Raw genomic sequence first — 43,209 nt, 5'->3', positions numbered from 1 at the left:
GAAATGGCTCTTGGGAGAGAGCCGTGCGCTAAAAGTTGGCATTAATGCAGGCTAAGTCGCCTTGCACTTTAAGAATAGATGACGACGTCAGGTTTTCCAGTCCGCGACAAAAGTGGTCAGAAAAATTAGGTTATCGTCACGCTCAGAAATGTTAAAACCGCAAGACTTGTTGAGAAAGTCTTGCGGTTTTTGTTTTTGATTCAAGCCATTAAGACAGTTTATTAACAAAGTGTCTCAGCTTTGGCAATAAACGGCGCCAGACTCATCTTTTCACCGGGTCGGTTGGGGTCATCGATCTGGATGACACTGATGGGTTGGCCGCTACTTTTACCGCTATCGACCTGTTGTTGAGCCACATCATTCAACGGGTATTGCACCAGCGTACTTGGATTAATCACATACAGCGCCTTGCCCGGGCGGCAGGTTAGCATCACTTCTTCCCGGTTGAAGGCCCATTTTTCTTTGCCGATTTCGAAACGACTCACAGTGATCACCTGCGGTGCCGCCAGCGCAGTACCAGAACAGGTCAACATTAACAGTGCCAATAATTTCTTCTTCATTCTTTCCGCCAGGTTCAGTCAAAAAGGTTCCCAGGTCGCAAACAAGCTCACAGCTGCCAGCACCAGCGCTCCCAGCCCCACTTCAGCCCATGTCAGGCTAATAAAACGCTGCCGTGCAGTATCGTTTTTAAGGCTCAGGCGGGGCACCAGAACATACCGATTCACGAGCGCAATTGCCACCATCACCACCACAAGCGCACATTTCAGCAATAACAAACGTCCCCAGGCGCTATGCCAGGGAAGGTTCAACCCCTGAATGAACAAGGTATTGATAATGCCAGTCATCAACACCCCGGCAACAGCAAGATGCCCATAGCGCGAGAAACGCATCATCGCCGCGATTGCGGCCTCCCGCCAGCGCCCGTGCGCCAGTTGCATGCAAAATAGCACCGGAAGCAGTCCTCCCAGCCACGTTGCCGCGCAAATGAGGTGGATAAAGTGATTACCGCGTTGCAGTACGCCAGTCAGCCCGTCGTGCATCGCGGCATGCCCCGTTCCAGCCGACAACATAAACTGGATAGTCACCAGCAGTAAAAGCCGCTGCTGATTCCCGGGCTGTAACAGCGCAACGATCAGCGTCAGGCAGGCCAGTAACATTTGCAACGACCAGACCGAGCCGAACTGTGTGCCCGTTAACATGAGCCAAATCTCTGGTCGCCAGACATCCTGCCAGCCTTCGCCCATCATCCCGCCTTGTACCATAAACATCAGCACAGCAGACGCGATATTCAGCCACAGGCACATCTGCTGGAGTGGCATAAAACGGTGTGCGAGCAGGCGTCGCAGGGCATGCGGCGCAAGCCAGCTGCTAAACAGGGCTGAACCAAAGATCACTATCAGGACAGCGAAATGGACAAACCGCAGCCAGACATAGCTTTCTGCCAGCATGGATCACTTCACAGAAAAGACGTAACGACCACTGGTTTTATGGCCATCCACAGAAACCACATGCCAGCTAACAGTATACTTGCCCGGCGTCAGCGGTTGTTCCAGGGGGACAATCATCTGCGTTTTATCATTCTCATTGCGTTTCACCGCGCCGGTCCTGATAATTTGCTGCCGTTCACCCGTCACATTAATACCGCTGAACCTTGGTTCGATCCCTTCCGAGAAATTGAGCGTCAAGGCTTGCGGTGCTGCAGTGACTTCAGCATTGGCGGCTGGATACTGGCCTTTCAGATGTGCATGCGCGAGTGCGGCAGGCGTGACAAACAGGCTGGCGATGAGCACGATCCAACGACCACGAGGGAGCGGAGAGATGCGCATTGTCTTCATTCCTTTTTGTTATACATTTAGGGCAGAGAATAACTCTGTATAATTATCGCGTCGAGTATCATTATCGGTATGCTTGTCTTTATGCCACAGGCTTAGTACCTTTTGCCGCGTCTAACCAGGAGAAAATCATGACAACTAATCTTGCAAAACTCCCGCAGGACGAAATGGACAAGGTCAACGTCGATCTTGCTGCAGCAGGTGTTGCATTTAAAGAGCGTTATAATATGCCGGTCATCGCCGAGGCGGTTGAACGCGAACAGCCCGCGCACCTGCGTGACTGGTTTCGTCAGCGTCTCATTGCGCACCGACTGGCTTCCGTCTCGCTTTCTCGCTTGCCTTACGAGCCTAAAGCGAAGTAATGGAGACAGGAATGTTACGTGTTATTGATACCGAAACCTGCGATCTTCAGGGTGGGGTTGTCGAAATAGCCTCCGTGGATGTGGTTGATGGCCAGATCGTTAACCCGATGAGCCATCTGGTACGCCCGGACCGACCAATCAGCCCGCAGGCAATGGCGATACACCGTATTACCGAATCGATGGTAGCCCATCAGCCATGGATTGAAGAGATTGTGCCGCACTATTACGGTAGCGCCTGGTATGTTGCGCACAATGCCAGCTTTGACCGACGCGTGTTACCCGAAATGCCAGGTGAATGGATCTGCACCATGAAACTGGCGCGCCGCCTGTGGCCAGGCATTAAGTACAGCAACATGGCGCTGTATAAATCCCGTAAGTTGAGTGTGCAAACGCCCCCCGGACTGCATCATCACCGGGCACTGTACGACTGCTATATTACTGCCGCGTTGCTTATCGATATCATGCAGGTTTCTGGCTGGTCAGCGGATGAGATGGCGACCATCACTGGCCGCCCTGCGCTACTCACGACCTTTACGTTTGGCAAATACCGCGGTAAACCGGTTTCCGAGATCGCCGATCGCGATCCGGGCTATCTGCGTTGGTTATTCAACAACCTTGAGCGCATGAGCCCGGAACTACGTCTGACGCTAAGGCACTATTTAGGCGATGATTAGTGTGCCCCCTGTCCGGGCAGCGATCCCTGGGCAAGGGCAATTAAAAAAGCATATTCCAGAGCAACGCCTTCATACGATTTAAAACGTCCTGATTTGCCGCCATGCCCGGAATCCATATCTGTACACAGCAACAGCAGATTATTGTCGGTTTTATACTCTCGCAGTTTAGCCACCCACTTCGCCGGCTCCCAGTACTGAACCTGTGAATCATGTAGCCCGGTGGTCACCAGCATATGCGGGTAATCGTGCGCGCCAATGTTGTCGTAAGGGCTGTAACCTTTCATATAGTGGTAGTACGTTTCATTCTGCGGATTGCCCCACTCTTCAAACTCACCGGTAGTCAGCGGGATCGACTCATCGAGCATTGTGGTGACGACATCAACAAATGGTACCTGCGCTATCACGCCATGGAACAAGGAGGGGCGCTCATTGACGATCGCGCCCATCAATAACCCACCTGCGCTCCCTCCCATGGCATAGCAGAACAGCGGTGAGCCGTAGCCCTGCGCCAACAGCATATCGGTCACGTCGATAAAATCATTAAAGGTGTTTTTCTTGTTAAGAAACTTACCGTCTTCATACCATGCCTGCCCGAGTTCTCCGCCGCCACGCACATGCGCAATGGCGCAGACAAAGCCCCGATCCAACAGACTCAGGCGGCTGCTACTGAAATCGGCATCCATGCTCGCCCCGTACGAACCGTAACCATACACCAGTAACGGGTTCTGCCCCGGGCGGAAATGGTGTTTGTTGTAGACCAACGAGACGGGGACTTCTACCCCATCTCTGGCACGGATCCACAAGTGTTCGCTCTGATACTGGCTGGCGTCAAATCCCTCGACATCAATTTGCTTGAGCACCCGCCGTTCGCCGGTGTCCATATCCAGTTCAAAGAGCGTATCCGGCGTGGTCATTGATGAGTAGCCATAACGTAAGCGGGATGTTTCCGGCTCCGGGTTATAGGCAAGCCAGGTGACATATGCGGGATCGTCAAAGGCTATGCCAACCACTTCTCGCGTTTTACGGTTGATTTGCCGCAGGCTGGTCAACCCGCGTTGGCGCTCCTCTACTACCAGCCAGTCGGTGAACAGGGTAAAGCCCTCCAGCATGACCTGTTCACGCGCCGGAATCAGCACCTCCCAGCGACGTTCATCACGCACTTTTGTACGATAGAGACCAAAATTTTTACCGTCTCGATTTGAGCGTAAATAAAACGTGTGCTGGAAATGATCGAGGCTGTATTCATGATCTTTACGGCGTGGCAGGAAACGCAGAGGTTGCGCATCTGGCAATTCGGCATCCAGCAGTAAGACCTCGCTGGTGGTGGCACTGGCCAGATGGATAGTGATGTAATGTTGAGACGTTGTTTTGCTCAGCCCGACGTAGAAAGTGTCATCCTGCTCTTCATACACCAGTTCATCCTGCTGCGGGGGCGTGCCTATGGTGTGCCGCCATACCTGATACGGCAGCAGCGTCGTATCATGTTTACGCACATAGTAGAGCGTTTCAGAATCATTCACCCAGACAAACTCCGGCGAGACATTTTCGAGTACTTCCGGATACCAGTTTCCCGTCTCCAGGTCACGAAAACGCAGGCCGTACTGTCGGCGGGAGAGATAATCCTCCGCGACGGCCATAAGGGCGTTATCTGGCGACACGGACAGACCACCGAGGGTGTAAAATTCACTGTGTGAGGCACGCTGATTGGCATCCAGCAGCACCTGCCACTCCTCCCATTCCGCGGCCAGAACAGACTGGCGCTGGTAAATGGCGTACTCATTGCCGGGTTCATACACATGCCGATAGCGGTAGCCATTTTTAATGTAGGGGGCAGATATTTCACGCTGCGGGATCCGCGAAATGATCTCCTCCAGTACCCGGTCCTGCAGGGCTTTCTGCGACGCCATTATCTCGCGTCCGTAGTCGTTTTCGTCGGCAAGATAGTTAAGAACGTCTGGCTGAGAGCGCGTGTCGTCCCGCAGCCAGTAATAGTCATCGATTCGCGTGTCGCCATGCACGGTCATGGCATGAGGGATTTTTTTGGCTTTTGGCGGCATAGCATTGTTCTTTATTTGTTTTACACTCCTATAAGGGTGGCAAAACCCACGCGCGATGCAAGCGAAACGTGATGCTCACGACTGTATGATGGTGTCTTTTTGCTGCTTGAGATCCTGTTCGATGCCATCGCGTACGTCCTGAGGAATTTTCAGCGCATCGCCCAGCGCGTTGAGATAGCTGCGTTCCATAAAGTGGTCGACATCAATGACAGCACAACTAAGAAAATAGACTTCCAGTGCCTCTTCTTCATTTTGTACACCCTGCGCCAGGCGATGCGGATCGAGAGGCTGCTCAATGGCCTGCGTCACCAGTGCTCGCCCCTGCATTTCGATACCCGCCTCCCGCAATTGGTGTTCGATAGCGGCGCGCTCTTTGTCATCGATATGACCATCACTTTTAGCCGCAAACACCAGCGCCAGAATCAGACGTTCTGCGCGCACGTCCAGCGGCGAACTCTGATGGCCAAATTGCGGCTCGTTCTGATGAGCATCGCGTATCCGCGATTTATATTTATTCCACAATACGCTTCCCGCCACCGCGCCGCCGCCAATTAACAATGCGCTGGTGCCGTATTTGGCAAGCAGCTTACGCGATGATTTACTGGACACCAGCAATCCTGCCAGACCACCTAACGCGCCGGGAACCAGCAGCTTACTGAGCCCTTGCTCGCCAGCTGAAGAAGATGTTGCGTTCGCAGAGCCACTGCTCTGGCCGAGCAGTGACTGTAATTGATTTAGCCAATTCATAGTGATACCCCTCACGAAGCGATGAATGAACGCTCAGAGTACGCGAGGGGGATGTCAGGAAGTGTCTAAGTCTGCAAAAGATAAGAAAAGTGTTAATGGGACTGAGGCTGATAGTCCGCCTTACCGGCTTTGCAGTCTATTGCAACCTTGTAGTGAATATCCGCGCTTTTACCGCGCACGGTTAACGGCACGGTCCATTTATCATCCTTGCCGACAATATCCTTTGCACTGATCCAGGCTATCGGATCGGCCTGGCCCAGTTTCTTTTGATCGTCCACCCAGCGCACAATACGATTCTGTAAATAATCACGCTTAACGCTGGCCGCGATCCCATCCGCGTTAAGTCCCTCGCAGGAGGGAAACTTGACCGTTTTGTCGTTTGCAGCCTGTGCCGTCATTCTGCCTGCCAGCAATAGTAAGCTGGATAAAACCCCTGCTATTTTCATGCTTATCTCCTGGTTCTTACCCATTCATAGCATGGTACAAATTGCTGGCAGTGCAAGATCAGGCGACTTTTGCGCGTTTACCCGCGCTTTTAATATCTACCGCGTCGTTCTGTTCACTCTCTTCAGCGGCCGGAGATACCGTCGATTCCTCGTCTGCACCCGGTAATTTGCCGGATTTCAGAATACCGCTGAGCGCGTCTTTATGTTCAGCAAGCCAAAGAGCCATCAGGTCGCGGGTTTCGTCTTCCAGCGTGACAGGCCCGGTGGTCAGCCATTCCCCGAGGACTTCAGCCAGGTCGAGCATCTTGTCGTAAGCATCCGCTTCCTTTTTGCTGGCAAAAGACATTTTTTCCTCACCTTCTCTAATGACTACGTATTTAACTTCTACCGCCATGATGCAGCCTCATTTAACTGTGTATTTATACAGTATAGTAGCGCGATGGAAAAACCATCGCAAGTGACAAAAGACAGACGCAAACGTTTTCGTTTATACTGTGCGCAGTTTTTTTCCAACGGTAAGCTGCTATGACTCTTTTAGGAACTGCGCTGCGCCCTGCAGCAACGCGTGTGATGTTACTCGGTTCTGGTGAACTGGGCAAAGAGGTGGCTATAGAATGCCAGCGTCTCGGCATTGAGGTGATTGCGGTAGACCGCTACGCTAACGCGCCAGCCATGCATGTGGCACACCGTTCACATGTGATCAACATGCTCGATGGTGAAGCATTGAAGGTACTGGTGGCGAGTGAAAAACCGCATTTTATTGTGCCCGAAATTGAAGCCATTGCCACCGAAACACTGCTCGAACTGGAAGCTCAGGGCCAGCACGTTGTGCCCTGTGCCCGCGCCACCCAACTGACCATGAACCGCGAAGGCATTCGCCGCCTGGCCGCTGAAGAACTGCAACTGCCTACGTCAAATTACCGTTTTGCCGACAGTGAAGCCGCATTCCAACAGGCTGTTGAAGAGATTGGTCTGCCCTGTATCGTAAAACCCGTAATGAGCTCTTCAGGCAAAGGTCAGAGTTTTATTAAAAGCGCGGATCAGTTAGCCAAAGCGTGGGAATATGCGCAACAAGGCGGTCGTGCCGGCGCTGGCCGCGTGATTGTCGAAGGGGTCGTTAACTTTGATTTTGAAATTACGCTGCTAACCATCAGCGCGGCAGATGGTGTGCACTTCTGCGCCCCGATTGGCCACCGCCAGGAAGAAGGCGATTACCGTGAATCCTGGCAGCCGCAGCAGATGTCCGTCACGGCACTGGAACGCGCACATGCGATCGCCCATAAAGTCGTACTGGCACTGGGTGGTTACGGTCTGTTTGGCGTTGAATTGTTTGTTTGCGGGGATGAGGTCGTTTTTAGCGAAGTCTCTCCTCGCCCGCACGATACCGGCATGGTCACGCTGATTTCACAAGACATGTCCGAGTTTGCTCTGCATGTGCGTGCCTTCCTGGGATTGCCGGTTGGCGCGATCCGGCAGTATGGTCCCGCGGCCTCAGCGGTGATCCTCCCGCGGCTTAACAGTCAGAACGTCACGTTTTGCAATGTTCAGAACGCGGTCGGCGCGGGGGTACAACTGCGTCTGTTCGGCAAGCCCGAGATCGAAGGCTCCCGCCGCATGGGCGTCGCGCTGGCCGTTGCCGACACCACCGAAAGTGCCGTTGAACGCGCCATTACCGCGGCGGCGGCAGTACAGGTTCAGGGATAAAAAAAAGCCCGGTCGCATTATGCTGGCCGGGCTACTTTCCAGGCGGGGTCTTCACCCGCCTCGCTATTACTGTTTCGCGCCTTCGACAGCTTCGCGCGCCAGTGTTGTGATGCGATCGTAATCACCCGCTTCCAGCGCATCTGCCGGTACCAGCCAGGAGCCGCCGATGCACAGCACGCTTTTCAGCGCCAGGTAATCACGGTAATTGGCCGGTGAGATCCCGCCTGTCGGGCAGAAACGAACATGAGCGAACGGGCCTGCAATCGCCTGCAACGCCTTAGTGCCGCCGTTAGCTTCCGCCGGGAAGAATTTGAATTCTTTCAGACCGTAGTCCATGCCCAACATCAATTCTGAAACGGTGCTGATACCCGGGATCAGAGGGATGGTGCCTTCGGTTGCCGCTTTCAGCAACGGCTCAGTCAGACCGGGGCTGATGGCGAATTGCGCGCCGGCAGCGGTAACCTCGGCCAGTTGTTGCGGGTTCAGGACAGTACCGGCGCCGATGATCGCCTCCGGAACTTCTTTTGCGATAGCGCGAATAGCATCAATGGCACAGGCCGTACGCAGAGTGACTTCCAGAACGCGAACCCCTCCCGCAACCAGTGCTTTTGCCATCGGCACCGCGTGTTCCAGTTTGTTCACTACGATCACCGGCACGACCGGGCCCGTTTTCAGGATTGTTTCTGCACTCGTTTTCCAGTTTTTCATCAGGTTTTTCTCTCGCCAGAACTAAAATCTTGTCGTCTTAAAAAGTGATACAGGTTGCGCCCTGTTCCGCCCCGGAAAGTTTCTCGCGGAGTGCGCCGAACATTTCGCGCCCCGTGCCCACGCGCATCGCGCTCAGGTCAGGAATATGTGGCTGGCGCGCAGCAAGCTCGTTGTCATCCACCAGCAGCGTTAATTCACCTGTCTGCCCGTTGACCCGGATGACGTCGCCGTCACGCACTTTCGCCAGCAATCCACCGTCATAGGCTTCGGGTGTTACGTGGATCGCCGACGGCACTTTACCCGATGCACCTGAGAGCCGTCCATCGGTAACTAAAGCAATTTTGAAACGGCGGTCCAATAATACACCAAGTGGCGGCATGAGTTTATGTAATTCTGGCATTCCATTCGCTTTTGGCCCCTGATGACGGACAACAACCACACAGTCGCGATCCAGAAGCCCCGCTTCGAAGGCAGGTAATACGTCATGCTGACTTTCAAACACCACGGCCGGTGCTTCAATAACCTGATTCTCAACCGGCACCGCCGACGTTTTCATCACCGCACGCCCAAGATTACCGCTCAGTACTTTAGTGCCACCATGTTTCGAAAACGGTTTATCCACCGTGGCGATGATGTCAGCATCCAGTGAGGCGTCAGCGCCCGGGCGCCAGTCCAGCTCGCCATTGTTTAACCAGGGTTCATTGGTATAACGCGCCAGACCGAAGCCCGCGACAGTGTTCACCTCTTCATGCAGCAGCCCACCTTTAAGCAACTCGCGCATGAGCACGGGCACGCCACCCGCTGCCTGGAAGTGGTTAATGTCTGCCGGGCCGTTCGGGTAGAGACGCGCCAGCAGAGGTACCACGTCGGAGAGTTCGGAGAAGTCATCCCAGTTAATGATGATGCCGGCGGCACGCGCCATTGCCACCAGATGCATAGTGTGGTTGGTCGAGCCCCCGGTTGCCAGCAATGAAACAATACCGTTCACCACTACTTTCTCGTCGATCATCTTACCAAGCGGCATCCATTCGTTGCCGTTGCCGGTCAGACGCGTCACCTGGCGAGCCGCCGCTTCCGTTAGTGCCTGGCGCAATGGCGCATCCGGGTGTACGAAAGAGGATCCAGGCAGTTGCAAGCCCATAAACTCAATCACCATCTGATTGGTATTGGCAGTACCGTAGAAGGTACACGTGCCCGGCGCGTGGTAAGACGCAGCTTCAGATTCCAGCAACGCCATCCTGTCGACTTTCCCTTCCGCGTAAAGCTGGCGAATACGTACTTTTTCTTTGTTCGCCAGGCCGCTGGCCATCGGGCCTGACGGAATAAACAACGCCGGTAAATGACCAAATGACAGCGCGGCCATCACCAGCCCCGGGACGATTTTGTCACATACGCCCAGGTAAAGTGCCCCATCGAACATATTATGCGACAGCCCTACCGCCGCCGACATGGCGATAACTTCACGGCTGAGCAGAGATAACTCCATACCGTCCTGGCCCTGAGTGACACCATCGCACATGGCTGGCACCCCACCCGCAACCTGACCGACCGCGTTGACCGAGTGCAAGGCTTTACGAATGATGTTCGGGTAGGTTTCGTAAGGCTGATGCGCAGAGAGCATGTCGTTGTAGGAGGTGATAATGGCGATATTGTTACGCAGCATACTTTTTAACGATGCTTTATCGTCAGGCTGGCATGCGGCGAAACCGTGAGCCAGGTTTCCACAGGCCAGCGTCGAGCGGCGTACCGTGTCGCTTTTCGCCTGCTCAATACGCGCATGATAGGCTGAGCGGGTTTCACGCGAACGTTCAATAATACGATTTGTTACGCGTAACACTGTCGGGTTCATAGAGGCTCCTGAAATTTATCTGTCCGGGGTGGCAACATGGGAGGCATAAATGCTCGTTATCATTGAGCCAGAAACACCAGTACGCTGCGCCCCAAAGGCAAAATCGCTTCAGCCAGTGTAATAAAAAAAGCCCCGCTGGTGAATCCAGTCGGGGCCTGAAAGATGAAAAATTGTCCTGATTTCTGTGTTAGATCATGTTACCGGTAAAATAACCTCATTATCAGGTTCCCTCGGTCACTCAAACTCATTCCACGAACGGCCATCGCGAGTGATCATGGCCACAGATGCGACCGGGCCCCAGGTGCCTGCCTGGTAAGGTTTCGGGGAATCATTATCCGCCGCCCATGCTTCAGTGATCGAGTCCACCCACTTCCACGCTTCTTCCACCTCATCACGGCGAACGAACAGCGCCTGGATCCCGCGCATGGTTTCCAAAAGCAGGCGTTCATACGCATCGGCAAGATGCGTCTGGTTAAAGGTTTCTGAATAGCTCAGATCGAGTTTTGTGATCTGCAGATTATGTTTATGATCGAGGCCAGGCACTTTGTTAAGCACCTGAATATCCACACCTTCATCTGGCTGCAAACGAATGGTGAGTTTATTTTGTGGCAAATCCTGCCACGACTCTTTGAACAGGTTCAGTTCCGGCGTTTTGAAGTAGACCACGACTTCTGAACATTTCGCGGGCAGACGTTTGCCGGTGCGCAGGTAGAACGGGACACCTGCCCAGCGCCAGTTATCAATGTCCACGCGAATAGCGACGAACGTTTCGGTATTACTGGATTTGTTGGCACCCTCTTCTTCCAGATAACCGGGCACTTTTTTACCCTGTGCAAAGCCGGCGGTGTACTGACCACGCACGGTTTTTTCACGCACATTTGTGCGGTCGATACGACGCAGCGATTTCAGCACTTTCACCTTTTCATCGCGGATGCTGTCAGCGCTTAAGTCCGACGGTGGCGACATCGCAATCATGCAAAGGATTTGCAGCAGGTGGTTCTGGATCATATCGCGCATCTGACCCGCCTGATCGAAGTAACCCCAACGGCCTTCGATCCCGACTTCTTCCGCTACGGTGATCTCAACGTGATCAATGGTGCGGTTATCCCAGTTGTTAACAAACAAGGAGTTAGCAAAACGCAGCGCCAGCAAGTTGAGCACCGTCTCTTTACCCAAATAATGGTCGATACGGTAAACCTGGCACTCTTCAAAATATTCACCGACCTGGTCGTTAATTTCACGGGAAGTGGCTAACGAAGTTCCCAGCGGCTTTTCCATCACGACACGCGCCGGTTTCGCATTCAGTTTCGCTTCGCCCAACCCTTTGCAGATTGCGCCAAAGGTGCTGGGCGGCATCGCAAAATAATTGATGGTAGTACGGTTTTTTTGATCGAGCATCGCGCCTAAGCGTTTAAAAGCGGAGGTGTCATTCACATCCAGATTGCAGAAATCCAGACGGCTACTCAGCTTATCCCACAGGCTTTCGTCGATCTTTTCCTTCATAAAGGTTTCGAGCGCTTCGCGGATCACGTTGGTATAGGCTTCTTTATCCCAGTCGGCGCGTCCAACACCCAGGATACGCGTTTCGGGGTGGATCTGACCCGCTTTTTCCAGTTGATACAGGGACGGCAGCAATTTCCGGCGCGCAAGGTCGCCTTTCGCGCCGAAAATGACCAGGTCACACGCCTGGGCTGTTTGTATTACCGCCATATCATTCTCCTCAGTTGGCGATCCTGGAACTCTGGCCAGGTCTTCAATGTAATTTTATTACGGTACAATGTACTGCTTTTACGTCACTACCGAAACTGTTACGCCTTGTCAGGAAGTGCGTTATTTTATTGTGACGAAAACCAGGGGTTTTCGCCCGGAAAACGCTGTACGTCTGCCCAGGAGACCCACGCTAAAATCCGACGTTGATCATGTAATGAAAAAAAACAACAACATTTCTCGTCACGCTTTACCTTTCTAAGACGCCCGGGGGTAATATCAGGATAAACGCATCACGATTTCATTCTTGTGGAATCGTTTTACCATGAGCGCTTTATCACCCATGAATATGCTGGAAAAAATCCAGTCACGACTGGAAAACCTTAGCAAATCCGAACGAAAAGTGGCGGAAGTCATTCTCGCCGCGCCGCAACAGGCCATTCACTCCAGTATTGCCACGCTTGCGCAAGAAGCGGAGGTTAGCGAGCCGACGGTGAACCGTTTCTGCCGCAGTCTTGATACGCGCGGATTTCCTGATTTTAAACTGCATCTCGCACAAAGTCTTGCCAACGGCACACCTTATGTTAACCGCAACGTCGACGAAGACGACAGCGTAGAAGCCTACACGGGTAAAATCTTCGAATCGGCGATGGCGAGTCTCGATCATGTACGCCAGTCGCTGGATATGGCAGCGGTTAACCGCGCCGTGGATTTACTGACGCAGGCGAAAAAAATCGCCTTCTTTGGCCTCGGCTCGTCTGCGGCGGTGGCCCACGATGCGATGAATAAATTTTTTCGCTTTAACGTTCCCGTGGTCTACTCCGATGACATTGTGTTGCAACGCATGAGCTGTATGAATTGTAGCGACGATGACGTAGTTGTGTTGATTTCACACACTGGCCGCACCAAGAATTTAGTTGAACTTGCGCAACTGGCACGTGAAAACGACGCCATGGTCATTGCGCTAACCTCCGCGGGGACACCACTGGCGCGAGAAGCAACACTTGCGATCACGCTGGATGTCCCGGAAGATACAGACATTTACATGCCCATGGTGTCACGACTTGCGCAACTGACTGTCATCGACGTGTTAGCTACAGGGTTTACGTTGCGTCGGGGTGCAAAATTCAGGGATAACTTGAAGCGAGTCAAAGAAGCACTGAAAGAATCGCGCTTTGATAAGGAACTGCTTATCAAAAGTGATAACCACTAATAGTTAATAACAAAAGCGGTACCTTTACGCTGTTCGGTCTGCAACGTTGTTCTTCACAGCAGGGCGACAAATGACCGAATTCATGTTCACGCAACACCAAGTTGTTTCAGTCAACGGAGTATTACATGTCCAGAAGGCTTCGCAGAACCAAAATCGTTACTACTTTAGGCCCGGCCACCGATCGCGATAACAACCTCGAAAAGGTTATTGCTGCGGGTGCTAACGTAGTGCGTATGAACTTCTCTCACGGGACACCGGAAGATCATAAGTTACGCGCCGATAAAGTGCGTGAGATTGCGGCAAAACTGGGACGTCATGTTGCTATCCTTGGCGATTTACAAGGGCCAAAAATTCGCGTTTCCACCTTTAAGGAAGGCAAAGTCTTCCTGAATATCGGTGATAAATTCCTGCTGGACGCCAATCTGGGTAAAGGCGAAGGCGATAAAGAAAAAGTCGGTATCGATTACAAAGGCCTGCCAGCAGACGTCGTGCCAGGCGATATCCTGCTGCTGGATGATGGTCGTGTGCAGTTAAAAGTGCTGGAAGTTCAGGGCATGAAAGTGTTTACCGAAGTGACCGTCGGTGGCCCGCTCTCCAACAATAAAGGCATTAACAAACTCGGCGGTGGTCTTTCTGCGGAAGCCCTGACCGAAAAAGATAAAGCAGACATTGTTACCGCTGCGCTGATCGGCGTGGATTACCTTGCTGTCTCCTTCCCGCGCTGCGGGGAAGATCTGAACTATGCTCGCCGCCTGGCGCGCGATGCTGGTTGTGATGCCAAAATTGTCGCCAAAGTTGAACGTGCCGAAGCGGTCTGCAACCAGGATGCCATGGATGATGTAATCCTCGCCTCTGACGTTGTGATGGTAGCCCGTGGTGACCTGGGCGTGGAAATCGGCGATCCGGAACTGGTCGGCATTCAGAAAGCGTTGATTCGTCGCGCACGCCAGCTGAACCGTTCTGTGATCACCGCCACCCAGATGATGGAGTCGATGATCACTAACCCCATGCCAACCCGCGCAGAAGTCATGGACGTCGCGAACGCCGTGCTGGATGGTACCGATGCGGTCATGCTCTCTGCCGAAACCGCGGCCGGTCAGTACCCTTCTGAAACGGTGGCAGCAATGGCGCGCGTGTGCCTCGGGGCAGAGAAAATCCCAAGCATCAACGTTTCTAAACACCGTCTGGATATTCAGTTCGACAACGTGGAAGAAGCCATTGCGATGTCGGCAATGTATGCCGCTAACCACCTGAAGGGTGTCACTGCCATTATCACCATGACCGAATCAGGACGTACTGCACTGATGACGTCACGTATCAGTTCCGGTCTGCCGATTTTTGCACTGTCTCGCCATGAACGTACGCTGAATCTGACTGCGCTGTACCGCGGTGTTACACCGGTCTATTTCGACAGCCATAACGAGGGTGTGGCTGCGGCTCACGACGCGGTCACTTTGCTGCGTGACAAAGGCTATCTGCTCTCCGGCGACCTGGTGATTGTGACCCAGGGCGATGTGATGAGTACCATCGGCACCACTAATACCACCCGTATTCTGACCGTCGAATAATCAGGAACGGAAAGTAAAAGGCCTCTCATCACGAGAGGCCTTTTTTATGCTTTATTTCCGGGGATACAGCTCATTACGCCGGTAAGGTTCGGTTTCACCGGATTTGCGTGTTTTTAATAATTTCAGGATCCAGGTGTATTGCTCCGGATGTGGCCCGACAAACACTTCGACTTCTTCGTTCATCCGCCGGGCAATGGTGTTGTCGTCTGCGGTAAGCAGATCATCCATCGGTGGGCGAACCTGAATAATCAGTCGGTGCGAATGTGCGTCATAGATCGGGAATAAGGGAACAACACGCGCCCGGCAAACCTTCATCAGACGCCCAATGGCCGGAAGCGTTGCTTTGTAAGTCGCAAAGAAGTCGACAAACTCGCTGTGCTCAGGGCCATGATCCTGGTCCGGCAGATAGTAGCCCCAGTAACCCTGACGTATCGACTGGATAAACGGTTTAATCCCATCGTTGCGCGCATGCAAGCGCCCGCCAAAACGTCGACGCACGCTGTTCCACACGTAGTCGTAAACCTTGTTGCCCTGATTGTGGAACATCGCCGCCATTTTCTGCCCCTGTGAAGACATCAGCATGGCTGGAATATCCACACCCCAGCCGTGCGGCACCAGAAAAATGACTTTTTCATCATTATTGCGCATTTCATCAATGATCGCTTTTCCCTGCCACTCCACACGAGGCATGACTTTTTCCGGGCCACGAATCGCCAGTTCAGCCATCAGAACCATCGCCTGCGGCGCCGTGGCAAACATATCATCAATGATCGCTTCCCGTTCCGCTTCGCTTTTTTCAGGGAAGCAATAGAGAAGGTTAATCTGGGCGCGGCGGCGCGCGCTTTTACCGAATTTCCCTGCCAGGCGGCCCAGCTTGCCCAGTAGCGGATCGCGCATTTTTGCCGGGATCATCGCGACGCCAGCAAACGCGAGCACGCCCAGCCAGGCACCCCAGTTGCGCGGGTGACGGAATTCGCTCTCGAATTCCGGAATGTACTCACTGTTATTTTTTTTCGTTTCCATGCATCGTCCGCAGGCCAGAAATCAAAAATCAGAAAAGATAATCGGATAGTGTAGCGAGCCGCTTTCTTTCGCACAAAAGAAAAAGCCGATGCGGGTGAGACATCGGCTTCAGACGCACACTTAACAGGCAAATCAGTCGAAGCGTAACTGCGGTAAGACTTCTTTCACCTGCGCCAGGTAATCGGTACGATCCGAACCGCTCAGACCTTCCGTTCTTGGCAGCTTCGCCGTTAAAGGGTTCACTGCCTGCTGGTTAATCCATACTTCGTAATGCAGGTGCGGGCCGGTAGAGCGCCCGGTATTTCCGGACAACGCGATACGATCGCCACGTTTCACTTTCTGCCCGTTTTTCACCAGCAACTTACGCAAATGCATATAACGCGTGGTATAGGTGCGACCATGTCGGATAGCCACATAATAACCTGCCGCGCCGCTACGTTTGGCTACCACCACTTCGCCGTCTCCTACAGAGAGGACTGGCGTACCTTGTGGCATGGCAAAGTCGACACCTTTATGAGGTGCAACACGCCCGGTCACCGGGTTCAGACGGCGCGGATTGAAGTTAGACGACACGCGGAACTGCTTCGAGGTGGGGAAACGCATAAAACCTTTCGCCAGGCCTGTACCGTTCCGATCGTAAAATTTGCCATCCTCTGCACGAATCGCGTAGTAGTCTTTGCCATCAGAGCGGAGACGGACACCGACCAGTTGGCTCTGCTCCTGCTTACCTTCCAGCATTTCGCGGGACATCAGAACGGAGAACTCATCGCCTTTTTTCAGCTTACGGAAGTCCATTTGCCACTGCATGGCTTTGATAACGGAACTGATTTCACCGCTGGTCAGCCCCGCTTCCCGGGCGCTGGCCACGAAGCTGCCGCCAACGGTGCCTTTCATCACTTTGTTGACCCAGTCGCCCTGCTGCATTTCACTGCTCATTTTGAACGCGCCGCTATCGGTACGATCGTAAGTGCGTGTTTCGCGACGGGACATTTCCCAGGTCAGGCGTTGCAAATCCCCGTCCGCGGTCAGCGTCCAGGAGATCTGTTGACCGATTTTCAGGTTACGCAGCTCTTTATCCGCTGCGGCAAGCTGGCTGATATCGCCCATATCAATGCCGTACTGATTGAGGATACTGCTTAGCGTATCGCCGGTAGAGACGACATATTCATGAACCCCGGCTTCGCTGGCGGTCTTATCATCCAGTTCATCCTGTGGAATATCTTCCACTTCATCCGGCATGGTTTGATCGATAGGTTCGCTGGCTTCAGGCAACAACGAGCGGACTTCACTTTTTTTCAGCTCGATGGTTTTGACAATCGGCGCGGAGACCGATTCAGGGTGATAAACATAAGGTCGCCAGACGGCGACCGTAAGCGTGAGAACTGTAAGTGACCCCAGCATAACGCGATGGGGTCGGGGCAGATTGTTAAATGCCAGGGCGACAGAGCGGGCTATCTGTTGCACGTATTCACTTCCTCGTTAATCTCCTTTCAGGCAGCTCGTATACTGGTTAGCTAGCTGGGCAAGGAACTGTGAATAGCTCTCTTTGCCTGGCTTGATACTGATCCCAAGTGGATCCAACGTTCCCATTCGAACGGATGTCCCTCTGGCAACAGCTTCAACGACCGCTGGCCTGAACTGTGGCTCAGCAAAAACGCAGGTTGCTTTTTGCTCAACCAACTGTGTTCTGATTTCATGTAAACGCTGCGCACCAGGTTGAATTTCGGGGTTGACGGTAAAGTGACCCAATGGAGTCAGCCCGTAATGCTTTTCAAAATAGCCGTAGGCGTCATGAAAAACGAAATACCCCTTCCCCTTCAGCGGTGCCAGCTCGTTTCCGACCTGTTTGTCGACCTGAGTCAATGATGCCTCAAAAGCCTGCAGGTTGGCGTCAAGCTTGGCTCGACTTTGCGGCATAACTTCCACTAATTTATCGTGGATTGCAACCGCCGAAAGCCGCGCTATCTCTGGGGAAAGCCACAGGTGCATGTTGTAGTCGCCGTGATGGTGATGCTCATCACCTTTTTCGCCCGCATGCTGGTGATCGTCATGATGATGTTCATCGTCATCCTCACCTTTCATCAGCAAAGATTTCACCCCTTCAAGCTCAGCCATCGTTATGCGTTTTTTCTCGGGAATTTGCTGCGCAGATTTAGCCATAAACGCTTCCATGTCCGGCCCGACCCAAAATACTAAGTCCGCGTTCTGTAAGCGTTTTACATCAGAAGGACGCAATGAATAGTCGTGTTCGGATGCGCCGTCAGGCAACAACACGTCGGTGGTTGTTACGCCATCGGCAATAGCTGATGCGATAAAACCCAGAGGCTTTAAAGAGGTTACGACTGCGGCGTTAGCAGTTTCTGCTGCCCCACCCAGAAGCGCAGCGGATAACGCTGCGCAAAGAAGCGTATTTTTATGTAACATAATGCGTCTATTGATCGTAATGAGTAAGTGGAATGTGATATTATAACATTCGACAACTTGTGCAACCCCTTAAATGCTATGACGAATCTTGTAACGCTAGAAAAAGTCACCGTCGCCTTTGGTCAACGGCGCGTCTTATCTGATATTTCGCTAAATTTATGCCCCAGCAAAATTCTGACGTTGCTGGGTCCCAATGGCGCAGGAAAATCGACGCTGGTGCGCGTCGTGCTTGGGCTCGTAGCACCGGACGCCGGTACTATCAAGCGCGAAAAAAATCTGCGTATCGGCTATGTGCCGCAAAAACTGCATCTTGATGCAACGCTCCCACTGACTGTCGGGCGTTTTTTACGTTTGCGCCCGGGAACACGTAAAGAAGAGATCGTTCCGGCGTTGAAACGCGTGCAGGCGGCGCATCTGGTTGATGCTCCGATGCAAAAACTCTCCGGTGGCGAGACGCAGCGGGTCTTGCTGGCACGGGCATTGCTCAACCGCCCCCAGTTGCTGGTGCTCGACGAACCCACTCAGGGCGTAGACGTCAATGGCCAGGTGGCGCTGTACGATCTCATCGACCAGTTGCGCAAAGAGCTGGACTGCGCCGTATTGATGGTGTCTCACGACTTACACCTGGTCATGGCGAAAACAGATGAAGTGCTGTGCCTTAACCACCACATATGTTGTTCAGGTACGCCGGAAGTGGTTTCCATGCACCCCGAATTTATTTCGATGTTCGGCCAGCGGGGGGCAGAACAGCTCGGCATTTATCGCCATAACCATAATCACCGCCATGATTTACAAGGCCGCATTGTATTGCGCCAGGGTAACGGACGCTCATGATTGAATTATTACTGCCCGGCTGGTTTGCTGGCGTGATGCTGGCCTGCGCGGCTGGCCCGCTGGGTTCTTTTGTTGTCTGGCGTCGAATGTCCTATTTTGGCGATACGCTGGCGCACGCCTCCCTGCTCGGAGTGGCGTTTGGTTTTCTGCTCGATGTGAATCCGTTTTATGCGGTAATCGCCGTGACACTGCTGCTCGCAGCGGGTCTGGTATGGCTGGAAAAACGTCCGCATCTGGCAGTAGACACATTGCTCGGTATTATGGCGCATAGCGCTTTATCGCTGGGTCTTGTAGTCGTTAGCCTGATGTCGAATATTCGCGTTGACCTGATGGCCTACCTTTTCGGCGACTTGCTGGCTGTAACTCCGCAGGATCTGCTATTTATTGCCATGGGCGTTGTCGTGGTGGTGGGGATTTTGCTTTGGCAATGGCGCAGCCTGCTATCAATGACAATCAGCCCGGAACTGGCTTTTGTTGATGGCGTGAAACTGCAGCGCGTGAAGCTGCTGCTCATGCTGGTGACGGCCCTGACGATCGGCGTGGCGATGAAATTCGTCGGCGCGCTGATTATTACATCACTGCTAATCATTCCGGCCGCTACGGCCCGCCGTTTTGCACGCACACCGGAGCAGATGGCCGGTATAGCGGTAGGCGTTGGCATGATTGCCGTTACCGGCGGGTTAGCATTCTCGGCGCTGTATGACACGCCAGCAGGCCCTTCCGTGGTGTTGTGCGCCGCAGTGCTGTTTATCGTTAGTATGACGAAGAAAACGGCTAGCTAAGAAGCAAAGCCGGACAAGGCCGGATGTTGTTCACATCCGGCGTTTTTCAGGGCATCTCTGGCGGAGTAATGCCAAAGTGGTTCCAGGCCCGAACGGTTGCCATGCGTCCACGCGGCGTACGTTGTAAAAAACCTTGCTGGATGAGATAAGGTTCCAGTACGTCTTCAATCGTTTCCCGCTCTTCGCCGATAGCCGCCGCCAGGTTATCCAGACCCACTGGCCCGCCAAAAAACTTATCAATAACTGCCAACAGCAGCTTGCGATCCATATAATCAAAGCCTTCGGCATCGACGTTCAGCATGTCCAGCGCCTGCGCGGCAATCCCGGCCGTGATGTCGCCGTTATGCTTTACCTCGGCAAAGTCCCGTACGCGTCGCAGCAGCCGGTTGGCGATACGCGGTGTACCACGAGAACGTCGCGCCACTTCCAGCGCACCTTCCTCACTCATCTCCAGCCCCATAAAGCGCGCGCTACGACCGACAATATGTTGCAGGTCGGCGACCTGGTAGAACTCAAGACGTTGCACTATGCCAAAACGATCGCGCAGTGGCGAGGTCAGTGAACCCGCACGTGTGGTCGCACCAATTAGGGTAAAGGGAGGGAGATCGATCTTGATGGAACGCGCCGCCGGACCTTCGCCAATCATGATATCCAGTTGATAGTCTTCCATCGCTGGATACAGCACCTCTTCCACTACCGGCGAAAGGCGGTGAATCTCATCAATAAACAGCACATCATGCGGTTCTAAGTTGGTGAGCATGGCCGCCAAATCGCCCGCTTTCTCCAGAACCGGGCCAGATGTGGTGCGCAGATTCACGCCCATCTCGTTGGCGACAATATTCGCCAGAGTTGTTTTCCCTAAACCGGGCGGGCCAAAGATAAGAAGATGGTCAAGCGCATCACCACGCAGTTTTGCCGCCTGGATAAAGATCTCCATCTGAGAACGAACCTGAGGCTGGCCAACATATTCGTCGAGCAGTTTCGGGCGAATAGCGCGGTCGGCGATCTCTTCCACGTTAGTGCTGGCGGGTGCGACCAGGCGATCTGCTTCAATCATCCTCTACCTCACAACGCTGCGCGCAGCGCTTCACGGATCAGGGTTTCACTGTTGGCATCCGGACGCGCGATTTTACTCACCATCCGGCTGGCTTCCTGAGGTTTATAGCCCAGCGCTACCAGCGCGGCAACAGCTTCTTGTTCTGCATCGTCTGCCGCCGGGCCGGCAGGGGAAGTCAGCACCAGATCCGCCGCAGGTGTAAAGAGATCGCCATGCAACCCCTTAAAGCGGTCCTTCATTTCGACAATCAGGCGCTCAGCCGTTTTCTTACCGATGCCCGGCAGTTTGATAAGCGCGGCGGGATCTTCACGCTCGACCGAATTCACAAACTGTTGCGCCGACATGCCAGAAAGGATCGCCAGTGCAAGTTTCGGCCCGACACCGTTGGTTTTAATCAACTCACGGAACAGGGTACGTTCCTGCTTATTATTAAAACCGAACAGCAGTTGAGCATCTTCACGCACCACGAAATGCGTGAAGACAATCGCCTCTTTTCCAGCGTCCGGTAATTCATAAAAACAGGTCATTGGCATATGCACTTCGTAGCCCACGCCCCCTGCTTCCAGCACCACTAACGGGGGTTGTTTTTCAACAATAATGCCTCTGAGTCTGCCTATCACGTGACGCTCCTGCGGTAAGGGCTTAAATTCTAATGTTGTATCATAAAAAAAGGCTGGATAGATATCCAGCCGATTCTGCAGGAAAAACGCGCGGTATTCAGGAATTCGCGTAATAGGCGCTATCAGCCAGATCTGCCAGCAATTCACGCTGCTGGGGCTGCCAACCCAGTACGTCGCGAGTCTGGGCACTGGACGCCGCCATGTCTGCCGCAGCAAAGGCAGCAAACCAGCCAAAATGTTCAGGACTGCGTGACTCAGCCGGTAGACCCAGCATTTTGCCGATGGCTATCGCAATGTCGCGCATGGGTATCCCCTCTTCCGCGACGGCGTGATACACCGGTTGTGTAACGCCAGTTTCTAATACCCGTCGGTACACTTTCGCCGCATCAAGACGATGCACCGCCGCCCAGCGGTTTGAGCCCTCTCCTGGCCAGGCTGCCACGCCTGTTTTCTTCGCCAGCGCGATCAGGTTGGGCACAAAACCGTGATCGCCAACGCCATGTACCGTTGGCGCCAGGCGAATGCTCGCAGCCCGGATACCTTTTTCCACCAGCTCTTGCGCTGCCAGCTCCGAACGACGCAAGTATTCCGGCCCGCTGGCAGGTTTATCCGTTTCGTTTGCCAGTCGCCCCTGTACCAATCGCGCCAGACCTGATGTCACCAGTAAAGGGCGATGACTGCCTTTTAACGCTTCGCCCAACGTTTCGATAGCCCGTTGATCCTGGGCGCAATTGTCTGCAAAGCGGGAAAAATCGTGATTAAACGCGGTATGGATCACCGCATCGGCGTGCATGGCGGCATCAAACAGGATCTGGCGATCGTCCAGCGTCCCGTAAATTACCTGCCCGCCAGCCGCCAGTAATGCCTGCGCTTTATCGGTATTTCTTGCCAGCCCCGTCATGTGATGCCCGGCTGCCAGTAATTCCGCCGCTACCGTTGCGCCAACCCAGCCGGTCGCGCCCGTCAGAAAAACATGCATGCGTGTGTCTCCTTATGTTGACTCGCGCGCCTATCCTTATAAATATCCTTAGCAGAGAAAAGTAGTGACGTTATCGTGGTATAAGGACTAACAGGATGCATAGCGTGACCCAGCCTAAAGATCTTGGTGATTATCTCAAATCCCGCCGTGCGCAACTGGACCCGCAAACACTGGGTTTCCATACCGGTCGGCGGCGTACGCCGGGATTACGGCGCGAAGAAGTCGCGCACCTGGCCTGTATCAGCGCCACCTGGTATACCTGGCTCGAACAGGGACGCGGCGGTACGCCGTCGGCGGAAGTACTGGAGCGCATTTGCCAGGCACTGCGGCTTTCTGAGCGGGAACGTGAGCATGTTTTTCATCTTGGTTTGGGGCGTGCCCCTGGCGTGCATTACAACCCGACCGGCACGATAAGCGCGCGGCTGCAAAAAGTACTGGATCATATGCCCTTTAGCCCGGCGTTAATCCGCAATGCCACCTGGGATGTACTCGCCTGGAACAAAGCCGCCACCGTGGTGTTATCGGATTATCCCTCACTGCCTTTCCAGCAGCGCAATATTTTGCGGAGGATGTTTCTCAATCCTCATGTACGCGCGATGCAAAACGACTGGCAAGGATTGACGCGTTTTTTGGTTGCAGCCTTTCGTGCTGATGCAGTTCGGGCCGGTGCGGTTGCCGAAATCCGCCCACTGGTGGAGGAACTCAGTGCTGCATCAGCTGAGTTTGCCGCGCTGTGGCAGGAAAACGATATTGAGGGGATGGAGGAAGGTACCAAGATCCTGCTGCATGCCCGCGCAGGGCAATTGTCGCTGGAATATTCGAGTTTCTCCGTTGAAGGACAACCCGACCTGACAATGGTGGTCTATAACCCCTCCAGTGAAGAGGATGCCCGGAAAATCCGTTCTTTGTTATAAAAAAAGCGCCTGCAAAGGCGCTTTTTAACGTAATCTTCCACGCGCCAGACTAAGGCGAGAACTGCTTACCTGTACCGCATTCTGACTGACATGGCAGTGTGTAATGGCGATAGCCAGCGCATCGGCGGCATCTGCCTGTGGATTGGCAGGGAGTTTCAGCAGGTTACGCACCATGTGCTGAACCTGACTTTTTTCCGCACTGCCAATGCCGACAACGGTCTGTTTAACCTGCCTGGCGGCATACTCAAACACCGGCAATTCCTGGTTAACCGCAGCAACAATCGCCACACCACGCGCCTGCCCCAGTTTAAGCGCCGAGTCGGCGTTTTTCGCCATAAACACTTGTTCAATGGCGAAATAATCAGGCTGGAACTGAGTGATGATTTCCGTCACGCCTGCATAGATCAGTTTCAGACGCGACGGTAAATCGTCCACTTTAGTGCGGATGCAGCCGCTGCCGAGGTAAGTCAGCTGGCGGCCTTTCTGGCGGATCACACCATAACCGGTGATACGTGAACCCGGGTCGATCCCGAGAATTATCGCCATCATGCATCTCCGCTTGGCTTCATTATCCTGCAACCCCTGATACCCAACCTATTTCAGTTCACAGGAAGGCGGCTACGCAGTGCATCCCCAGGAGCATAGAGAGACTCCGTGACTGGAGTGTGCGATGAAAGCCAACGCTCCAGTGGGTTGCAAGATGACAGGTATTACAGCGTTGCCGCGACTTCGTCGGAGATCTCACCGTTATGGTAAACTTCCTGCACGTCATCGCAGTCTTCCAGCATATCGATCAGACGCAGCAGTTTCGGCGCTGTTTCTGCATCCATATCCGCTTTCGTGGACGGGATCATAGAAACTTCTGCGTTGTCTGCTTTCAGGCCAGCGGCTTCCAGCGCGTCACGCACAGTACCCATCTCTTCCCACGCGGTGTAAACGTCAATGGCACCGTCATCGAAGGTCACCACATCTTCCGCGCCCGCTTCCAGCGCCGCTTCCATAATGGTGTCTTCATCGCCCGCTTCAAAAGAGATCACCCCTTTTTTGCTGAAGAGATATGCCACAGAACCATCAGTACCCAGGTTGCCGCCACATTTGCTAAACGCGTGACGCACTTCAGCCACGGTACGGTTACGGTTATCACTCAGGCACTCCACCATCACCGCGGTGCCGCCAGGACCGTAACCTTCATAAATGATGGTTTCCATGTTTGCATCGTCGTCACCGCCAACGCCGCGCGCAATCGCCCTGTTCAGGGTGTCACGGGTCATGTTATTGCTCAGCGCTTTATCAACCGCTGCACGCAGACGCGGGTTGGAAGCAATGTCACCGCCGCCCAGACGTGCCGCAGTGACCAGCTCACGAATAATTTTGGTAAAAATCTTACCGCGTTTGGCATCCTGTGCCGCTTTGCGGTGCTTGGTGTTGGCCCATTTACTATGACCTGCCATAAAAAACTCTCCAATAAAGCCTTTTCCCGTAAACCCGTCGCTCAGTCAGTGAGTGGCCCCCGTTTGCGTCGGCGTCCTGCTGCTGCAAGCACCGACCCAGGAGGGCGTTTCGCCTTACAGAGATCCTCAGTTCCGGGAAAATTCGTCGGCGTTAATTACAAATTCTTCAATCGCCTGCCGGTTGCTCCATGACTTGGTTAATGCCGCCGCTGCGGGCGCATCAAGCCAGCGGTACGCCAGATGTTCGCTAAAAACAATCTGACGTTCATGGGGCAGCGCAAGACAAAACCATGACTCGGTATTGTGCGTAACGCCCGGCGCGTAGCGATGACGTAAATGACTAAAGATTTCATACTCCACCGTGCGCTGACAGTCGACTAAGGCCAGTTGCTCCTGCGCAACATCAATATCGACCTCTTCCTTTACTTCACGCGCGGCGGCTTGCGACGCTACCTCCCCCTCTTCCAGACTGCCGGTAACCGACTGCCAGAAATCAGGATCGTCACGTCGCTGCAACATCAGCACCCGTTTCGTATCTTGCGCATAAATCACGACCAGTACAGAGACAGGGTGCTTAAATGGCATATTACTTATTCTCCGGGGTCTCTTTTTTGACCACCGAAATGCCTAATTCCACCAGCGAAGCCGGGTTGGCAAAGCTTGGCGCTTCGGTCATCAGACACGCAGCCGCGGTGGTTTTCGGGAAAGCGATAACATCACGAATATTGTCTGTACCGGTCAGCAACATGGTCAGACGATCCAGACCAAACGCCAGACCTGCATGCGGCGGTGTACCATATTTCAGCGCGTCCAGCAGGAAGCCAAACTTCTCACGCTGTTCCTGTTCGTTAATGCCCAGAATGCTGAACACCGTCTGCTGCATATCGCCACTATGGATACGCACAGAACCACCACCCACTTCATAGCCGTTAATGACCATATCGTAGGCATTAGCAACGGCCTCTTCCGGCGCAGCTTTTAGCTCTGCGGCGGTCATGTCTTTCGGCGAGGTGAACGGATGGTGCATAGCCGTCAGGCCGCCTTCGCCGTCATCTTCAAACATCGGGAAGTCAATAACCCATAGCGGTGCCCACTTACCTTCATCGGTAATATTCAGGTCCTTGCCCACTTTCAGACGCAGCGCGCCCAGCGCATCGGCCACCACTTTTTTGTTGTCTGCGCCGAAGAAAATCATGTCGCCATCCTGCGCGCCAGTGCGCTCAAGAATGGCGCTCACGATCTCTGCGTTGAGGAACTTGGCGACCGGGCTGGTGATCCCTTCCAGACCGTTGGCGGCTTCATTGACTTTAATATAGGCGAGGCCTTTCGCACCGTAGATTTCGATAAACTTGCCGTAGTCGTCAATCTGTTTACGGCTAAGCTGTGCGCCACCCGGAACACGCAAGGCGGCAACACGGCCTTTCGGATCGTTTGCCGGGCCGGAGAAGACTTTAAACTCAACCGCTTTCAGCAGGTCGGCAACATCTACCAGTTCCATTGGGTTACGCAGATCTGGTTTATCGGAGCCGTAACGACGCTCAGCTTCAGCAAAAGTCATGATCGGGAAATCACCCAGATCAACACCTTTGATTTCCAGCCACAGTTGACGAACCAGCGCTTCCATCACTTCGCGCACCTGCGGTGCCGTCATAAAGGAAGTTTCCACATCGATCTGGGTAAATTCCGGCTGGCGATCGGCACGCAAGTCTTCGTCGCGGAAGCATTTAACGATCTGGTAGTAGCGGTCGAAACCCGACATCATCAGCAACTGTTTGAACAGCTGAGGCGACTGCGGCAGCGCATAGAACTTGCCTTTGTGCACGCGGCTCGGCACGAGGTAGTCGCGCGCACCTTCCGGCGTCGCTTTGGTCAACATCGGGGTTTCAATGTCGAGGAAACCGTGATCGTCCATAAAACGGCGTACAAAACTGGTGATCTTGGCGCGGGTTTTCAGTCGCTGCGCCATTTCCGGGCGACGCAGGTCGAGATAACGGTACTTCAGACGCGCTTCTTCGGTGTTGACGTGGTTGGAGTCCAGCGGCAGCACATCGGAACGGTTGATAATGTTCAGTTCGGTCGCGAACACTTCAACTTCACCGGTAGCCATATCTTTGTTGACGTTTTTTGCATCGCGCGCCCGCACGGTACCGGTGATTTGAATACAGAACTCATTACGCAGTTCAGACGCGAGCTGGAACGCATCCTGACGGTCCGGGTCGAAAAACACCTGCACGATGCCTTCACGATCGCGCATATCAATAAAGATAAGGCTACCGAGGTCACGACGACGATTGACCCACCCACAAAGCGTTACTTGCTGTCCGACATGGGACTGATTGAGCTGCCCGCAATATACTGTACGCATGAGATATCCTTTAATTAGCTGCGTGCGACCCGTCACCTGCGTTCAGGCGCTTTGGTAGCAGCTATTTTCGTATGTCACAACTGGATGAAAAAAGGGGGCTATTATACTGGAAATTATGCGTGACGATAAGCCCGCGTCCGACTGTACGCGCGTTTGCTGCGCGCTTATTGCGCATTCTCACAAAATTTAACAAAAATTGTAAACCGCGCATGCAGCGTTACCGCGTAAGGTAACCGCCGACATCATTCATTTTGCAGGAGTTATTATGCTGGAGCTCAATGCCGAAAAAACCGCGCTGGTCGTGATCGACTTACAGGAAGGCATCTTTCCTTTCGCAGGCGGTCCGCATACCGCGCAGGACGTGGTTGCCCGCGCCGCCACGCTGGCGGAGAAATTTCGTGCAAACGGTTCGCCAGTTGTGCTGGTGCGCGTGGGCTGGTCGGAAGATTTTGCCGAAGCGCTGAAACAGCCTGTCGATGCCCCTGCCGGCGGCCATACGCTGCCCGCAAACTGGTGGGACTATCCCGACGCGTTGGGTAAAAAAGCAAGCGATATAGAAGTAACCAAACGCCAGTGGGGCGCGTTTTACGGGACCGATTTAGAACTGCAATTGCGCCGTCGCGGTGTTGATACCATCGTCCTGTGCGGGATTTCGACCAATATTGGGGTTGAATCGACTGCCCGCAACGCCTGGGAGCTCGGTTTCTCGCTGGTCATTGCCGAGGACGCCTGCAGCGCGGGCAGTAGCGATCAACACCAGGGCAGTATGACCCACATTTTCCCGCGTATTGGTCGTGTACGCAGTACGAATGAGATCCTCCAGGCGCTATGATCTACATCGGCTTACCGCAATGGTCGCACCCTAAATGGGTGCGCCTTGGCATCACCAGCCTCGCAGACTACGCCCGCTACTTTAATTGCGTGGAGGGTAACACCACGCTTTACGCACTGCCAAAAGCGGAAATTGTCGATCGCTGGCGCGATCAAACCACGGATGATTTCCGCTTCTGTTTTAAATTCCCGGCAACCATTTCCCATCAGGCGGCACTGCGAGATTGCGCCGATCTGACAGCAGAATTCTTCACCCGTATGTCACCACTGTCGAACCGAATTGGTCAGTACTGGCTTCAGATGCCGCCCGTATTTGGCCCGCGCGATTTGCCTGCTCTGTGGACCTTTCTTGACGCATTGCCCGCAGAATTCACTTACGGCGTTGAGGTTCGCCATCCCTCTTTTTTTGCCAAAGGGGAAGACGAGAAAATGTTAAATCAGGGACTGCGCGCCCGGGGAGTGAACAGAGTGATGCTGGATAGCCGGCCGGTTCATAGTGCGGTGCCGCATAGCGAAGCGGTGATAGAGGCGCAGCGTAAAAAGCCCAAAGTGCCGGTACACGCACTGCTCACCGCCAGCCATCCGATGGTGCGCTTTATCGGCAGTGACAATATGCAACAAAACCGCGAACTGTTTGCCGTCTGGCTAACTAAATTGCCGCTCTGGGAGCAGACCACCACACCTTATCTTTTTTTGCATACGCCAGATATTGCGCATGCGCCGGAGCTGGTCGAAACGTTGTGGCAGGATTTGTATACAGCGCTTCCCTGTATTGGCAACGCCCCTTCTCTGCCGCAGCAATCTTCTCTTTTTTGAGTGGACAACCTATCATTGTAAAGCGGTCACCGATGCCTAAAAGGGAGTTTGTATGGTTAGCGCGCTTTATGCCGTATTGGGTGCGTTGTTGCTGCTGAAGTTTTCAATGGATGTTTCCCGACTGCGCATGCAGTATCGCGTGAGTTATGGCGATGGTGGATTTAGCGAATTACAGAGTGCCATTCGTATTCATGGCAATGCTGTAGAGTACCTGCCCATTGCGATTATTCTGCTCCTCTTTATGGAGATGAACGGAGCAGAAACCTGGATGGTGCATGCTTGTGGGCTTTTGTTGATAGCAGGCCGCCTGATGCATTATTACGGTTATTATCACCGTCTGTTTCGCTGGCGTCGTTCCGGCATGAGCGCCACCTGGTGTTCACTGGTACTGATGGTGCTGGCAAACCTGTGGTATATGCCCTGGGAGTTGGTTTTCTCCCTGCATTAGCGCACAATACGCCCCTTTGTTTCCCCGGATATTTACACTATGTCTCACCGCGACACGCTTTTTTCTGCGCCTATCGCCAGCCTGGGCGACTGGACTTTTGACGAACGGGTAGCTGAAGTCTTCCCGGACATGATCCAGCGTTCCGTACCGGGTTACTCCAATATTATCTCGATGATCGGCATGCTGGCGGAGCGTTTTGTGCAACCCGCGACGCAGGTCTATGATCTTGGTTGCTCGCTTGGCGCCGCCACCCTCTCTATCCGTCGCAATATTGCGCACACTGATTGCCATATCATTGCTGTCGATAACTCTCCAGCGATGGTCGAGCGCTGTCGGCGTCATATCGACGCCTATAAAGCGCCTACGCCAGTGACGGTCATTGAAGGGGATATCCGCGACATCACAATCGAAAACGCTTCAATGGTGGTACTCAACTTCACGCTGCAGTTCCTTGAGCCGCATGACCGGCTGACTCTGTTGAAGAAGATCCACCAAGGGCTGAACCCGGGCGGAGCGCTGGTGCTATCAGAAAAATTCAGTTTTGAAGACCACACCGTCGGCGAGCTGCTCTTTAACATGCACCATGACTTTAAACGTGCCAATGGCTACAGCGAACTGGAGATCAGCCAGAAACGGAGCATGCTGGAAAATGTGATGCTGACCGACTCTGTCGAGACCCATAAAGCTCGCCTGCGTGAAGCGGGTTTTGAACACAGTGAATTGTGGTTCCAGTGTTTTAACTTTGGTTCTCTGGTCGCGCTGAAGGCGGACAACGCATGATTGAATTTGGTCGTTTTTATCAGCAAATCGCTGTCGGTCCTTTAGCCCACTGGCTGGATACCCTGCCTGCGCAAATCTCCAGCTGGCAGCGCGAAGCCCTGCATGGGCAATTTAAACAATGGAATAATGCGGTGGAGTTTCTGCCGTCTGTCACCCCGGCCAGGCTGGATCTGCAAAATAGCGTGACGGCGCAGAGCGCGGAGCCACTTAGCCCTGGTCAGTTAAAAGGCATGGAGACGCTACTGCGTAATCTAATGCCCTGGCGTAAAGGCCCCTTCTCCCTTTACGGTATTGATATTGATACCGAATGGCGCTCTGACTGGAAATGGGAACGTGTTCTGCCGCATCTTTCCGATTTACGCGGACGTACCATTCTTGATGTGGGCTGCGGCAGCGGGTATCACCTGTGGCGCATGATAGGTGCCGGGGCCTCGCTGGCGGTTGGAATCGATCCGACACAGCTGTTTTTATGCCAGTTTGAAGCGGTGCGAAAACTGCTGGGTGATGATCGCCGGGCGCATTTGTTGCCGCTGGGCATTGAGCAACTGCCTGCGCTTAATGCTTTTGACACCGTTTTCTCGATGGGCGTGCTCTACCATCGTCGTTCTCCGCTGGAACATCTTTGGCAGCTCAAAGATCAGTTGGTTAAAGAGGGTGAGCTCGTGCTGGAAACGCTGGTGGTCGAAGGCGACGAACATACTGTGCTGGTGCCAGGCGATCGTTATGCGCAAATGCGTAACGTTTACTTTATTCCCTCCGCACTGGCGCTGAAAAACTGGCTGGAGAAATGCGGTTTTATTGATGTGCGTATTGCCGATATCAGCGTGACCAGCACCGACGAGCAGCGTCGCACACCCTGGATGATCAGCGAGTCACTGGCCGATTTCCTCGATCCGGCAGACAGCACTAAAACCGTTGAGGGTTACCCCGCACCGCAGCGTGCCGTATTGATTGCGCGTAAACCTTGAGATAAAAAAAGACCCCTGTTAATGGCAGGGGCCTGGTACGAGCAAGCATCATATTGGGCGACATGATGCGCGGTAAAAATCGTTTTCAGCGGTGATGGTCGTGGATCTTCTTTTTCATCGCCGCCACTGAATTTCCGTCAACGCCGTAGCGGGCATATTCATCCGCGCTGGCATCTGAAGACATCGATAATCCTGTATTGCGATAACGCATTGGCGATGCTGTCCAGCAACCTGCCGAACTGTGCACCTCTTTCACACCCGCAGTGAGAAAGCGTTCGAGGTTTTCAGGACGTACCCCCGCACCCGCCATAATGATTGGAACACCGGATCGGTCATTTAGTTCCCGAATAATTGAAAGACCTTTTTCCGCCGACGCTTGCTGCCCGGAAGTCAGAATGCGCGCGACACCCAATTCTGCCAATATATCAAAGGCTTGTCGCGGTTCAGCACACATGTCAAAGGCGCGATGAAAAGTGACCGCCATTCCCTGCGCAGCGGCCATTACCTTGCGCATTCGCGCCTGATCCACACCCCCATCCTCATCAAGGATGCCGATAACCAACCCCGGGAAACCAAGCTCACGCAGAAAGTGGATATCTTCCAACATGGCGGAAAACTCATCATCGCGATAACAAAAATCGCCGCCGCGCGGACGGATAATGGGATGCACCGGGATCGTTACAGCCTTGCGAATGGCTTTCAATGCCCCGTAAGAAGGGGTTAAACCGCCCTCTTTCGGTGCAGCGCAAAATTCTATGCGATCGGCCCCATGCTGTTGGGCGATCACCGCGTCATCAACGCCATAGCAACAGATTTCCAGTAATGTCATCACGCCTCCCTTTTTGCACTATGAGGGCAGGTGCACGGCGCCCCACCGCTCACAGCCTTGTCGTTCATTGTTCGCTGGCGACGATCGCCTCAATGGTCCACGGATGAAATTTCACCGTGACTTTACCATCGGTCACCGCCAGCGTCGGGTTGGGTAATCGTTCACGTTCGCCTTTAGGCGAACTTGTTTTCACTGCGATACCTGGCTGGCTCAGCCCTTCATCTGCAATCAGCTCCAGCGCACGGGCATTCAGCGTTTCCGGCGCACCCGGCAAAACAATCTCAATATGCTCCCAGCCTTCGTGGGGGTAGCGTTTTTCACCCGGCCACGGCAGTTCGATAACGTCGAATTGCCAGTGCGCCACGCACACAGGTTCACGCAGTTTGAACAGACAGATAGGACGGCCATTGATCACGTTTTCCGACAGTAGCTCCCCGCACTGCTCAAAACCGCGCCGCCAGCGTTCCGCCGTCGTATTCTGGTGGCAACGCAGGGAGATATGATCGGCGTTTAAGGGTGCAATATTCAGCCCAAGACGGGTAGTCAACTTTTGCAAATCGTCGCTAAAACGCGGCAAATCTTCCGCGATATCCTGCAACTCTTCGAGTGTTTGCCAATGGCTCATAACAGTGCTCGCAAGTCATAACAAAGCCCATAATCTACCGTGTTATGCAGTGCTGACGCCACCGGGCATTTGCAGTATACTCCCGGCTTTATTAAACACCCGGACGCCGCCTCTGCTTTGCGGCGTCCTAAATGTAAGGTATCCCGGTGAATATTCAGGCACTTCTCTCAGAAAAAGTCAGTCAGGCCATGATTGCGGCAGGCGCTCCAGAAGATTGCGAAGCGCAGGTCCGCCAGTCAGCAAAAGTTCAGTTTGGCGACTATCAGGCTAACGGCGTGATGGCAGTTGCAAAAAAACTGGGCATGGCACCGCGACAACTGGCCGAGCAAGTTCTGACCCACCTCTCACTTGACGGGATTGCCAGCAAGGTTGAAATCGCCGGGCCAGGCTTTATCAATATTTTTCTTGCGCCGACGTTTCTTGCCGAACATGTCAGCGAAGCGCTGAAGTCCGACCGTCTTGGTATTACCCGTCCGCAGCCGCAAACTATCGTTATCGATTATTCCGCGCCAAACGTAGCGAAAGAGATGCACGTCGGCCACCTGCGCTCCACCATTATCGGCGACGCTTCCGTACGTACCCAGGAACTGCTGGGTCATAACGTGATCCGTGCAAACCATGTGGGCGACTGGGGCACCCAGTTCGGTATGCTGATCGCTTACCTGGAATTGCAACAGCAGGAAAATGCGGGCGAGATGGCACTGGCGGATCTCGAAGGGTTCTACCGCGAAGCGAAAAAGCACTACGATGAAGATGCCGAATTTGCCGAACGTGCGCGCGGCTACGTGGTGAAACTGCAGGGCGGCGACGCGTACTGCCGCGAAATGTGGCGTAAACTGGTCGACATCACCATGAGTCAGAATCAGAAAACGTACGAGCGTCTGAACGTCACCTTGACCCGCAAAGATGTGATGGGTGAAAGCTTATATAACCCTATGTTGCCGGGTATCGTTGCAGATCTACGGGAAAAAGGTCTGGCAGTGGAAAGCGAAGGTGCCACTGTGGTGTTCCTGGATGAATACCAGAACAAAGAAGGCGAACCGATGGGCGTCATCATCCAGAAAAAAGATGGCGGCTACCTCTACACCACAACCGATATCGCCTGCGCGAAGTACCGTTATGAAACGCTGCATGCCGACCGCGTGCTTTACTACATTGACTCCCGCCAGCACCAGCATCTGATGCAGGCCTGGACGATTGTGCGTAAAGCCGGGTATGTGCCAGATTCCGTGCCGCTGGAACACCACATGTTCGGCATGATGCTGGGTAAAGACGGCAAGCCGTTTAAAACCCGCGCAGGTGGGACAGTAAAACTTTCCGATCTGCTGGATGAAGCGCTGGAACGCGCTCGTCGCCTTGTCGCTGAGAAAAACCCGGATATGCCAGCCGATGAGCTGGAAAAACTGGCGAACGCAGTAGGTATCGGCGCAGTAAAATATGCTGATCTGTCGAAAAACCGCACCACCGACTATGTGTTCGACTGGGATAATATGCTGGCGTTTGAAGGCAATACCGCACCCTACATGCAATACGCTTATACGCGTGTGCTGTCAGTGTTCCGTAAAGCGGGTGTTGAAGAAAGTATTCTGGAAAATGCGCCCGTACTGATCAACGAAGAGCGCGAGTCACAACTGGCTGCCCGCCTGTTGCAGTTCGAAGAGACGCTGAATGTCGTGGCGCGCGAAGGGACTCCGCACGTTATGTGCGCCTATCTGTACGATCTGGCCGGGCTGTTCTCTGGTTTTTACGAGCACTGCCCAATCCTCAGTGCGGAAAGCGATGAAGTGCGTCTGAGCCGACTGAAGTTGGCACAGTTGACGGCGAAGACCCTGAAACTGGGGCTGGATACGTTGGGTATCGAAACGGTGGAACGCATGTAATCGTTGCCGCCGGCAGTAACCGACCCGGCAAAAACGCACTTGCCTCATCAGGCATAAAAAACCCCGGCTACCCGGGGTTTTTCTTTTTTGCATCGTCAGAAATACTTACGCAAATATTCCGTCAGACACAGCATTGCCATCGCCTGCCCGTATGGCATCGAGGTCAGCGGGATCTGACGATAGAATTCCAAATCGCTGCCCATACCGGTACCAAACGAAACCTGCAACAATTCCCCTTCCGGCGAAATATGGCCAACAATGGCTTTTACCGCTTTTTCAGCCACTTCCGTGTAATCAGCACTGATATAACGCTTGCGCAACGCTTTCAAAATCCCGTAGGCAAACCCGGCTGTTGCCGAGGCTTCCAGATAGGAGTCGGCATCGTCCAGCAAGGTATGCCACAGCCCGCTTTCATGCTGGCATTTCGCCAGCGCGGCGATTTGCGCATTCAGGACCTGCACGAGATAGCGGCGCACGGCGTTGTTTTCTGGCAGATCCACCAGCTCCAGGAAGTCCGGGATCACAATGGTCAGCCAGCTGTTACCACGCGCCCAGCGAGCACTGGCAAAGTTATGATTACCGTCGTAATTCCAGCCGTGGAACCAAAGTCCGCTCTGCCGATCCATCAGGTTCTGTACATGCAGAAGGAACTGATATACCGCCTCTTCCACATAGTCGGGGCGATGGAGTAACTTACCGATTTTCGCCAGCGGCAGTACCGTCATCATCAGTGTGTCATCCCACATCTGCTGATGGTTTTCCTCCGCCAGGGTAATGTGCTGCATGCCGCCATGTTCCGTGCGTGGCATCTCATTCATTGCCCACTCGGCCCAGGTTTCCAGCCAGGGCAGGTAGCTCGGGTTACCAGTTTCCTCGTAGCGATACGCCAGCGTCAGGAACGGTGCCATGGTGTTGACGTTCTTGGTGGTTGCCCCCTCGGCAAAACGGTCAGCGAACCAGCTATCGATCACGTCGCGAATGGTTTCATCACCCGTCTGGCGGTAGTACTGATACATGCCATACAGGCCCACACCGTGTGTCCATTCCCAGCCAGCCCAGCCTTTGGTATCAATCACCCGCCCATCGTCGAGACGCAGTAAAAACTCGCCGGTGTTATCGTGAATATTGACCAGGTTATGCGTGATTTTTCGGATCAACGCTTTCAGTTCATCACGGGCGATAAAACGCTCTGGCTGACGTAATAACGGGCTGTGTTTGACAGGCCAAACCTTCATATTAGTAACCTCAGTTGTAAGTCGATTTCAGCGACGCGCCTTTTTTGAGCGCCGGCGCGGCAGGTTTATTTCGATTCAGGTAGCCAATGTTGTTATTCCCCCACAGGGACTCATAGGGCATACCCGCCAGCATTTCGACGGTTTCACGGGCCTCTGGTGTAATGCTTTCCGGCATACTCCGGCCGCTCTGGCGCATTTTGGCTGTCTCTTCACGCAGTACACTGTGGGTTTTCAGGTTCAGTTTAAAGCGCAGGGAGACAAGGAAACCGCAGCACAGCACCAGGATAGTGCCGAAGCACATGATCATCAGGATGGTATGACTGACTTCCGGTGCCTGTATTTTCTGGCCGGAAACAAAACCAGACGCCTGCATTACGATCCCCACCAGCATCACAGCGCCCGCCTGAGACGCTTTGCGCGTCAGGGTCATAATCCCGGCAAAAATCCCTTCGCGACGCTGGCCTGTCACTACTTCGTCAATATCAGCAATGTAGGTGTATGTGTTCCACGGTACATAGTTGATGCCACCACGCCCCAGGCCCGCAACGGCAGAAACCAGCAGCAACAGCGAGTAAACGTCACTCAGCCCAGCGTAGTAGAGCACGCCATAAGAGGCGGCGCTCAGGCCAAACAGCACGACCACCATGCGGTATGAAGGCGCGGGTCCAAAACGGATACACAGCGGGATCATGGCAATCACGGCGATAAACTGGAAAATCGCCATCGTACCCAGCAGGTTAGAAGCGAGAGACGCTTCCTGCATCAGCACAAATACCACGTAATAGGTGAATACGGCATTAAATACGTCCTGCGCGATATACCCGCCAAGGTACATACCCAGATGCTGGCGGAAAATCTTAATACGTAACGTTGAGCTGAGTTCAACAAACAGGCGGCTCAGGCTCTGACCCAGCGTCAGGCTCTTTTTCTCCTCTTCTGCACGCAGTGCCGCTTCCGTCCACTCTTCACGTGGGCGCTCCCAGGTGAAACACCAGACGAAGGTCAGCATCAACGCACAAAGCACAGAGAACACCAGGCTGGCGTAGAAGAAGGAGATGGGGTTTTCTTTGCCGAAATGGGTCAGCAAAACACCCGGCAGGAACGAGGCCAGGATCGCTGACATCTGCGCCATAGAAATACGCGCGCCAGAGAATTTGGTTTTCTGTTTAAAGTCATCGGTCATCTCCGGTACCAGCGTTTCATACGGTACCAGGATCATGGTGTAAACCACATCAAACAGCAGGTAGGTCAGCAGGTAGTACCAGAAACTCATGTCCCCTACCCACATGATGGAGTAGCTGAACACGCATGGAATACCCAGCAGAATAAAGAACTTGCGACGACCAAAGCGTTTACCCAGCCAGGTCGTGCCAAAGTTATCGGTTAAAAAGCCCATCAACGGACTGACCACCGCATCCAACACCCTGGCGGTGGCAAAGATAAATGTTGCCTCAATGGGCGTCAGGCCGCAGAAGGTCGTGTAGAAATAAAGTAACCATGCTGCGGTCAACGCGGTGGTACCCGCCCCCAGAAAGTCACCTGAACCGTAGGCGAGGTAATTAGCCAATCCTATTTTTCGTGTTTTCATTGCCGTCAACCCTTTTCATTATTGGGACCTCTGGCATTACGGCTGCGCCAAAGGAAAATCTTACATGGCTAAAGTAAGAGGATGTGCAAGTGGAAACCTTTCTGTTTTTGCCAGCAGGACATGACAAATGGCAATAATGCAAAGGGTGCCGTTACGCGCTTCACCGATTTATAAAACAGTGTTTCTTTTGCATCAAAAGGACGGGTCAGAAATGAGAGCCATACGTCAAAATCCCGCCGGGCGACGGGATTATTTGTTTAAAAAAGACGCTAGCTTACTGAGAGGGTTGACAGCGAGACGGTTAACCGTTTTGGGCGGGCTGACGATAATTCACAATAACCTGATTACTCTGCACTTTTAAGGCGGGCATCAGCCGACCACCGCCAGGCACTTCCCAGACAAAGCGTAACGGTTCAGTGGCCGGAACACCGGTAAAACCGAGCGTTGTGCCGCTCTGGCCGTCCAGCGCAACACAGCGGGTTTGTGAACAGAGACGGACAATCAACCCGGCTGGCGTCGGGCCATTCAACTCATACCGCCAGGCAACCAGCGTCATCAGGCCGTTAACCGGCTGAGAAGAAGCCAGTGGCGCGGACGAGGCGGCCACGCCACGGTGGTTCAGTGTGACGCCGATACTGCTGGCCTGCCACGCCCCCTCTCCGGCAGCGTGGGCCAACAATGGTAATGCGAACAGCCAGGCCAGATAACGCATTATTTGCCTCCAATCGTGGCTGTCATGCGGATATTACGGTTATCCGACATTTCCATATTCGACAGTACGACCAGCTGCGGCAGGCTACGGCGTAAGAAGCGAGCCAGTAACGGACGCAGGGCATGGTTTACCAGCAGTACCGGCGGCGCGCCAAGCATCTCCTGGCGGGTAAGTGCTTCCTGCGTCTGCTCAAGCAAACGGTCTGCCAGGCCAGGCTCCAGGCCGCCACCACCCTGCAGTGCCTGCAGCAGCAAGCGTTCCAGCGGGGTATCGAGGCCAATCACCTGCACTTCATCGGTGCCCGGGAACCACTGCTGGGTAATCGCACGGCCCAGCGCGACGCGTACCACCGAGGTGAGCTCATGCGGATCGTTTTGCATCGGCGCGTGTTCCGCCAGCGTTTCCAGAATGGTGCGCATATCGCGAATTGGCACTTTCTCGGCCAGCAGATTTTGCAGCACTTTGTGCAGCGTGGTCAGCGTGACCACGCCCGGTACGAGATCCTCGGTCAGTTTAGGCATCTCCTGTGTGACGCGATCAAGCAACTGCTGTGCTTCCTGGCGACCAAACAGCTCTGAAGAAAACTGACCAATCAAGTGGTTGAGATGGGTTGCCACCACGGTACTGGCTTCCACTACGGTAAAGCCCTGAATCTGCGCCTGTTCTTTGAGTGCGCTCTCGATCCAGATTGCCGTCAGGCCAAAGGCCGGATCGACAGTTTGTTCACCCGGCAATGTCCCCGCCGCGGTGCCTGGGTTAATCGCCAGCCAGCGCCCCGGATACGCATCGCCGCTGCCAATTTCCACCCCTTTCATCAGAATGCGATAGCGTGCCGGCGGCAGGTCCATATTGTCGCGGATGTGCACCACCGGCGGCAGGAAGCCCATATCCTGCGCAAATTTCTTACGAATACTGCGAATACGCCCCAGCAATTCACCATCCTGCTGGAAGTCCACCATCGGAATAAGACGGTAGCCGACTTCCATACCCAGAGAATCTTCCAGCTGCACATCGCCCCAGGTGGCTTCTACGGCCTGGGTGTTTTCCGGCAGTTTCACCGGTTCTGCGGCGGCGGGCGCTTGCTGCTCTTTACCACGCAACCACCAGGCCAGTCCCAGCAGCGCCGCCGTAAACAGCAGGAAAACCAGGTTTGGCATGCCCGGCACCATGCCCAGCAGACCGAGAACACCGGCGCTCAGCAACATCACGCGCGGGTTGGTAAACAGCTGGCCGACCATCTGCTGACCGACGTCTTCATCGGTTGCAACGCGAGTAACGATAACACCCGCCGCGGTAGAGATAACCAGCGCCGGAATTTGCGCAACCAGGCCGTCACCGATGGTCAGCAGGGTGTAGCTTTCCGCCGCATCGCCCATCGATAAACCGTGTTGCAGAACCCCGACCAGCAGCCCGCCGATGACGTTAATCACCATGATCAGGATACCGGCGACGGCGTCACCGCGAACGAACTTACTCGCACCGTCCATTGAACCGTAGAAATCAGCTTCCTGGGTTACTTCGGAACGGCGGCGTTTCGCTTCATCTTCGCCGATAATCCCGGCGTTGAGGTCCGCATCGATCGCCATCTGTTTGCCTGGCATCCCGTCAAGTACGAAACGCGCGCCGACTTCAGCAATACGCCCAGCACCTTTGGTGATTACCATGAAGTTGATGATCACGAGGATGATGAACACCACAATACCGATGGCGAAGTTACCGCCCACAAGGAAGTGGCCGAAGGCTTCAACCACACGGCCTGCCGCGGCAGAGCCGGTATGCCCTTCCATCAGGATGATACGCGTTGAGGCAACGTTCAGTGCCAGGCGCAGCAAGGTCGTAAACAGCAGAATGGTAGGGAATGCGGCAAACTCCAGAGTCTTCTGGGTAAACATTGCCACTAACAGCACCATGATGGACAGGGCGATGTTAAAGGTAAACAGCAGATCGAGGACAAACGCTGGCAGCGGCAGCACCATCATCGACAAAATCAGCATGATGAGCACCGGCCCGGCAAGTACCTGCCACTGGGTCGATTTCAGATTGCTGGGCAGACGCAGCATTGCTACCAGATTAGCCATCAGTGTCCTTCTCGTTCAAGAAATCCAGCGCCTCTGGCACCGGAAGGTTTTCAGGTTTAACAGGGCGTTGGCCGCCAGACAAACGCCAGCGTTTCAACTGCCATACCCACGCCAGTACTTCGGCTACCGCCGCGTACAGCTGGCCAGGGATTTGCTGACCAATCTCAGCATGACGATAGAGCGCACGCGCCAGCGGCGGGGCTTCAAGAATCGGCACGCGATTTTCTGTACCCAACTCACGAATGCGCAGTGCGACCAGGCCCTGCCCTTTCGCCACCACTTTCGGCGCACTCATTTTATTCTCGTCATATTGCAGCGCGACGGAGTAATGCGTCGGGTTAGTCACTATAACGTCAGCCTTCGGCACATCGGCCATCATGCGACGGCGCGCCGCCGCGCGCTGCATCTGGCGAATACGACCTTTCACATGCGGGTCGCCTTCGCTCTGTTTGAACTCATCACGGATATCCTGGCGTGACATCCGCAGTTTTTTCAGGTGGCTGTAGATCTGCCAGAACACGTCAAACCCCACCATCGGGATAATGCTCAGAGCCACCAGCAGTGCACAAAGTCCGGCCAGATTGAGTGCATTCGCCATGGCTTTAGAAGGCGACTCACTCATTAAACGCATCATGTCCGGCCAGTGGTGCCACAGGAACAAACCGGCAACGCCCCCCATAAACAATGCTTTCATCAGCGCTTTTACCAGCTCCGCGCCCACCTGCCCGGAAAACAGTCGCTTGATGCCGCTTAACGGGTTCAGTTTGGAAAACTGAAACGCCAGCGATTTGGTGCTGAACACCAGGCCGCCCAACATCACGGGCGCAATCAACGCGATAATCACCACGCCAGTGAGCAGAGGCAACATCGCGAGAAGTGCGTTTTTCAGCATGATGATAATTTGCGCCAGTACCAGGTTTTCGTCGTTGACGATACCGTGGTCAAAGCGCAGGCCGGTTGACAGGACAATCGACAACCGACGGCCAAACGACTCGCCGCCAAACCACAGGATGCAGATACCCGCCAGCATGATCAGAATCGATGTCAGCTCTTTCGATCGGGGGATCTGCCCTTCTTCGCGCGCCTTTTCTAGTCGGTGCGCTGTGGGGGCTTCTGTTTTGTCGTCGCTGTCTTCAGAGGCCACGGCGTACATCCAGGGGTTGCAGGTTTGATGACATATTGCCAGAGTCAACGCCGTCTAATGGGCAGAGTAAGGCACAAAAACGGGGGGTTTTCGCCATTTGGGCAGGGAAACATCACGCCATGACGGCGATAAGATATGCAAAAAAAGAAAGGGAAAAGCAAAAGCGGAAAGTTTTAGTCCTTTCCACTTTTTTATAACATGCTGTTTTACAAACCTAATCCTTCATAAGAACATGAAGGATTAGGTGCAAATCAGAAACCGAGGCTATCGAGCAGATCGTCGACCTGATCCTGGCTCGCTACCACACCGGCTTTGGTCGCATCGAGTTGCGGCCCGTTGAGCAGGCTGTCGTTTTCACGTTTCGGACGCGCACTTTGATCCGGAATGTTTTCCAGCAGAACCATCAGCAGTTGACGTTCGATCTCCTGGACCACATCCATCATACGTTTGATAACCTGACCGGTCAGATCCTGGAAATCCTGCGCCATCATAATGTCCAACAGCTGCGCGTTGGTGAAGCTGGTGTGATCCGGTACTTCACCCAAGTACTTACGGGTATCCGTCACCAGTTCACGCGCGTCCGCCAGTTCGATTGGGTTTTCAAACCACTCGTCCCAACGTTTAGTCAGCGCTTTCGCACCGCGCTCCATCTCATCCTGATGCGGCTGAGAGGCTTCGACGCTATTCAACGCACGCTCTGCAGCCTGCGCAGTCATCTGTACGACGTAATCCAGACGGTCACGAGCATCGGGAATCGCTTCCGCTGCTTCAGCAATCGCCTGATCAAGGCCTAATTCACGCAGACTGTCGCGCAACATGCGCGTTAAACTGCCTATCCGGGCAATAATGTCGGAGGGTGAATGTTCATCCGCTGGTTTAATTGAAGGTTGAATCATTTATCCAGTCCTCACATGCCAAGTTTCTCGAAGATCTTACCGAGTTTCTCTTCCAGGGTTGCAGCGGTAAACGGTTTCACCACGTAGCCGCTCGCGCCCGCCTGAGCTGCAGCGATGATGTTCTCTTTTTTCGCTTCGGCCGTAACCATCAGCACCGGCATAGAGGCCATATTGCTGTCGGCACGAATGGTTTTCAGCAACTCCAGACCGTCCATGTTAGGCATGTTCCAGTCAGAGATAACAAAACCAAACCCACCGGCCTGGAGTTTATTCAGCGCGTCAACGCCGTCTTCGGCTTCTTCGACGTTGTTGAACCCCAGCTCTTTTAACAGGTTGCGTACGATACGACGCATCGTGGAAAAGTCATCCACAACCAGAAATCTGAGCTCTTTGTCCGCCATAAATTTTTACTCCTAGTTCAAATACGTATTGCCTGTCCGGCACTGATTTTCGCCAACATCTGCTGGCTTACCTGGCTAAGATCGACCACTTCGCTAACGCCACCCATATTGATAGCTTCGCGCGGCATGCCGAACACCACACAACTCGCTTCGTTTTGCGCGATGGTCCAGGCGCCAGCCTGATGCATCGCTAACATTCCGGCCGCGCCGTCGTTGCCCATCCCCGTGAGAATAACTCCCACGGCGTTGCGCCCGGCGAATTTCGCTACCGAATGAAACAGCACATCCACGGAAGGACGATGCCGGTTAACCGGCGGCCCGTCATGGATCTTAATTTGATAGTTCGCTCCACTGCGCGCCAGCTCCATATGTCGGTCGCCGGGGGCAATGTAGGCATGGCCAGGCAATACGCGCTCACCATCTTCCGCCTCTTTAACGCTGATCTGACACAGCTTGTTCAGACGTTCTGCAAAAGAGCGAGTGAATCCCGGCGGCATGTGCTGAGTGATAAGAATACCCGGACTTGAGAGCGGCAATGGCTGGAGTACATGACGAATTGCCTCTGTTCCTCCGGTTGACGCGCCAATTACCAGCAATTTTTCCGAGCTCAGCAATGGGCCGGCTTTTAATGTCACCGGTGCGGCCATCGGTTTGTGCGCAGC

Annotated in this window: 44 protein-coding genes (1 of these 44 cut by a window edge); 14 read left to right on the top strand and 30 right to left on the bottom strand. The window is 53.9% G+C overall.

The genetic code is table 11. From position 1 onward, the window contains the following. Positions 1-221: 221 nt before the first annotated feature. The 3 genes from RTX30_RS18645 to yobA are packed head-to-tail and all read right to left on the bottom strand — an operon-like array spanning position 222 to position 1,826. Complete coding sequence (locus RTX30_RS18645) at positions 222-560, bottom strand: YebY family protein (RefSeq protein ID WP_312691649.1); 339 nt, start codon at positions 558-560, stop codon at positions 222-224. 18 nt (positions 561-578) lie between these two features. After that, the gene (copD, locus tag RTX30_RS18640; RefSeq protein WP_312691648.1) at positions 579-1,448 is read right to left on the bottom strand and encodes a copper homeostasis membrane protein CopD; all 870 of its coding nucleotides are present in this window, start codon (positions 1,446-1,448) and stop codon (positions 579-581) included. A 3-nt stretch (positions 1,449-1,451) separates the two neighbouring features. Next, a complete protein-coding gene (gene yobA / locus RTX30_RS18635) occupies positions 1,452-1,826 on the bottom strand; it encodes a CopC domain-containing protein YobA (RefSeq protein ID WP_312691647.1) in 375 nt (124 codons plus the stop codon). Positions 1,827-1,963: 137 nt separating this feature from the next. Here yobA and RTX30_RS18630 point away from each other — a divergent pair, with 137 nt between their 5' ends. Both RTX30_RS18630 and exoX read left to right on the top strand, forming a co-directional pair. Continuing rightward, positions 1,964-2,194: a DNA polymerase III subunit theta gene (locus RTX30_RS18630; protein ID WP_312691646.1), complete on the top strand. Its 231-nt coding sequence runs from the start codon at positions 1,964-1,966 to the stop codon at positions 2,192-2,194. An 11-nt stretch (positions 2,195-2,205) separates the two neighbouring features. Next, on the top strand, positions 2,206-2,868 hold the full coding sequence (exoX, locus tag RTX30_RS18625; RefSeq protein ID WP_312691645.1) for an exodeoxyribonuclease X: 663 nt from the start codon (positions 2,206-2,208) through the stop codon (positions 2,866-2,868). Here the strand turns inward: exoX and ptrB are convergent. The 4 genes from ptrB to RTX30_RS18605 all read right to left on the bottom strand — a co-directional run bounded on the left by ptrB (position 2,865) and on the right by RTX30_RS18605 (position 6,512). Continuing rightward, complete coding sequence (ptrB, locus tag RTX30_RS18620) at positions 2,865-4,925, bottom strand: oligopeptidase B (protein ID WP_312691644.1); 2,061 nt, start codon at positions 4,923-4,925, stop codon at positions 2,865-2,867. The two genes, exoX and ptrB, sit on opposite strands and share 4 nt — an antisense overlap. 75 nt (positions 4,926-5,000) lie before the next feature. Beyond that, positions 5,001-5,672, bottom strand: a complete 672-nt coding sequence (locus tag RTX30_RS18615; protein WP_312691643.1) for a tellurite resistance TerB family protein — start codon at positions 5,670-5,672, stop codon at positions 5,001-5,003. A gap of 92 nt (positions 5,673-5,764) precedes the next feature. Further along, entirely contained in the window at positions 5,765-6,118 is a 354-nt protein-coding gene (yebF, locus tag RTX30_RS18610; RefSeq protein WP_312691642.1) for a protein YebF, read from the bottom strand. Positions 6,119-6,176: 58 nt separating this feature from the next. Further along, positions 6,177-6,512, bottom strand: a complete 336-nt coding sequence (locus RTX30_RS18605; protein WP_312691641.1) for a YebG family protein — start codon at positions 6,510-6,512, stop codon at positions 6,177-6,179. Between the two features lie 131 nt (positions 6,513-6,643). Between RTX30_RS18605 and purT the strand changes: the two genes are divergently transcribed. Further along, positions 6,644-7,822: a formate-dependent phosphoribosylglycinamide formyltransferase gene (gene purT / locus RTX30_RS18600; RefSeq protein ID WP_312691640.1), complete on the top strand. Its 1,179-nt coding sequence runs from the start codon at positions 6,644-6,646 to the stop codon at positions 7,820-7,822. 66 nt (positions 7,823-7,888) lie between these two features. On the opposite strand, the gene kdgA is transcribed toward purT, so the two are convergent. The 3 genes from kdgA to zwf form a co-directional block, all read right to left on the bottom strand. After that, positions 7,889-8,530 (bottom strand): bifunctional 4-hydroxy-2-oxoglutarate aldolase/2-dehydro-3-deoxy-phosphogluconate aldolase, encoded by a 642-nt coding sequence (kdgA, locus tag RTX30_RS18595; protein ID WP_312691639.1) that lies wholly within the window; start codon positions 8,528-8,530, stop codon positions 7,889-7,891. Between the two features lie 37 nt (positions 8,531-8,567). Beyond that, positions 8,568-10,379 (bottom strand): phosphogluconate dehydratase, encoded by a 1,812-nt coding sequence (gene edd / locus RTX30_RS18590; RefSeq protein ID WP_312691638.1) that lies wholly within the window; start codon positions 10,377-10,379, stop codon positions 8,568-8,570. Between the two features lie 234 nt (positions 10,380-10,613). Further along, positions 10,614-12,089 (bottom strand): glucose-6-phosphate dehydrogenase, encoded by a 1,476-nt coding sequence (gene zwf, locus RTX30_RS18585; protein WP_312691637.1) that lies wholly within the window; start codon positions 12,087-12,089, stop codon positions 10,614-10,616. Between the two features lie 340 nt (positions 12,090-12,429). On the opposite strand from zwf, the gene RTX30_RS18580 reads away from it, so the two are divergent. Then, the gene (locus tag RTX30_RS18580) at positions 12,430-13,299 is read left to right on the top strand and encodes a MurR/RpiR family transcriptional regulator (protein WP_312691655.1); all 870 of its coding nucleotides are present in this window, start codon (positions 12,430-12,432) and stop codon (positions 13,297-13,299) included. A 125-nt stretch (positions 13,300-13,424) separates the two neighbouring features. Further along, positions 13,425-14,867: a pyruvate kinase gene (gene pyk, locus RTX30_RS18575; protein ID WP_312691636.1), complete on the top strand. Its 1,443-nt coding sequence runs from the start codon at positions 13,425-13,427 to the stop codon at positions 14,865-14,867. 51 nt (positions 14,868-14,918) lie between these two features. Here the strand turns inward: pyk and lpxM are convergent, their stop codons facing one another. From lpxM to znuA, 3 genes are all read right to left on the bottom strand, one after another. Beyond that, positions 14,919-15,890 carry a lauroyl-Kdo(2)-lipid IV(A) myristoyltransferase gene (lpxM, locus tag RTX30_RS18570; RefSeq protein WP_312691635.1) on the bottom strand — a complete coding sequence of 324 codons (972 nt, stop codon included), beginning with the start codon at positions 15,888-15,890 and terminating at the stop codon, positions 14,919-14,921. Positions 15,891-16,022: 132 nt separating this feature from the next. After that, on the bottom strand, positions 16,023-17,354 hold the full coding sequence (mepM, locus tag RTX30_RS18565; RefSeq protein WP_312691634.1) for a murein DD-endopeptidase MepM: 1,332 nt from the start codon (positions 17,352-17,354) through the stop codon (positions 16,023-16,025). Between the two features lie 15 nt (positions 17,355-17,369). Next, positions 17,370-18,314, bottom strand: coding sequence for a zinc ABC transporter substrate-binding protein ZnuA (znuA, locus tag RTX30_RS18560; RefSeq protein WP_312691633.1), 945 nt, complete (start codon positions 18,312-18,314; stop codon positions 17,370-17,372). A 78-nt stretch (positions 18,315-18,392) separates the two neighbouring features. On the opposite strand from znuA, the gene znuC reads away from it, so the two are divergent. Both znuC and znuB read left to right on the top strand, forming a co-directional pair. Further along, a complete protein-coding gene (znuC, locus tag RTX30_RS18555; protein ID WP_312691632.1) occupies positions 18,393-19,148 on the top strand; it encodes a zinc ABC transporter ATP-binding protein ZnuC in 756 nt (251 codons plus the stop codon). After that, the gene (gene znuB / locus RTX30_RS18550) at positions 19,145-19,930 is read left to right on the top strand and encodes a zinc ABC transporter permease subunit ZnuB (protein ID WP_312691631.1); all 786 of its coding nucleotides are present in this window, start codon (positions 19,145-19,147) and stop codon (positions 19,928-19,930) included. The genes znuC and znuB overlap by 4 nt, the downstream gene beginning before the upstream one ends. Positions 19,931-19,976: 46 nt before the next feature. Here znuB and ruvB read toward each other — a convergent pair whose 3' ends face one another. The 3 genes from ruvB to RTX30_RS18535 all read right to left on the bottom strand — a co-directional run bounded on the left by ruvB (position 19,977) and on the right by RTX30_RS18535 (position 22,586). Then, positions 19,977-20,987, bottom strand: coding sequence for a Holliday junction branch migration DNA helicase RuvB (gene ruvB / locus RTX30_RS18545; RefSeq protein WP_312691630.1), 1,011 nt, complete (start codon positions 20,985-20,987; stop codon positions 19,977-19,979). An 8-nt stretch (positions 20,988-20,995) separates the two neighbouring features. Further along, positions 20,996-21,607 carry a Holliday junction branch migration protein RuvA gene (ruvA, locus tag RTX30_RS18540; RefSeq protein WP_312691629.1) on the bottom strand — a complete coding sequence of 204 codons (612 nt, stop codon included), beginning with the start codon at positions 21,605-21,607 and terminating at the stop codon, positions 20,996-20,998. Positions 21,608-21,704: 97 nt separating this feature from the next. After that, a complete protein-coding gene (locus tag RTX30_RS18535) occupies positions 21,705-22,586 on the bottom strand; it encodes an SDR family oxidoreductase (protein ID WP_312691628.1) in 882 nt (293 codons plus the stop codon). 95 nt (positions 22,587-22,681) lie between these two features. On the opposite strand from RTX30_RS18535, the gene RTX30_RS18530 reads away from it, so the two are divergent. Further along, the gene (locus RTX30_RS18530) at positions 22,682-23,500 is read left to right on the top strand and encodes a helix-turn-helix transcriptional regulator (protein ID WP_312691627.1); all 819 of its coding nucleotides are present in this window, start codon (positions 22,682-22,684) and stop codon (positions 23,498-23,500) included. A 24-nt stretch (positions 23,501-23,524) separates the two neighbouring features. Here RTX30_RS18530 and ruvC read toward each other — a convergent pair whose 3' ends face one another. The 4 genes from ruvC to aspS form a co-directional block, all read right to left on the bottom strand. Next, the gene (gene ruvC / locus RTX30_RS18525) at positions 23,525-24,046 is read right to left on the bottom strand and encodes a crossover junction endodeoxyribonuclease RuvC (protein WP_312691654.1); all 522 of its coding nucleotides are present in this window, start codon (positions 24,044-24,046) and stop codon (positions 23,525-23,527) included. A gap of 164 nt (positions 24,047-24,210) precedes the next feature. After that, complete coding sequence (locus tag RTX30_RS18520) at positions 24,211-24,951, bottom strand: YebC/PmpR family DNA-binding transcriptional regulator (RefSeq protein ID WP_039056641.1); 741 nt, start codon at positions 24,949-24,951, stop codon at positions 24,211-24,213. Positions 24,952-25,077: 126 nt separating this feature from the next. Next, positions 25,078-25,536 (bottom strand): dihydroneopterin triphosphate diphosphatase, encoded by a 459-nt coding sequence (nudB, locus tag RTX30_RS18515; RefSeq protein WP_409429831.1) that lies wholly within the window; start codon positions 25,534-25,536, stop codon positions 25,078-25,080. Position 25,537: 1 nt separating this feature from the next. Further along, positions 25,538-27,316, bottom strand: coding sequence for an aspartate--tRNA ligase (aspS, locus tag RTX30_RS18510; RefSeq protein ID WP_312691626.1), 1,779 nt, complete (start codon positions 27,314-27,316; stop codon positions 25,538-25,540). A 265-nt stretch (positions 27,317-27,581) separates the two neighbouring features. Between aspS and RTX30_RS18505 the strand changes: the two genes are divergently transcribed. Genes RTX30_RS18505 through cmoB form a run of 5 tightly spaced genes read left to right on the top strand, consistent with a single transcriptional unit; the run spans position 27,582 to position 31,159 of the window. Continuing rightward, positions 27,582-28,148, top strand: a complete 567-nt coding sequence (locus RTX30_RS18505; protein ID WP_312691625.1) for a hydrolase — start codon at positions 27,582-27,584, stop codon at positions 28,146-28,148. Further along, positions 28,145-28,963, top strand: coding sequence for a DUF72 domain-containing protein (locus RTX30_RS18500; protein WP_312691624.1), 819 nt, complete (start codon positions 28,145-28,147; stop codon positions 28,961-28,963). Before RTX30_RS18505 ends, RTX30_RS18500 begins: the two co-directional genes overlap by 4 nt. Positions 28,964-29,015: 52 nt before the next feature. After that, complete coding sequence (locus tag RTX30_RS18495; RefSeq protein ID WP_312691623.1) at positions 29,016-29,411, top strand: MAPEG family protein; 396 nt, start codon at positions 29,016-29,018, stop codon at positions 29,409-29,411. Positions 29,412-29,450: 39 nt separating this feature from the next. Then, a complete protein-coding gene (gene cmoA, locus RTX30_RS18490; RefSeq protein WP_312691622.1) occupies positions 29,451-30,191 on the top strand; it encodes a carboxy-S-adenosyl-L-methionine synthase CmoA in 741 nt (246 codons plus the stop codon). Then, positions 30,188-31,159: a tRNA 5-methoxyuridine(34)/uridine 5-oxyacetic acid(34) synthase CmoB gene (gene cmoB, locus RTX30_RS18485; protein WP_312691621.1), complete on the top strand. Its 972-nt coding sequence runs from the start codon at positions 30,188-30,190 to the stop codon at positions 31,157-31,159. The genes cmoA and cmoB overlap by 4 nt, the downstream gene beginning before the upstream one ends. 85 nt (positions 31,160-31,244) lie before the next feature. Here the strand turns inward: cmoB and cutC are convergent, their stop codons facing one another. Together cutC and RTX30_RS18475 are read right to left on the bottom strand one after the other, a co-directional pair. Further along, the gene (cutC, locus tag RTX30_RS18480; protein ID WP_312691620.1) at positions 31,245-31,988 is read right to left on the bottom strand and encodes a copper homeostasis protein CutC; all 744 of its coding nucleotides are present in this window, start codon (positions 31,986-31,988) and stop codon (positions 31,245-31,247) included. 64 nt (positions 31,989-32,052) lie between these two features. Beyond that, a complete protein-coding gene (locus RTX30_RS18475; protein WP_312691619.1) occupies positions 32,053-32,613 on the bottom strand; it encodes a VOC family protein in 561 nt (186 codons plus the stop codon). A gap of 146 nt (positions 32,614-32,759) precedes the next feature. Between RTX30_RS18475 and argS the strand changes: the two genes are divergently transcribed. After that, positions 32,760-34,493 carry an arginine--tRNA ligase gene (gene argS, locus RTX30_RS18470; protein WP_312691618.1) on the top strand — a complete coding sequence of 578 codons (1,734 nt, stop codon included), beginning with the start codon at positions 32,760-32,762 and terminating at the stop codon, positions 34,491-34,493. 95 nt (positions 34,494-34,588) lie between these two features. Here the strand turns inward: argS and RTX30_RS18465 are convergent, their stop codons facing one another. From RTX30_RS18465 to cheB, 8 genes are all read right to left on the bottom strand, one after another. Then, complete coding sequence (locus tag RTX30_RS18465) at positions 34,589-35,728, bottom strand: glycoside hydrolase family 105 protein (RefSeq protein WP_312691617.1); 1,140 nt, start codon at positions 35,726-35,728, stop codon at positions 34,589-34,591. Between the two features lie 10 nt (positions 35,729-35,738). Beyond that, on the bottom strand, positions 35,739-37,316 hold the full coding sequence (locus RTX30_RS18460) for an MFS transporter (RefSeq protein ID WP_312691616.1): 1,578 nt from the start codon (positions 37,314-37,316) through the stop codon (positions 35,739-35,741). 301 nt (positions 37,317-37,617) lie between these two features. Next, a complete protein-coding gene (locus RTX30_RS18455; RefSeq protein WP_312691615.1) occupies positions 37,618-38,028 on the bottom strand; it encodes a flagellar protein FlhE in 411 nt (136 codons plus the stop codon). Further along, positions 38,028-40,106 (bottom strand): flagellar biosynthesis protein FlhA, encoded by a 2,079-nt coding sequence (gene flhA / locus RTX30_RS18450; RefSeq protein WP_312691614.1) that lies wholly within the window; start codon positions 40,104-40,106, stop codon positions 38,028-38,030. Before flhA ends, RTX30_RS18455 begins: the two co-directional genes overlap by 1 nt. Beyond that, on the bottom strand, positions 40,099-41,250 hold the full coding sequence (gene flhB / locus RTX30_RS18445) for a flagellar biosynthesis protein FlhB (protein WP_312691613.1): 1,152 nt from the start codon (positions 41,248-41,250) through the stop codon (positions 40,099-40,101). The genes flhA and flhB overlap by 8 nt, the downstream gene beginning before the upstream one ends. A gap of 251 nt (positions 41,251-41,501) precedes the next feature. Beyond that, positions 41,502-42,146 (bottom strand): protein phosphatase CheZ, encoded by a 645-nt coding sequence (gene cheZ, locus RTX30_RS18440; RefSeq protein ID WP_312691612.1) that lies wholly within the window; start codon positions 42,144-42,146, stop codon positions 41,502-41,504. An 11-nt stretch (positions 42,147-42,157) separates the two neighbouring features. Then, positions 42,158-42,547 carry a chemotaxis response regulator CheY gene (cheY, locus tag RTX30_RS18435; RefSeq protein WP_023480048.1) on the bottom strand — a complete coding sequence of 130 codons (390 nt, stop codon included), beginning with the start codon at positions 42,545-42,547 and terminating at the stop codon, positions 42,158-42,160. A gap of 17 nt (positions 42,548-42,564) precedes the next feature. Next, positions 42,565-43,209, bottom strand: the 3' portion of a protein-coding gene (gene cheB / locus RTX30_RS18430; protein WP_312691611.1) for a protein-glutamate methylesterase/protein glutamine deamidase. Its footprint extends 405 nt past the window's final position; the window shows 645 of its 1,050 coding nt (coding positions 406-1,050); its start codon lies beyond the right edge, outside the window — the gene reads right to left on this strand; its stop codon occupies positions 42,565-42,567.

The sequence above is a fragment of the Kosakonia sp. genome (assembly GCF_032052965.1).
Classification (GTDB): domain Bacteria; phylum Pseudomonadota; class Gammaproteobacteria; order Enterobacterales; family Enterobacteriaceae; genus Kosakonia.
Note: the sequence above shows the minus strand (reverse complement) of the source record. Positions and strands in the feature narration are given on the sequence as shown.

Excerpts from the sequence above, each read along its gene's own strand:
- yobA (WP_312691647.1), bottom strand. The coding sequence starts at position 1,826 with ATGCGCATCTCTCCGCTCCCTCGTGGTCGTTGGATCGTGCTCATCGCC.
- RTX30_RS18465 (WP_312691617.1), bottom strand. The coding sequence starts at position 35,728 with ATGAAGGTTTGGCCTGTCAAACACAGCCCGTTATTACGTCAGCCAGAG.
- RTX30_RS18500 (WP_312691624.1), top strand. The coding sequence starts at position 28,145 with ATGATCTACATCGGCTTACCGCAATGGTCGCACCCTAAATGGGTGCGC.
- RTX30_RS18605 (WP_312691641.1), bottom strand. The coding sequence starts at position 6,512 with ATGGCGGTAGAAGTTAAATACGTAGTCATTAGAGAAGGTGAGGAAAAA.
- RTX30_RS18615 (WP_312691643.1), bottom strand. The coding sequence starts at position 5,672 with ATGAATTGGCTAAATCAATTACAGTCACTGCTCGGCCAGAGCAGTGGC.
- ruvC (WP_312691654.1), bottom strand. The coding sequence starts at position 24,046 with ATGGCGATAATTCTCGGGATCGACCCGGGTTCACGTATCACCGGTTAT.
- pyk (WP_312691636.1), top strand. The coding sequence starts at position 13,425 with ATGTCCAGAAGGCTTCGCAGAACCAAAATCGTTACTACTTTAGGCCCG.
- yebF (WP_312691642.1), bottom strand. The coding sequence starts at position 6,118 with ATGAAAATAGCAGGGGTTTTATCCAGCTTACTATTGCTGGCAGGCAGA.
- ruvB (WP_312691630.1), bottom strand. The coding sequence starts at position 20,987 with ATGATTGAAGCAGATCGCCTGGTCGCACCCGCCAGCACTAACGTGGAA.
- RTX30_RS18645 (WP_312691649.1), bottom strand. The coding sequence starts at position 560 with ATGAAGAAGAAATTATTGGCACTGTTAATGTTGACCTGTTCTGGTACT.
- ptrB (WP_312691644.1), bottom strand. The coding sequence starts at position 4,925 with ATGCCGCCAAAAGCCAAAAAAATCCCTCATGCCATGACCGTGCATGGC.
- cheZ (WP_312691612.1), bottom strand. The coding sequence starts at position 42,146 with ATGATTCAACCTTCAATTAAACCAGCGGATGAACATTCACCCTCCGAC.
- RTX30_RS18460 (WP_312691616.1), bottom strand. The coding sequence starts at position 37,316 with ATGAAAACACGAAAAATAGGATTGGCTAATTACCTCGCCTACGGTTCA.
- exoX (WP_312691645.1), top strand. The coding sequence starts at position 2,206 with ATGTTACGTGTTATTGATACCGAAACCTGCGATCTTCAGGGTGGGGTT.
- RTX30_RS18505 (WP_312691625.1), top strand. The coding sequence starts at position 27,582 with ATGCTGGAGCTCAATGCCGAAAAAACCGCGCTGGTCGTGATCGACTTA.
- RTX30_RS18475 (WP_312691619.1), bottom strand. The coding sequence starts at position 32,613 with ATGAGCCATTGGCAAACACTCGAAGAGTTGCAGGATATCGCGGAAGAT.
- RTX30_RS18530 (WP_312691627.1), top strand. The coding sequence starts at position 22,682 with ATGCATAGCGTGACCCAGCCTAAAGATCTTGGTGATTATCTCAAATCC.
- RTX30_RS18580 (WP_312691655.1), top strand. The coding sequence starts at position 12,430 with ATGAATATGCTGGAAAAAATCCAGTCACGACTGGAAAACCTTAGCAAA.
- zwf (WP_312691637.1), bottom strand. The coding sequence starts at position 12,089 with ATGGCGGTAATACAAACAGCCCAGGCGTGTGACCTGGTCATTTTCGGC.
- znuA (WP_312691633.1), bottom strand. The coding sequence starts at position 18,314 with ATGTTACATAAAAATACGCTTCTTTGCGCAGCGTTATCCGCTGCGCTT.
- RTX30_RS18455 (WP_312691615.1), bottom strand. The coding sequence starts at position 38,028 with ATGCGTTATCTGGCCTGGCTGTTCGCATTACCATTGTTGGCCCACGCT.
- RTX30_RS18535 (WP_312691628.1), bottom strand. The coding sequence starts at position 22,586 with ATGCATGTTTTTCTGACGGGCGCGACCGGCTGGGTTGGCGCAACGGTA.
- cutC (WP_312691620.1), bottom strand. The coding sequence starts at position 31,988 with ATGACATTACTGGAAATCTGTTGCTATGGCGTTGATGACGCGGTGATC.
- edd (WP_312691638.1), bottom strand. The coding sequence starts at position 10,379 with ATGAACCCGACAGTGTTACGCGTAACAAATCGTATTATTGAACGTTCG.
- flhA (WP_312691614.1), bottom strand. The coding sequence starts at position 40,106 with ATGGCTAATCTGGTAGCAATGCTGCGTCTGCCCAGCAATCTGAAATCG.
- cheY (WP_023480048.1), bottom strand. The coding sequence starts at position 42,547 with ATGGCGGACAAAGAGCTCAGATTTCTGGTTGTGGATGACTTTTCCACG.
- cmoA (WP_312691622.1), top strand. The coding sequence starts at position 29,451 with ATGTCTCACCGCGACACGCTTTTTTCTGCGCCTATCGCCAGCCTGGGC.
- RTX30_RS18495 (WP_312691623.1), top strand. The coding sequence starts at position 29,016 with ATGGTTAGCGCGCTTTATGCCGTATTGGGTGCGTTGTTGCTGCTGAAG.
- znuB (WP_312691631.1), top strand. The coding sequence starts at position 19,145 with ATGATTGAATTATTACTGCCCGGCTGGTTTGCTGGCGTGATGCTGGCC.
- copD (WP_312691648.1), bottom strand. The coding sequence starts at position 1,448 with ATGCTGGCAGAAAGCTATGTCTGGCTGCGGTTTGTCCATTTCGCTGTC.
- lpxM (WP_312691635.1), bottom strand. The coding sequence starts at position 15,890 with ATGGAAACGAAAAAAAATAACAGTGAGTACATTCCGGAATTCGAGAGC.
- znuC (WP_312691632.1), top strand. The coding sequence starts at position 18,393 with ATGACGAATCTTGTAACGCTAGAAAAAGTCACCGTCGCCTTTGGTCAA.
- aspS (WP_312691626.1), bottom strand. The coding sequence starts at position 27,316 with ATGCGTACAGTATATTGCGGGCAGCTCAATCAGTCCCATGTCGGACAG.
- RTX30_RS18520 (WP_039056641.1), bottom strand. The coding sequence starts at position 24,951 with ATGGCAGGTCATAGTAAATGGGCCAACACCAAGCACCGCAAAGCGGCA.
- cmoB (WP_312691621.1), top strand. The coding sequence starts at position 30,188 with ATGATTGAATTTGGTCGTTTTTATCAGCAAATCGCTGTCGGTCCTTTA.
- RTX30_RS18630 (WP_312691646.1), top strand. The coding sequence starts at position 1,964 with ATGACAACTAATCTTGCAAAACTCCCGCAGGACGAAATGGACAAGGTC.
- kdgA (WP_312691639.1), bottom strand. The coding sequence starts at position 8,530 with ATGAAAAACTGGAAAACGAGTGCAGAAACAATCCTGAAAACGGGCCCG.
- nudB (WP_409429831.1), bottom strand. The coding sequence starts at position 25,536 with ATGCCATTTAAGCACCCTGTCTCTGTACTGGTCGTGATTTATGCGCAA.
- purT (WP_312691640.1), top strand. The coding sequence starts at position 6,644 with ATGACTCTTTTAGGAACTGCGCTGCGCCCTGCAGCAACGCGTGTGATG.